Source organism: Nocardia sp. NPDC004711, assembly GCF_053601595.1.
The window spans coordinates 1-52,678 of the sequence record NZ_JBSGCB010000060.1; the positions used below are offsets into that span (position 1 = coordinate 1).

General features: G+C 66.8%; 73 protein-coding genes, 2 tRNA genes and 1 pseudogene (1 of these 76 cut by a window edge). 68 read left to right on the top strand and 8 right to left on the bottom strand.

The window, feature by feature from the left end; translation table 11 throughout:
- The first annotated feature begins 40 nt into the window (after positions 1-40).
- Positions 41-1,426, top strand: coding sequence for a recombinase family protein (locus tag ACWEKS_RS39865; protein WP_452344899.1), 1,386 nt, complete (start codon positions 41-43; stop codon positions 1,424-1,426).
- Positions 1,427-1,751: 325 nt separating this feature from the next.
- Here ACWEKS_RS39865 and ACWEKS_RS39870 read toward each other — a convergent pair whose 3' ends face one another.
- Positions 1,752-2,036, bottom strand: a complete 285-nt coding sequence (locus ACWEKS_RS39870) for a helix-turn-helix domain-containing protein (RefSeq protein ID WP_379404033.1) — start codon at positions 2,034-2,036, stop codon at positions 1,752-1,754.
- A 112-nt stretch (positions 2,037-2,148) separates the two neighbouring features.
- On the opposite strand from ACWEKS_RS39870, the gene ACWEKS_RS39875 reads away from it, so the two are divergent.
- From ACWEKS_RS39875 to ACWEKS_RS40135, 53 genes are all read left to right on the top strand, one after another.
- Entirely contained in the window at positions 2,149-2,364 is a 216-nt protein-coding gene (locus ACWEKS_RS39875; RefSeq protein ID WP_379404032.1) for a helix-turn-helix domain-containing protein, read from the top strand.
- Between the two features lie 350 nt (positions 2,365-2,714).
- Positions 2,715-2,945 (top strand): hypothetical protein, encoded by a 231-nt coding sequence (locus ACWEKS_RS39880; RefSeq protein ID WP_452344900.1) that lies wholly within the window; start codon positions 2,715-2,717, stop codon positions 2,943-2,945.
- A complete protein-coding gene (locus ACWEKS_RS39885; RefSeq protein ID WP_452344901.1) occupies positions 2,942-3,199 on the top strand; it encodes a hypothetical protein in 258 nt (85 codons plus the stop codon). The genes ACWEKS_RS39880 and ACWEKS_RS39885 overlap by 4 nt, the downstream gene beginning before the upstream one ends.
- A 47-nt stretch (positions 3,200-3,246) precedes the next feature.
- Positions 3,247-3,534 (top strand): hypothetical protein, encoded by a 288-nt coding sequence (locus ACWEKS_RS39890; RefSeq protein WP_452344902.1) that lies wholly within the window; start codon positions 3,247-3,249, stop codon positions 3,532-3,534.
- Positions 3,531-4,352 (top strand): hypothetical protein, encoded by an 822-nt coding sequence (locus ACWEKS_RS39895; RefSeq protein WP_452344903.1) that lies wholly within the window; start codon positions 3,531-3,533, stop codon positions 4,350-4,352. The genes ACWEKS_RS39890 and ACWEKS_RS39895 overlap by 4 nt, the downstream gene beginning before the upstream one ends.
- A 40-nt stretch (positions 4,353-4,392) precedes the next feature.
- A complete protein-coding gene (locus ACWEKS_RS39900) occupies positions 4,393-5,139 on the top strand; it encodes a DUF6551 family protein (RefSeq protein ID WP_452344904.1) in 747 nt (248 codons plus the stop codon).
- Complete coding sequence (locus ACWEKS_RS39905) at positions 5,136-5,384, top strand: hypothetical protein (protein ID WP_452344905.1); 249 nt, start codon at positions 5,136-5,138, stop codon at positions 5,382-5,384. Before ACWEKS_RS39900 ends, ACWEKS_RS39905 begins: the two co-directional genes overlap by 4 nt.
- Positions 5,381-5,668, top strand: coding sequence for a WhiB family transcriptional regulator (locus ACWEKS_RS39910; protein ID WP_452344906.1), 288 nt, complete (start codon positions 5,381-5,383; stop codon positions 5,666-5,668). The genes ACWEKS_RS39905 and ACWEKS_RS39910 overlap by 4 nt, the downstream gene beginning before the upstream one ends.
- Complete coding sequence (locus ACWEKS_RS39915; RefSeq protein ID WP_452344907.1) at positions 5,665-6,495, top strand: PD-(D/E)XK nuclease-like domain-containing protein; 831 nt, start codon at positions 5,665-5,667, stop codon at positions 6,493-6,495. Before ACWEKS_RS39910 ends, ACWEKS_RS39915 begins: the two co-directional genes overlap by 4 nt.
- Positions 6,492-7,658, top strand: a complete 1,167-nt coding sequence (locus ACWEKS_RS39920; protein ID WP_452344908.1) for a recombinase RecT — start codon at positions 6,492-6,494, stop codon at positions 7,656-7,658. Before ACWEKS_RS39915 ends, ACWEKS_RS39920 begins: the two co-directional genes overlap by 4 nt.
- Positions 7,655-7,954, top strand: coding sequence for a hypothetical protein (locus ACWEKS_RS39925; RefSeq protein ID WP_452344909.1), 300 nt, complete (start codon positions 7,655-7,657; stop codon positions 7,952-7,954). Before ACWEKS_RS39920 ends, ACWEKS_RS39925 begins: the two co-directional genes overlap by 4 nt.
- On the top strand, positions 7,951-8,994 hold the full coding sequence (locus tag ACWEKS_RS39930; RefSeq protein WP_452344910.1) for a DNA translocase FtsK: 1,044 nt from the start codon (positions 7,951-7,953) through the stop codon (positions 8,992-8,994). The genes ACWEKS_RS39925 and ACWEKS_RS39930 overlap by 4 nt, the downstream gene beginning before the upstream one ends.
- Positions 8,987-9,268: a hypothetical protein gene (locus ACWEKS_RS39935; RefSeq protein WP_452344911.1), complete on the top strand. Its 282-nt coding sequence runs from the start codon at positions 8,987-8,989 to the stop codon at positions 9,266-9,268. Before ACWEKS_RS39930 ends, ACWEKS_RS39935 begins: the two co-directional genes overlap by 8 nt.
- A gap of 82 nt (positions 9,269-9,350) precedes the next feature.
- A complete protein-coding gene (locus ACWEKS_RS39940; RefSeq protein WP_452344912.1) occupies positions 9,351-10,292 on the top strand; it encodes a hypothetical protein in 942 nt (313 codons plus the stop codon).
- Complete coding sequence (locus tag ACWEKS_RS39945; protein ID WP_452344913.1) at positions 10,285-10,848, top strand: hypothetical protein; 564 nt, start codon at positions 10,285-10,287, stop codon at positions 10,846-10,848. The genes ACWEKS_RS39940 and ACWEKS_RS39945 overlap by 8 nt, the downstream gene beginning before the upstream one ends.
- The gene (locus tag ACWEKS_RS39950) at positions 10,841-11,230 is read left to right on the top strand and encodes a hypothetical protein (RefSeq protein WP_452344914.1); all 390 of its coding nucleotides are present in this window, start codon (positions 10,841-10,843) and stop codon (positions 11,228-11,230) included. Before ACWEKS_RS39945 ends, ACWEKS_RS39950 begins: the two co-directional genes overlap by 8 nt.
- Positions 11,223-11,534, top strand: coding sequence for a glutaredoxin family protein (locus tag ACWEKS_RS39955; protein WP_452344915.1), 312 nt, complete (start codon positions 11,223-11,225; stop codon positions 11,532-11,534). Before ACWEKS_RS39950 ends, ACWEKS_RS39955 begins: the two co-directional genes overlap by 8 nt.
- On the top strand, positions 11,521-11,814 hold the full coding sequence (locus ACWEKS_RS39960) for a hypothetical protein (protein WP_452344916.1): 294 nt from the start codon (positions 11,521-11,523) through the stop codon (positions 11,812-11,814). The genes ACWEKS_RS39955 and ACWEKS_RS39960 overlap by 14 nt, the downstream gene beginning before the upstream one ends.
- On the top strand, positions 11,807-12,430 hold the full coding sequence (locus ACWEKS_RS39965) for a hypothetical protein (protein WP_452344917.1): 624 nt from the start codon (positions 11,807-11,809) through the stop codon (positions 12,428-12,430). The genes ACWEKS_RS39960 and ACWEKS_RS39965 overlap by 8 nt, the downstream gene beginning before the upstream one ends.
- Positions 12,423-13,052, top strand: coding sequence for a hypothetical protein (locus ACWEKS_RS39970; protein ID WP_452344918.1), 630 nt, complete (start codon positions 12,423-12,425; stop codon positions 13,050-13,052). The genes ACWEKS_RS39965 and ACWEKS_RS39970 overlap by 8 nt, the downstream gene beginning before the upstream one ends.
- The gene (locus tag ACWEKS_RS39975) at positions 13,045-13,404 is read left to right on the top strand and encodes a hypothetical protein (RefSeq protein WP_452344919.1); all 360 of its coding nucleotides are present in this window, start codon (positions 13,045-13,047) and stop codon (positions 13,402-13,404) included. The genes ACWEKS_RS39970 and ACWEKS_RS39975 overlap by 8 nt, the downstream gene beginning before the upstream one ends.
- Positions 13,405-13,608: 204 nt before the next feature.
- Positions 13,609-13,851 (top strand): hypothetical protein, encoded by a 243-nt coding sequence (locus tag ACWEKS_RS39980; protein WP_452344920.1) that lies wholly within the window; start codon positions 13,609-13,611, stop codon positions 13,849-13,851.
- Positions 13,844-14,530 carry a hypothetical protein gene (locus ACWEKS_RS39985; RefSeq protein WP_452344921.1) on the top strand — a complete coding sequence of 229 codons (687 nt, stop codon included), beginning with the start codon at positions 13,844-13,846 and terminating at the stop codon, positions 14,528-14,530. Before ACWEKS_RS39980 ends, ACWEKS_RS39985 begins: the two co-directional genes overlap by 8 nt.
- A gap of 316 nt (positions 14,531-14,846) precedes the next feature.
- Positions 14,847-15,149, top strand: coding sequence for a hypothetical protein (locus tag ACWEKS_RS39990; protein ID WP_452344922.1), 303 nt, complete (start codon positions 14,847-14,849; stop codon positions 15,147-15,149).
- 287 nt (positions 15,150-15,436) lie between these two features.
- Positions 15,437-15,718, top strand: coding sequence for an HNH endonuclease (locus tag ACWEKS_RS39995; RefSeq protein ID WP_452344923.1), 282 nt, complete (start codon positions 15,437-15,439; stop codon positions 15,716-15,718).
- Between the two features lie 109 nt (positions 15,719-15,827).
- Positions 15,828-15,932: transfer RNA gene (locus ACWEKS_RS40000), tRNA-OTHER, on the top strand.
- Positions 15,933-16,161: 229 nt separating this feature from the next.
- Positions 16,162-16,494, top strand: a complete 333-nt coding sequence (locus ACWEKS_RS40005) for a hypothetical protein (protein WP_452344924.1) — start codon at positions 16,162-16,164, stop codon at positions 16,492-16,494.
- A gap of 247 nt (positions 16,495-16,741) precedes the next feature.
- On the top strand, positions 16,742-17,917 hold the full coding sequence (locus ACWEKS_RS40010) for a terminase (protein ID WP_452344925.1): 1,176 nt from the start codon (positions 16,742-16,744) through the stop codon (positions 17,915-17,917).
- A gap of 6 nt (positions 17,918-17,923) precedes the next feature.
- Positions 17,924-19,390, top strand: coding sequence for a phage portal protein (locus tag ACWEKS_RS40015; protein ID WP_452344926.1), 1,467 nt, complete (start codon positions 17,924-17,926; stop codon positions 19,388-19,390).
- A complete protein-coding gene (locus tag ACWEKS_RS40020; RefSeq protein WP_452344927.1) occupies positions 19,387-20,196 on the top strand; it encodes a VG15 protein in 810 nt (269 codons plus the stop codon). Before ACWEKS_RS40015 ends, ACWEKS_RS40020 begins: the two co-directional genes overlap by 4 nt.
- Positions 20,197-20,325: 129 nt before the next feature.
- Entirely contained in the window at positions 20,326-20,847 is a 522-nt protein-coding gene (locus ACWEKS_RS40025; RefSeq protein ID WP_452344928.1) for a hypothetical protein, read from the top strand.
- A 15-nt stretch (positions 20,848-20,862) separates the two neighbouring features.
- Entirely contained in the window at positions 20,863-21,786 is a 924-nt protein-coding gene (locus ACWEKS_RS40030; RefSeq protein ID WP_452344929.1) for a phage major capsid family protein, read from the top strand.
- A gap of 3 nt (positions 21,787-21,789) precedes the next feature.
- The gene (locus tag ACWEKS_RS40035) at positions 21,790-21,939 is read left to right on the top strand and encodes a DUF7302 family protein (RefSeq protein WP_452344930.1); all 150 of its coding nucleotides are present in this window, start codon (positions 21,790-21,792) and stop codon (positions 21,937-21,939) included.
- Positions 21,940-21,941: 2 nt separating this feature from the next.
- Positions 21,942-22,421: a hypothetical protein gene (locus tag ACWEKS_RS40040; RefSeq protein WP_452344931.1), complete on the top strand. Its 480-nt coding sequence runs from the start codon at positions 21,942-21,944 to the stop codon at positions 22,419-22,421.
- A gap of 163 nt (positions 22,422-22,584) precedes the next feature.
- Entirely contained in the window at positions 22,585-22,758 is a 174-nt protein-coding gene (locus ACWEKS_RS40045) for a hypothetical protein (protein ID WP_452344932.1), read from the top strand.
- Positions 22,758-23,018 carry a hypothetical protein gene (locus tag ACWEKS_RS40050; RefSeq protein ID WP_452344933.1) on the top strand — a complete coding sequence of 87 codons (261 nt, stop codon included), beginning with the start codon at positions 22,758-22,760 and terminating at the stop codon, positions 23,016-23,018. Before ACWEKS_RS40045 ends, ACWEKS_RS40050 begins: the two co-directional genes overlap by 1 nt.
- On the top strand, positions 23,015-23,422 hold the full coding sequence (locus ACWEKS_RS40055; RefSeq protein WP_452344934.1) for a hypothetical protein: 408 nt from the start codon (positions 23,015-23,017) through the stop codon (positions 23,420-23,422). The genes ACWEKS_RS40050 and ACWEKS_RS40055 overlap by 4 nt, the downstream gene beginning before the upstream one ends.
- A 43-nt stretch (positions 23,423-23,465) precedes the next feature.
- Positions 23,466-24,053, top strand: a complete 588-nt coding sequence (locus ACWEKS_RS40060; RefSeq protein ID WP_452344935.1) for a phage tail tube protein — start codon at positions 23,466-23,468, stop codon at positions 24,051-24,053.
- A 109-nt stretch (positions 24,054-24,162) separates the two neighbouring features.
- The gene (locus ACWEKS_RS40065; protein WP_452344936.1) at positions 24,163-24,462 is read left to right on the top strand and encodes a hypothetical protein; all 300 of its coding nucleotides are present in this window, start codon (positions 24,163-24,165) and stop codon (positions 24,460-24,462) included.
- A complete protein-coding gene (locus ACWEKS_RS40070) occupies positions 24,408-24,824 on the top strand; it encodes a DUF5361 domain-containing protein (RefSeq protein ID WP_452344937.1) in 417 nt (138 codons plus the stop codon). The genes ACWEKS_RS40065 and ACWEKS_RS40070 overlap by 55 nt, the downstream gene beginning before the upstream one ends.
- A 15-nt stretch (positions 24,825-24,839) precedes the next feature.
- Positions 24,840-28,565 (top strand): hypothetical protein, encoded by a 3,726-nt coding sequence (locus tag ACWEKS_RS40075; protein WP_452344938.1) that lies wholly within the window; start codon positions 24,840-24,842, stop codon positions 28,563-28,565.
- The gene (locus ACWEKS_RS40080) at positions 28,562-29,431 is read left to right on the top strand and encodes a phage tail protein (RefSeq protein ID WP_452344939.1); all 870 of its coding nucleotides are present in this window, start codon (positions 28,562-28,564) and stop codon (positions 29,429-29,431) included. The genes ACWEKS_RS40075 and ACWEKS_RS40080 overlap by 4 nt, the downstream gene beginning before the upstream one ends.
- Complete coding sequence (locus ACWEKS_RS40085) at positions 29,431-31,035, top strand: Gp37-like protein (RefSeq protein ID WP_452344940.1); 1,605 nt, start codon at positions 29,431-29,433, stop codon at positions 31,033-31,035. The genes ACWEKS_RS40080 and ACWEKS_RS40085 overlap by 1 nt, the downstream gene beginning before the upstream one ends.
- A gap of 31 nt (positions 31,036-31,066) precedes the next feature.
- Entirely contained in the window at positions 31,067-32,113 is a 1,047-nt protein-coding gene (locus tag ACWEKS_RS40090; protein ID WP_452344941.1) for a hypothetical protein, read from the top strand.
- Entirely contained in the window at positions 32,114-33,190 is a 1,077-nt protein-coding gene (locus ACWEKS_RS40095; protein WP_452344942.1) for a hypothetical protein, read from the top strand.
- Positions 33,187-34,224 (top strand): hypothetical protein, encoded by a 1,038-nt coding sequence (locus ACWEKS_RS40100; protein ID WP_452344943.1) that lies wholly within the window; start codon positions 33,187-33,189, stop codon positions 34,222-34,224. The genes ACWEKS_RS40095 and ACWEKS_RS40100 overlap by 4 nt, the downstream gene beginning before the upstream one ends.
- Positions 34,225-34,232: 8 nt before the next feature.
- A complete protein-coding gene (locus ACWEKS_RS40105) occupies positions 34,233-34,859 on the top strand; it encodes a hypothetical protein (RefSeq protein WP_452344944.1) in 627 nt (208 codons plus the stop codon).
- On the top strand, positions 34,856-35,674 hold the full coding sequence (locus tag ACWEKS_RS40110; RefSeq protein WP_452344945.1) for a peptidoglycan recognition protein family protein: 819 nt from the start codon (positions 34,856-34,858) through the stop codon (positions 35,672-35,674). The genes ACWEKS_RS40105 and ACWEKS_RS40110 overlap by 4 nt, the downstream gene beginning before the upstream one ends.
- The gene (locus ACWEKS_RS40115; RefSeq protein WP_452344946.1) at positions 35,674-36,069 is read left to right on the top strand and encodes a hypothetical protein; all 396 of its coding nucleotides are present in this window, start codon (positions 35,674-35,676) and stop codon (positions 36,067-36,069) included. The genes ACWEKS_RS40110 and ACWEKS_RS40115 overlap by 1 nt, the downstream gene beginning before the upstream one ends.
- A complete protein-coding gene (locus tag ACWEKS_RS40120) occupies positions 36,066-36,371 on the top strand; it encodes a hypothetical protein (RefSeq protein ID WP_452344947.1) in 306 nt (101 codons plus the stop codon). Before ACWEKS_RS40115 ends, ACWEKS_RS40120 begins: the two co-directional genes overlap by 4 nt.
- 2 nt (positions 36,372-36,373) lie before the next feature.
- Positions 36,374-37,810 carry a hypothetical protein gene (locus ACWEKS_RS40125; RefSeq protein WP_452344948.1) on the top strand — a complete coding sequence of 479 codons (1,437 nt, stop codon included), beginning with the start codon at positions 36,374-36,376 and terminating at the stop codon, positions 37,808-37,810.
- A 12-nt stretch (positions 37,811-37,822) separates the two neighbouring features.
- Positions 37,823-38,251 (top strand): hypothetical protein, encoded by a 429-nt coding sequence (locus ACWEKS_RS40130; RefSeq protein WP_452344949.1) that lies wholly within the window; start codon positions 37,823-37,825, stop codon positions 38,249-38,251.
- A gap of 225 nt (positions 38,252-38,476) precedes the next feature.
- Positions 38,477-38,923: a hypothetical protein gene (locus ACWEKS_RS40135; protein WP_452344950.1), complete on the top strand. Its 447-nt coding sequence runs from the start codon at positions 38,477-38,479 to the stop codon at positions 38,921-38,923.
- 208 nt (positions 38,924-39,131) lie between these two features.
- Here ACWEKS_RS40135 and ACWEKS_RS40140 read toward each other — a convergent pair whose 3' ends face one another.
- Complete coding sequence (locus ACWEKS_RS40140) at positions 39,132-39,314, bottom strand: hypothetical protein (protein WP_452344951.1); 183 nt, start codon at positions 39,312-39,314, stop codon at positions 39,132-39,134.
- A 384-nt stretch (positions 39,315-39,698) separates the two neighbouring features.
- Between ACWEKS_RS40140 and ACWEKS_RS40145 the strand changes: the two genes are divergently transcribed.
- Both ACWEKS_RS40145 and ACWEKS_RS40150 read left to right on the top strand, forming a co-directional pair.
- Complete coding sequence (locus ACWEKS_RS40145) at positions 39,699-40,910, top strand: helix-turn-helix domain-containing protein (protein ID WP_452344952.1); 1,212 nt, start codon at positions 39,699-39,701, stop codon at positions 40,908-40,910.
- Between the two features lie 45 nt (positions 40,911-40,955).
- Positions 40,956-41,237, top strand: a pseudogene (locus ACWEKS_RS40150) (SDR family oxidoreductase); the annotation flags it as partial.
- 457 nt (positions 41,238-41,694) lie between these two features.
- Here the strand turns inward: ACWEKS_RS40150 and ACWEKS_RS40155 are convergent.
- The 3 genes from ACWEKS_RS40155 to ACWEKS_RS40165 form a co-directional block, all read right to left on the bottom strand.
- Complete coding sequence (locus tag ACWEKS_RS40155; protein WP_452344953.1) at positions 41,695-42,180, bottom strand: hypothetical protein; 486 nt, start codon at positions 42,178-42,180, stop codon at positions 41,695-41,697.
- A gap of 64 nt (positions 42,181-42,244) precedes the next feature.
- Positions 42,245-43,291 (bottom strand): TerC/Alx family metal homeostasis membrane protein, encoded by a 1,047-nt coding sequence (locus ACWEKS_RS40160; RefSeq protein ID WP_452344954.1) that lies wholly within the window; start codon positions 43,289-43,291, stop codon positions 42,245-42,247.
- A gap of 191 nt (positions 43,292-43,482) precedes the next feature.
- Positions 43,483-43,911, bottom strand: coding sequence for a nitroreductase family deazaflavin-dependent oxidoreductase (locus tag ACWEKS_RS40165; protein WP_452344955.1), 429 nt, complete (start codon positions 43,909-43,911; stop codon positions 43,483-43,485).
- Between the two features lie 132 nt (positions 43,912-44,043).
- Here ACWEKS_RS40165 and ACWEKS_RS40170 point away from each other — a divergent pair, with 132 nt between their 5' ends.
- The 3 genes from ACWEKS_RS40170 (at position 44,044) to ACWEKS_RS40180 (ending at position 45,602) form a co-directional block, all read left to right on the top strand.
- On the top strand, positions 44,044-44,421 hold the full coding sequence (locus tag ACWEKS_RS40170) for a DUF4234 domain-containing protein (RefSeq protein WP_452344956.1): 378 nt from the start codon (positions 44,044-44,046) through the stop codon (positions 44,419-44,421).
- A gap of 72 nt (positions 44,422-44,493) precedes the next feature.
- Positions 44,494-44,567 (top strand) — tRNA-Ile (locus ACWEKS_RS40175).
- 99 nt (positions 44,568-44,666) lie between these two features.
- Entirely contained in the window at positions 44,667-45,602 is a 936-nt protein-coding gene (locus ACWEKS_RS40180) for a tyrosine-type recombinase/integrase (protein ID WP_452344957.1), read from the top strand.
- Between the two features lie 25 nt (positions 45,603-45,627).
- Here ACWEKS_RS40180 and ACWEKS_RS40185 read toward each other — a convergent pair whose 3' ends face one another.
- From ACWEKS_RS40185 to ACWEKS_RS40195, 3 genes are read right to left on the bottom strand one after another with little or no spacing between them, the layout of a single operon-like run.
- On the bottom strand, positions 45,628-46,257 hold the full coding sequence (locus ACWEKS_RS40185; protein ID WP_452344958.1) for an AAA family ATPase: 630 nt from the start codon (positions 46,255-46,257) through the stop codon (positions 45,628-45,630).
- A 45-nt stretch (positions 46,258-46,302) separates the two neighbouring features.
- The gene (locus ACWEKS_RS40190; protein WP_452344959.1) at positions 46,303-47,115 is read right to left on the bottom strand and encodes an inositol monophosphatase family protein; all 813 of its coding nucleotides are present in this window, start codon (positions 47,113-47,115) and stop codon (positions 46,303-46,305) included.
- Complete coding sequence (locus tag ACWEKS_RS40195) at positions 47,112-47,987, bottom strand: DUF5919 domain-containing protein (RefSeq protein ID WP_452344960.1); 876 nt, start codon at positions 47,985-47,987, stop codon at positions 47,112-47,114. Before ACWEKS_RS40195 ends, ACWEKS_RS40190 begins: the two co-directional genes overlap by 4 nt.
- A gap of 172 nt (positions 47,988-48,159) precedes the next feature.
- On the opposite strand from ACWEKS_RS40195, the gene ACWEKS_RS40200 reads away from it, so the two are divergent.
- The 9 genes from ACWEKS_RS40200 to ACWEKS_RS40240 form a co-directional block, all read left to right on the top strand.
- On the top strand, positions 48,160-48,390 hold the full coding sequence (locus ACWEKS_RS40200) for a helix-turn-helix domain-containing protein (protein WP_452344961.1): 231 nt from the start codon (positions 48,160-48,162) through the stop codon (positions 48,388-48,390).
- A gap of 271 nt (positions 48,391-48,661) precedes the next feature.
- The gene (locus ACWEKS_RS40205) at positions 48,662-48,820 is read left to right on the top strand and encodes a hypothetical protein (protein WP_452344962.1); all 159 of its coding nucleotides are present in this window, start codon (positions 48,662-48,664) and stop codon (positions 48,818-48,820) included.
- Positions 48,817-49,110: a hypothetical protein gene (locus tag ACWEKS_RS40210; protein ID WP_452344963.1), complete on the top strand. Its 294-nt coding sequence runs from the start codon at positions 48,817-48,819 to the stop codon at positions 49,108-49,110. Before ACWEKS_RS40205 ends, ACWEKS_RS40210 begins: the two co-directional genes overlap by 4 nt.
- Positions 49,107-49,451 (top strand): hypothetical protein, encoded by a 345-nt coding sequence (locus tag ACWEKS_RS40215; RefSeq protein WP_452344964.1) that lies wholly within the window; start codon positions 49,107-49,109, stop codon positions 49,449-49,451. The genes ACWEKS_RS40210 and ACWEKS_RS40215 overlap by 4 nt, the downstream gene beginning before the upstream one ends.
- A complete protein-coding gene (locus tag ACWEKS_RS40220) occupies positions 49,448-50,125 on the top strand; it encodes a hypothetical protein (RefSeq protein WP_452344965.1) in 678 nt (225 codons plus the stop codon). Before ACWEKS_RS40215 ends, ACWEKS_RS40220 begins: the two co-directional genes overlap by 4 nt.
- Positions 50,126-50,128: 3 nt before the next feature.
- The gene (locus ACWEKS_RS40225; protein ID WP_452344966.1) at positions 50,129-50,971 is read left to right on the top strand and encodes a hypothetical protein; all 843 of its coding nucleotides are present in this window, start codon (positions 50,129-50,131) and stop codon (positions 50,969-50,971) included.
- Positions 50,968-51,363 carry a hypothetical protein gene (locus tag ACWEKS_RS40230; RefSeq protein WP_452344967.1) on the top strand — a complete coding sequence of 132 codons (396 nt, stop codon included), beginning with the start codon at positions 50,968-50,970 and terminating at the stop codon, positions 51,361-51,363. The genes ACWEKS_RS40225 and ACWEKS_RS40230 overlap by 4 nt, the downstream gene beginning before the upstream one ends.
- A 140-nt stretch (positions 51,364-51,503) precedes the next feature.
- Positions 51,504-52,322 carry a hypothetical protein gene (locus tag ACWEKS_RS40235; RefSeq protein WP_452344968.1) on the top strand — a complete coding sequence of 273 codons (819 nt, stop codon included), beginning with the start codon at positions 51,504-51,506 and terminating at the stop codon, positions 52,320-52,322.
- Positions 52,319-52,678 carry the 5' portion of a hypothetical protein gene (locus ACWEKS_RS40240; protein WP_452344969.1) on the top strand. It continues 711 nt past the right edge of the window, so only the first 360 of its 1,071 coding nucleotides appear in the window; the start codon lies at positions 52,319-52,321; its stop codon lies off the right edge, out of view. The genes ACWEKS_RS40235 and ACWEKS_RS40240 overlap by 4 nt, the downstream gene beginning before the upstream one ends.

The following is a 52,678-nucleotide window of genomic DNA, read 5'->3' on the forward strand; positions in this document are numbered from 1 at the left end:
TCTGCCCCGAGAAGGTTGATGTTGCACGTATTATCCAGCTATGCGAAACCCCACCGTCGCCCCGCTGGTCGGCATTCAAGCGGCGATTTACCTTCGCCAATCGCTAGACCGTGACAAGAACCTGCTCGCGATCTCGCGGCAGCGCGGTCCGTGCCTCGATCTATGCGTCGCCCGCGGCTGGCGCAATCCGGTCGAGTACGTCGACAACGACACCTCGGCCACGCGCGGCAAACGTGAAGCCTATGAGCGGATGCTGCGGGACATCGAGGCCGGGAAGATTCAGGCGATTGCGGTATGGGATCTCGACCGCCTGTACCGCCGCCCGGTCGAACTCGAGTACCTGATCGACCTCGCCGACCGGCACGGGCTGCTACTCGCCTCGGTCACCGGCGACGTGGACCTGTCCACCGACAACGGCAGGCTGTTCGCGCGGATCAAGGGAGCTGTGGCGAAAGCCGAGACGGAGAGGAAGGGCGCACGGCAGGTCGAGGCGAACGCGCAGCGGGCCCGCATGGGCAAGCGCGGGCCCGGCCGCCGCACCTTCGGCTACACCGAGGACGGCGAACCACACCCCGTCGAGGCTGCAATCGTGCGCGCCGCGTACGAGGACGTGCTCGCAGGCGTCACGCTGTGGAGCATCGCGAAGCAGTGGAACGAGGCTGGTCTCAAGACGTCGCTCGGCAACGAGTGGGTGTCGTCGGTCGTGGGCCGCCTGCTGAAGTCGCCGCAGTATGCGGGGAAACGTGAGTACCGCGGCGAGATCGTCGCGGATTCTGAGGCGCCGGCGCTCGTCGACGCGAGCACTTGGGCCGCCGTGCATGCGCACCTTTCCAGGGCTGGCCGCCGTGCCGTCGGTTCGGGTGGCCGAGGGAAGTACATGTTGACGCGCATTCCTGGCTGCGGCCGCTGCGACGACGGGACGCGATTCGGTACCGCTGTTGGGTCGAACGGCGTTTCTTACCGGTGCCGTGCGTGCTTTCTGTCCCGCAATCAGCTTGCCCTCGACGACCACATCACCGAATTGGTGGTCGGTCGCTTGTCCAAACCCGACGCCGTCGAGCTGGTGCTCGCTCGCGACCGCCCTGACCTCGACGAGATTCGCTCGCGGGTCGCCGGATACGAGAAGCGGCTCGACGCGCTCGCGGTCGAATTCGCCGATGGCGACCTCACGTCGTCTCAGCTGCGGACGGCGACGGAACGGATCAAGGCCAAGATCGCTGAGGCCGATTCGCTGCTCGTCGACGCGACCCGGCACCAGGTTTTCGCGGGCGTTGTCGGTGCCGATGATGTTGGCGCAGCATTCCTCGGCCTCGACCGTGACCGGCAGCGCGCGATCATCTCGAACCTGATGGACATCACCATCCATCCCGGCGCGAAGGGCAGGGGATTCCGCACCGAGGGAATCGAGATCGACTGGCACGAGTAGCTCGCGCCCCGATTGCCCCTTTGCCGGATGTTTACTTTCGTTTGAAACGAATCGAATGTATGTTCGGGCATAGTTCGGTTGTCGAGGCGGTTGCCGGTTCGGGGCGGCAAGTGCAGCGCCAACTCTCCTGCGTAGCGAGGTGGAACGATGACTGTCGAGGTGCCCGTCGATATCACAAGCCCGGAGCGACTGCTGGCCGTGCTTCTAACGCGGGACCTCACGACACTTCTACCGCTACTTGGGGCGGGTGCTGAACGCCGCCTGATTGCTGGAAATCTGACTGTGGCCGAGTGGGTCGTCGCCGCCCTCTGGGCGGGTGTCGACCCTACTCGGATTTGGCTTGATTGCTGAATGCAGTCCCCTTGAGTGCCATGGTCATGAACCCGTGAAGCGTTAGGCCGTAGACGCCGGCGAGGGCGGCGAGCTGCTGTACGTCGGCGGATCGACTACCGCCCTCGAGTCGCTGAATTGTCACGGGTGACAACCCGCTCAGTGCTGCGACCTCGGCGCGCGTCATCCTGCGCTTGTCTCGCTGGTGTCTTAGCTGGGCACCGACGACGGCATCGATGTCCGTCAGACTGGTGCTTTCGTCTGCGTGCATGAGGTCCATTCTTGGTCCTTTTGGACCAAACGTCAAACATGTCCGCGCTGACCAGGTGCAGCAATACTCGCGCAAGCTATCGGCTTGACATTGATCCAAACGGATCTATAGGTTAATCCGTATGGATCAAACCGACAGTTTGGTTGCCCGGAACATTCTTAGCGGGATGGCGTCGGCCTCGGTCGATCTCGACCAGCTCGCGGCGGCGGCCGGCATCACCAAGCCCGTACTCCTCAAGCGCCTTACGCAAGGTCACTTCAAGATTCGTGAACTCGCGGCCATCGCACCGGTTCTCAGCTGCTCGGTAACCGATCTCACACGGGAACTGGCCGCGTGAACAGCGCCGCCTATGAGGCCCGCAAACGCGCATGGGTCGAGGCCCAACTTGAGCGCGCGCCGAAACTGTCGGCCGCGCAACAGCATGCGATCCGCCGGGCATTCGCTGAGCCGGTAGTCAAGACCAGCACGAGGGCTGCCGCATGATGCGGCGCACGCCCGTCCTCTCCTTCTGCGCCGCCGCCGTTGTGGCGCGTGAATCGTCCCCTGGCACCGATCAGGGGATCCCGTCGCCCGGCGCGGGCGGTCCCTTACCCGCGCCGGGTGGCCTGTCATCCCACTAACCCAGTGCGCCCACCGAGGGCAATTCGGCGGGCGCTGTCCCACTAGGAACACCAAGGAGTGTACGAGATGTCCAGTCGGAATATCCTGCGCCACCAGCGCAGCCGCAGGCGCGTGATGGGAAGCGCGCTGAACTTCCCGACCGCCGCCCCGGCCGAGGTGGCCGCGGTGGCCGGCCTCGCCGAGCTCGCGCGGCGCCTCGACTGGGAGAAGCTCCCGGACCTGGCCGACCAGGCCCGCGCCATCGCCCGCAAGCTCGGCTACGACGTGCACGCCGTGCCGAATGGTGGTGCGCGATGAGCCTGTTCTCAAAGGTCGGGACCTGCGACCAGTTGGCCACGCGCTCTGTTGAGGGTTACAGCCCCCGCGACGGACGGGCCCACGGCAGCCTCGACGCCTACGTCTACGTGTGCGATGACCACATTCAGACCGCGGGGGATGAGTGGCTGGGCGACCTGCCCACAACGTTCGTCAACGTGACCCGCCCTCCGGACGGCACGGTGTGCGGTCGGATAGTCGATTTCCGTCGCCCGCTCGGCATGGGTGGTGCGTAATGAGCTGGGAATACAAGACATCCGAGGTCCATAAGGCGACGTTCACAATGAGCCTCGCCTTCGAGGAGTCCCTCACCCTCGAGGCGCTGCGCGCGTTCGTCGCCGCAACGAAACGCCTCAGCAGCGATCGCGTCGTCGAGATCGGATCCGCGTACCGCGCAGGGCACGAGGAGGTCGTGACCATCACGGCTCGCCACAGCACCACGGGGTGCTGGGCAGTCGATGGGCCGCAGCCTGAGTTGACCGCCGCCCAGCGTGCCGAGGCGCGTGCGTGGGACAGCGATGCGGCGGATGCCCATCTGGCGGCCGAGGGCGACGGCGAGGTGATGCCGTGAGCGTCGCAGTGGTGCCATCGGATGTGGGCACGAAGGTTGCCGCGCTGAGGTCGCTCGATGATCCCGAGTTGCAGGCCCGCGCGGTGACGGTGTTGTTGTCGCAGGCTCGCACGGGGCTGTTGGCGGCGATCGCCGCGCAGGATCTGCCGCAGATCGTGGAGTACAAGGCGAGGGCCGCCGCTATCGGTGAGATTGCCAAGCAGCTCCGGTTGGGCAAGGAGATGCAGCTCGACTCTGCGGAGTTCGTCCGTCGCGCCGAGCGTGGCATCGGAGTGGCAATTCGTGAAGGTCAGGCCAACGGGACCGTCGAGACGAAGTCCGAAGCGTCCGCACGCGGGTCCGCCGTTCGTGATGGCCTTGACGAACGCAAGGCCATCACGAAGCCGAAGCCTCTCGACTACGCGACAGCGGAGGAGCTTTCGCGGTCGGTGTATCCCATCACGGACGGCGTCTCAGATTCCCAGTTCGAGGAAGCTCTCGCCGAGGCTCGGGACGAGGGCAACCTGTCTCGCGCGAACGTCGCCCGCAAGGCCAAGGCCAAGGCGCAGCCGCCGGAGCCCGAGCCGGATCCATCTCCAGTTCCAGTTCCAGATCCGGAGCCGGAGCCGGAGCCTGGTCCGCGGCCGGCGGGTGGTCCGAAGGGTGATCCAACGGAGATGCTGGGCAACATCGACGGCATGTTGCGGGGGATCGTCGCGACGCTGGAATTCATTCGCCCGCAAGACATTCGGGTCGCTGACCGCAAGCCGCTCACCGACGGTATCTACCGGTCGCTGGCCGCCATTCGTAAGCATGTCAAGGAGATCGCCAATGGCTAACTCGCCTGCCCGTATCCAGGTCACCAGCCGGTTGCAGTGGGTGCGGCTGGACCAGATGAAGGTCAACCCGCTCGCGCAGCGCGCCCTGTCGCAGGCGTGGGTCGATGAGCTGGCCAAGGATTTCAACCCCGACCTCATGGGGTTCGTTCACGTCTCGCACCGCGACGGCTGGTACTACATCGTCGACGGTCAGCATCGTGTGCAGGCTGCGGTCTCGTGGCTCGGTTCGGCCCAGCAGGTGCAATGCCATGTGTATGAGGGGCTGACCAACGCGCAAGAGGCCGAGCTGTTTCTGGAGTTGAACCGCACGAGGCAGCAGGGGCCGATGGGCCGGTACAAGGTCGCGTTGACCGCCGGCAAGTCGGCCGAATCGGATGTGGATCGCATCGTGCGGGCTCTGGATCTGCGTATCGGCACGAACAAGGATCTCGAGGAGATCACCTGTGTCGCAACGATTCTGAATACCTACCGCAAGCACGGCCCGGGGTCGCTGTCGTTCTCGCTGCGCGTGATCCGCGACAGCTACGGATATGACGGATTCCGCAGGGAGCCGATCTCAGCGCTGGCGCTGATCAAAGACCGGTACGGCGACGGCATCGACGAGCAGCGGTTGACTGACCGGCTGACCCGCAAGGGGCTCGTCGAGTTGCGGCGGGCGGCGAAGTCGATGCGGGAGGCCACTGGCAACCCGGCCGACCAGTGCTACGCGCACACCATGGTCGCCTTCGTCAATCAGGGCAGCGGCAAGCGCATCGAGCCGTGGTGGAACTTGGGGGTCACCCGATGACCACCATGTCTGATCTGCTGCTGAACCTCGCCGCCCGCGGGCTCGTCCTGGGCGGTCTCGGGTGGGTGGTGTACGTGGGGCTCTCAATCCTGGTGCAGGACTTGCTCGCCCCGACCGCGATCGTGGTCGATTGCCCGGTGTGTGAGGGCGAGGGCGGGCCCTGCTGCTCGGGCACCGGCGAGGCCGACACCCTCGACGATGAGGGTGCGCCGTGGGACCGCGAGCCCTGGCGGGTGGTCGCGTGACGCACAAGGCATGGCACGAGGAGGCTGCTTGCGCTGGCCTGTTGACTGAAGCGTTTTACCCACCCACGCCGAGGGAGCCCAAGAGCCGAGCGACTCGACGTAAGGCGGTAACGGCCGCGTTGCGCGTGTGCCTCGCCTGCCCCGTTCGAAGGCAGTGCGCAGCTGACGCTTTGGCCAATGGTGAGCGCTACGGCATCTGGGGCGGCGTTGATCTGGGCGACCAGGTTTCCAGCAAGTCGACATTGGCCAAGCGGTACGAGCAGCTGCGGCAGGTGTCCGCATGACCCTGATCCCCGGAATCCCCGACCGCGAGTACCACGCACACCGGGCCCTCGGATCGTCGACCGTGCGGGCGTTCGATGGCGTGGCCCCGGCCGAGTGGAAGTACAAGCAGGACAACCCGAGCGAGTCGACGGCCGACCATTTCGAGGAGGGCAAGGCCGTTCACGCGCTGTCGGCTAAGCGTTCGGTCGCGGTCGCGCCTGGCGTCGTTTGCGACGTCGTCAAGGTCGAGGCCGACGACTGGCGCACCAAGCACGCCAAGGCGCAGCGCGACGACATTCGGGCCCGCGGCGGTATCGCGCTGCTGCCCGAGGCATTCGAGCGCGTGCACGCGATGGTCGACTCGCTGCACGCTCACCCGCTCGGCGTCGCCCTGCGCCAAGGTGCGCCCGAACTGTCCGGGTGGTCGGTCGACGCCGAGACCGGCCTCGAGGTCAAGGTGCGCCCGGACATCCTCTACCGGCCGCCGCGGTCAGGCCTGGCGCTGGCGCTGGACGTGAAAACGAGCACCTCGGCAAACCCGCGCCACTTCGCCGAAAGCGCCTACAAGTTCGGCTATTTCAGGCAAGACCCCTGGTACGTCGACCGCCTGTTCGAGCACGACATCGAGGCTGCGTTCGCGTTCCTCGTCGTGTCGAAAGAGCCGCCCTATCTGGCGACGGCAATCGAGTTGCGGCCCGAGGCCGTCGAGCTCGGCCGCCGCCGCAACCGCGAGACTCTCGCGGCGATCCGCCGGTGCAAAGACACCGGCACGTGGCCCGGCTACGGCGACGAAATTCACCAAATCGATTTGCCCGCATGGGCTTACAAGCAGGAGGAGTACAGGTGACCAGCAACGAAATCGCCGTGCGAGGTGCCAGGCGTTCGGCCATCGCGATGACTGCCGATCAAACCGACTGGACCCCCGAGCAGGTCGCCGCGCTGCGTCAGCTCGGCCTTGAGGACGCGCCCGAGGGCGACCTGCGCGTGTTCCACCACGTCTGCCAGACCACCGGCCTCGACCCGTTCCGCAAGCAGATTTACATGATCGGTCGCAAGACCAGGGTGAGCTATTGGGACGACCAGGCCAAGCGCAAGGTCGAGGACTGGATCATGAAATACACGATCCAGACCGGCATTGACGGATTCCGGCGCAACGGCCGCGAGGCCGCGAAACGGGAGAACTCGAAAGTCCAGACCGACGGCCCGTATTGGCAGGGGGAGGACGGCCGCGGCTGGCAAGACGTGTGGCTGTCCAACACCCCGCCGGCGGCCGCCAAGTTCACCATCTTCCGCGACGGCGAGGCGCACGTCGGCATCGCCATGTACCGCGAATACGTCCAGACCACGCCCGGCAAAGACGAGCCGAACAGCATGTGGAAGAAGATGCCTGCGAACCAAATCGCGAAATGCGCTGAGGCGCAGGCATGGCGGCGCGCATACCCCGACGATTTCTCGGGCGTGCAGCTCGAGGACGCGGTGCAGGTGATCGACCCGAACGGCTCGCCGGTCCGGGCGACCGCCGAGCGCGTCCATCACTCGGCCGCATCGATGTTCGCCGTCGAGGCCGCGGATATTCAGGACCACCCGCCCTTGCGCGACGTCGTGAACCGCGAGCAGGAGGCCGACAACGCCGCCGTGGCGGAGGCCGCGCACCGCGCGTCCGAGGCTCAGGTCACCTCAGATTCGGGCGCAAAACCGGACACTGCGCAGGTCACACCGTCGGCATCACCCGACGCCGAGTCGCCGAAGCGTTCGCGCACCACGCGCAAGGCCGACAAACCCGCCGAGCCGCCCCGCATGACAGCCGAGCAGTCCGAGGCGATCGGCGAGCACATGAAGGCCCTCCGCGTGAAGGCCGAGGCCGATCAGCTCGACCTCGCATCCCGGATTCTCGAGCGCCCGATCAAGTCCGTGAACGAGATCACCGAGGACGAGGCAGCGACCCTCGTCGACGAGCTCGCCGACGCGCGGGCCGCAGAGCAGGCCAAGGCCGAGGGCGGTGCGGAATGAGCGCCGAGCAGCACCTCACCGAAGCCGTCCGCGCCCTGCGCCAACTGTCGGCCGCCGAGGTCGGCGCTTACTCGCTGACCATCGCCGCCGAGGCCACCACTCGCGCCATGCTCGCCGTCGGGGAATACCTCGGCGCGGGCCTGCCCGACCTGGTCGACGAGCTGCGCAAGGCGAATGTCATTGCGGCCTTCAACTCGGGCGTCATCGAGGACGTCAACGAGGCCCGGCAGGCCCGCGCCGAGGTCCGCGCGGTGCTCGGCCTCACCACCACCACCACGACAGGACGGCCGGAATGAGCGCGACCACGATCACAGTCGGCACTGCCGACCTGCGCCAGGCCCTGGCCTCGGTGCGTGTGCATGCGAGCACCGACAAGGATTTTCCCGAGATCAACCGCGTCCGCCTCACGATCGGCACTGAGCACATGACGGTGTCCGCGACAGACCGGTTCACCGCGGCTCTCGCGGATGTGTCGGTCTGGGAGCACGACGGCGAGCCCGTCGAACTCGTCGAGCTCCTGCGCGATGACGTGGCCGAGCTGCTGTCGATCTTCCACGCGCCCGGCAAGGATTCCGGCGACAGCCCGCAATACCTACTGCGGTTCGAGATCGACGCCGAGCAGGTCACCGCCAAAGACTGCTCGGGGCTCAATATCGGTGTCGGCCGCGAGTATTCGTTCCCGCGCCTGGCCACCGAGGACGCACTCAACGTGGTGCCGCGGTTGATCGAGCACGCCCATTCCGGGCAGCTCGTGACGGTCGTCGACCTCGGCGACATGACGATCAGCGGTGACCACCTCTCGCGCTGGAAAGACGCCACGAAAGCCTACGGCGAGCGGCTGGCCGTCGAGACCCGTCGGGGGCTGATGAAGAGGACGCAAACGATGCTCATGCGATGCGGCGAGTCGTTCCTCGGCGCGATGGTCCCGCAATCGATGTTCGATGAGGAAAGGGACAAGGCTCGTGCGTACGCCGAGCGGTGGTCGGCACGCCTGCCCCAGATCGTCGCTGCGACACCGCCCGAACGCGTTCCGCAGGCAGACCCGGCCGACCCGGCCGTGTCCGCGAGCACGCCCGACAACCTCGGCGACGACCGCGACTTGTATGTGCGTGCGGTCGAGCTGGTCGTGCGCAGCCAGTTCGGGTCCGGGTCGATGCTGCAGCGCAAGCTGCGCATCGGATACGGCAAGGCCGGGCGACTGCTGGACCAGATGGAACAGGCCGGAATCGTCGGGCCGACCAAGGTCAGCGGCGGCCGTGACGTCCACGTGGCCGCGGATCAGGCCGACGCGCTGCTGGCCGATCTTCGCAACGTCGAGGTGAGCGCCGATGCCTGAAATCCGTAGCGCTGTAGACAAACTCAACGCCCTCGTGCTGGTGCGGTCGGTGGTCTCTGAACTGGGGTCGCTGGAACTCGGTGGGCTGTTCGACGAGTCGTTTCCGCACCTTCGCCGCAAGGTCGAGCTGCAGCTCGCAGAAGACCAGGCCATGGGCAAGGCCTTCCGAGAGATCGGGCTCGCCGATCAGACCAACGATGCCCGCCTCGGCGCGCACATTCGCGCCGCGGTCGAGTCGGCCGGCCTGACGATCCCGCTATCCAGGCGGCCATGAAGTCCTTCGAGGATTCCGAGGCGGCGGCCCGTGAAGGGTCGCCGTTCTCGCCCATGCACAACATCCAACAGGCGGTGAACTGATGGCCCGCATCCGGACTATCAAGCCGGAGTTCTGGGATTCGCCCGGCGTCGAGACGATGCACCCGTTCGCGCGGCTGCTGTTCATCGCCATGTGGAACTGGGCCGACGACTGCGGCCGCGGCAAGGCCGAAGCACGCGAACTCATGGGTTTCGCGTTCCCGCGCGACGAGGACATGACCCTCGCGGAGTTTCGGCGGTTCCTCGGCGAAGTCCGCCGAGTGTTCGGAGTGATTTTCTACAAGGTCGACGGACGGTCGTTCTACGCCATCCCCTCATGGGAGAAGCACCAGAAAATCGATAAGCGCTCGGGGGGACGTTGGCCCGAGCCTGAGGAGGGCCAGGAATACGATCCGGCCACCAATCAGCTCATCGGCGTCGAAACACACCAGGTAGATAGCGATTCGGAGGGACTCGTCGAGTCCTCGGGGGAACCCGCCGAGTCTTCGCCGAGCCCTCGGCGGATGCCGGGCGCTGGAACAGGGGAACAGGGGAACAGGGGAACAGATAAAACCCCCCGTCCCCCCGCCGAGCGCGCCACCTCACTTGCGCTCGTGCCCGCGAAAGCGGGCGGGGGAGGGGCGCAGATCGCGCAGCGCCTCAACGCGACCGCGCGCAGCGCCGAAGCGCACGAGATCGCCGTCGCGTTCTCCGAGTCGCTGTCGACGCCGCTCGAGTCCGGTGTGCTCACCAAGGTCGGCGTCGAGATCGACAAATGCCTCAAGGCCGGAATCCCACCGCCCGCCATCGCCGAGGGACTCCAGGCGTGGACCGACTCGGATTCCTGGTCGCCCACGCAGATACCGAATTTCGTCCACAAGGCCAACAGCGTCGGCAATCGCGCGAGCCGCCGCCAGCGCGGACGCAGCAAGCCGTCAGAACGCGCCCTGGACGCAATGCAGATCGCAGAAAACCTGATTTCGAAGGGAGTGACTCATGGCTGAGATCGCAGCCAGCCAGAGCGCCATGCGCGCCGCTGCTGCGGCATGGTCGCGCGCCCGCGTCTACGACGACAAGCTCGGCGACGCCGACGAGGCCCGGCTCGCCGCGTGGGCTGAAAGTGTCCAGCGCTGGGAACTCGACACCCCTGACCTCATCGAGGCTGTCATGCGCTACTACGAAGCCGAGACCGAAGGCCGCACGATCGGCATCGGCGACCTGTTGCACCATGCCCGCGAATCCCGGCGCCAGCGCGCCGAGCGCGAGAAGGCCGTCGAGGTGCGCGCCGAGGTTGTCGAGGCGAAGGCGCTGCACAGCGGCGGGTACTCCGGGCTACCGATCAACGCCACAGGGTCGCCGATCTGGGCCGCCTACGACGTGAACGGCGCGATCGACCGCGAGTGCCCGCGCTGCCACGCCGAGCCCAACGACGCATGCGTCACCGTTCACGAGACTGCGCAGAAGATCCCGTGCCTCGAGCGCCTCACTGTTCCTGAATCCGACTCGCCCCCAACCGATTCCGTGCCCGTTGCAACCCTGAAGGAGACCCGCCGTGCCTGAAAGCCCTGACTACGCCCCGAAAATCGCTGAGGCGCGCAATCTGGTCGCGGAACCGCCCACCGTAGGGCGGACTCGCGACGAATACCGCGCGTTCGAGCTGCTCGCCGAACTCGCCGAAGCGTTGGAAGTGACCCTCGCCCACAACGTCAAGCTGGAGACCGAACTGCGCGCGGAGACCGCCGCCGGAGACGACCTCGAGGAAGAGCTCGCCGCGTACTACCAGGCCCTCACCGACATCCGCGCCGCCGACCCGGCCCTGTTCGACACCAGCGAAGGCCGCGGCCGGGCGTACGAGACCTACGGCTCCGGCGGCGACGACTTGCGCGAGGCGTACGTCGCCGCGGTCGCGCCCCTCGCCGCATGGGAGAACCCGCATGCCTGACCAGATCCATCCCGACGCCCCGCGCGTCGTGCTGTACAGCAAGCCAGGCTGCGGCCAGTGCGTCGCGACCGCGAAAGCCCTTGAGAATCGCGGCATCCCGTTCGTGAAGCTGGACATCACGACCGACGAGAACGCCGCCACCCGGGTCCGTGAACTCGGCTACCAGTCCCTGCCCGTCACCGTCGCGGGCGACATGCACTGGTCAGGGTTCCAGCTCACCAAGATCGACCAGCTCGCCGTCGCCTTGAAGAACTGGACGCCGAGCGCGGTCGTCACGGAAGGAGACAGCGATGGCGCAGCCTGACCTCACAGACACCGAACGCATCCACACCTACAGCCGTAGCCGCGGCAACACCATCACCGTCGGCGACTTCCTGCGCGACAAGCGTGACCACAACACGCGCACCCTTCGCCTGGATCGCATCTACGAAACCGACTACGGCGTTGTCCGGGCTGCGTGCACGGTCGTCGGCGTGGACGGCGTGGCCATCGCCAAGACCCGCGAAACCGACCTCGCCGCAGCCAACTTGGCCGGCCCCAACTACCTGCCCACCACCGCACCGATGGAGCCGAACAATGCCTGACCGCACTATCACCACCGACACCGGAGCGACCGTGACCCTCACCGAACCGCATGGGGAGCGTGACGAAGGCACCGATTTCGAGGCGGCCATGTCCGCGCTCGGCGCGGTGTGGACGTCGCGCCGGCAGTTGCAGGAGCAGGTTGCGCAGTTCCGTCGCGCCTGCAAGACGCTGGGCGGCGTCGTCGAGCGCCAGTGCCGGGCTGCCCTGGACGCTACCGGTTTGCACGACATCATCGACGAGACCGGTGACGGTGACTGGCAGGTGGTGTGGGAACGCGTAGCCGAGCTGGGGGCAGATCTCGCCAAGGCCCACGCCCGCATCGCCGAGCTGGAGTCTTCCGGGCGCGTCTACCGTACGACGCTGACACGCCGCCGCTACATGCTCACCGAGCATGCCGCGACCATCGGGCAGCTCAAACGCGACCTGCTCGTGGCCAACGCCCGCATCGCCGAGCTGGTGCAGCAGGCCGCCCTCGTGAAGTCCCTCGCCACCGAATGGGCGACCCAGCCCAACGATTACGACGAGGACACCGAAAAGTACACCGAACAGCAGATTTTCGATGGCCGAAAGGTGCTCGCGATCCTCGACGGGCAGCCGGAGGTGGACCATGGCTGACCAAGCCCTCATCGCCGCATGCCACGCGTTCCTGTCCGCCGCCGAGGAAACGCCGGATGTCGAGATCTCCATCCGCAACGGACTGACCGCGTACGCGCAGATGCTGCGGGACGCACCGGATTTAGTGAGGGCACTCCTCGCCCGCATCGCCGACGAGGACGCCGAGCGGGTCGCCGACGAATTCGGCATCCAGAGCCTCACCGCAGAGAACGGCGTCGCCACCCTCGCCACCGTCCCCACCACCGAGCAGGCCCGGGAACTCGTGCTTGCCATGAGCCTCGCCTGCGGCCGGATGCTCGATGACGACCAGGCGCAGAACTACGTCGAGTTCGAGGTATCCCCGGCCAACCAGCGGGGCTACATCGTGCATGTCCGCCGGGCAGGAGGACCATCCCCGCATACGCTGCGCCGTGAAGCCGAGGTCCGCGCCGCGAAGGCTGAAGCCCGCAACGCCGAGCTGGAGCAGCGGGATGGATACGCCGTCCTCTGCGGCGATGTCGACTACGAGGACGTGCAGCTGGTCGGCGAGAGGGTTTTCGCCGACCTCGAATTCGCCCTCGATGCCGCTGACGGAGCGGGCGGCACTGTGTACGAGCTGCGGGAGGTGAACGACCATGCCTGACCCACTCGACCTGCTGACCGTCGACCTCGCTGACGCCATGCGCGAGCCAGGCGAGAGCGGCGACGGCGCGGACGAGCGCGAGGTCGCCGCGAGCCTTCTCGAATCAGGCTGGCGTCCACCCGCCCGCGTGATCGAGACCGCGCAGATCCCGAACGAGCCGACCGGCACTGTCCTGCGGTCCACGCACGGCGACGTCGGCTCTGTGGATCACGGAGGTGCCGGTGAATGGCCCGGTCACAACACCAAGGTTCATTTCCTCGACTTCGCCGAGCCTTGGTGGGAGTTCGTCATGCACTTGCCGCCTGGCCAGTGGGCCGTGCTGTGGCAGCCGGGGGCGAGCGACCGTGACTGACCGCCGTTCCTGGTACGAGCCATACGAGGACGCCCGCGCCCGCGCCCCCAGAGCGCACTGGCACCCGGGCGGCGTTCGATGCGGACGCTGTTACCCGCAGGCCGTCGCGCCCGAGCCGATCCAGCCTATCGCGCCGACACCGAAAGGCATTGTGGGCGCGACTCTCTCGATCCTCCGCAACATCACGAAAGGGGCTGCACTCTGATGGCCGCATACGTAGAACGCACACGCACCGTAACCCGCTTCGAGTGGGCACTGAGGGGCGCGGAACCCGGCTCCCACGGCGTGATGCTCGGGGAAATGCTGCGGGCGATCGCCGCCGCCCAGAACCGCTACGAGTCCGTCACGGGCAAGCCTGCGACCTATGACGACTGCATTCGGGCCTACGCGTGCGATGACGAGATCGTCCTGAGCTTCGAGGCGCAGGAGGTGATCGAGGGTGTCTGACCGAGACCTCGGTGCCGACACGTTCATCCCCGATCACCAGCTGCAGTTGCTGCGGCGGCTACTGCGCAGAATCCCCGCCCTCGCCGTCGATCTCCATCACACCCGCACCAAACAGGCCCGCCTCGGCTCGATAGGCGCCGGCAAGTCTCAGAAGGTCTTCGGCCAGCCGCTCCCGTACCACTCGGGCGCTGCGAAGGTCGCCGACAAGCTCCACGCCGAGCTGGTCAGCTGGGTGATGCTGGTGTGCGAACAGCGGGCCATCGCCTACCAGGGGCTTACGGGCACAGGCGGTCTCGCGCTGTGGCTGGACCGGCACATCTACTCGCTGGCGTACACCGAGGGCGCGGACGACTGCTACCCGAACCTGCACGCCATCACCAAGAAGGCCGACGCGATCGTGTGCCCGCCGGCCTTCGAGGTTGTGGTCGACGACGCCAAGCTCATGCACGCTCGGGCGATGGCGCTCAGTGCCTCCGGAATCGCCACGCTCGCACAGGAGCTCGGCGAGGAGTATCGCAACCTCACCCGGCGAAGGGTTTTCGTACTGCGCGACGCCGAAGAAATTCGACCGGTCCCGGGGCCGTGGCGACCGGATTGGCCGCTGCTGTTCCCCGTCGGCGACGTCCTCGACGCACACCTACGGATCCCGATCAGGACCCGCCACGCGAAAGCGAGCTGACGAGCACTGATCTTCTTACGGACACCCCCGGTGCTACGCTGAGCGCGTAGCGCGTGAGCTGTACGCGCAGCGAGCAGTTCACATCATGAAGGCCGCCACGGAATCCGTGAGCGGCCTTCGGCATTTCCAGACTCCCGCACCCGCCATAGAGCTCCACTCGGACACAGGGCGCGAGTCCAGGGCTTCACCACCCACACCACCAAGGAGTAGCCATGTTCGTCGACACCCTGTCCGCCGTCGCCCACGCCATCGACTGGTCGCTCGTCGGCCGCGCCGCCCTCAACGTCGCCGGTGCCGCGTTCCGCACCGTCTTCTGATGCAGCCCACCATCGGGCGCATCGTCCACTACACCCTCACCGAGTACGACGCCCAGGCCATCAACAAGCGCCGCGTCGACTTCGCCGAGCACCGCCGAACCGAGGGCTACGCCGACACCGGATACGTCGCGCACTACGGCAACGAGGCCCGCGCGGGCGACGTCTACCCGGCCCTCATCGTGCGCACCCGGGGCGACTTGGTGAATCTCAAGGTGCAGCTCGACGGCACCGACGAGTACTGGGCGCCCGCGCGATCCGAAGGCGATGGCGCTGGCTTCTGGAACTGGCCGCAGAGGAGCTGACCATGATCCTGAAGTACCCGATCCTGGTGCTGCCGCTGCGGTGGCCGAACATGTTGGGCTGCTGGACCTTCGGGCCCTGGGGCTGAGCATGTCGTACGTGACCGTCGCACTACAGGTCGGCACTCCCGAGGCTGGCCTGTGGTGCGAGGCATGTGGACTACCCAGCTGCATCCGCTTCCAGTTGTCCGCGATCCTGCCGACTGGCGTGCTCTCGGTTGCCCCACTGATGTTCTGTCCTGATCACCAGACCATCGGCGACGCATGGACAACGTGGAGACAGGACATCAATGACGCAACGCAGCACGACAACCCGTGACCGGCATCGGGCAGTCATCGCCCGAGGCCGGCCACCATGCGGCATCTGTGGCAACGAGATCGACTACACACTCCCGCATCTCGACCCAGGTGAGTTCGTAGTAGACCACGTCACCCCATTGGCCAAGGGCGGCACAGACACCCTCGACAACAAGCAGGCCGCACACAGGCAATGCAACCGATGGAAGAGCGACAAGACGACCGAGGACGACCAGGCCGGCGTCCGGACATTCATCACGTCGCGAACCTGGTGAGAGAGCGACGATGACCGATGCTGACTGCTCGTGCATGTGGGACTGCAAGCACGAATGGTGCGGATGCGCACATCACCACAGGACGACAGGCCACTAGAATGCCAAGGCAGGCGGGCTAACTCAGCCTGGGAGGCATCGGGGAAGGTGCACTGGTACCCGATGACCGAGAGTGCCCCAGCAGGGGAAGCCGCCGGTTCGAATCCGGTGCCCGCCACAAGTTGAGGTCAAATTCACCGATTTTCGAGGCCGAAACCATCGAAAATTGGCCCAAAATCAGCGATTTCGGCCGTTCCGACCTGGTCAAACACGCTGAAAACGGGCGCAAACCGGCCGGGGTGGGGGAGGTACCCCCGGCCGGTAGCGCGCCGCCCCTCCCGGCATAGGCGGGTCCCCCCCATTCCGTTTTTCCACCAGGCCCGGACACAGGGGAGGAGGTGCTCGCGATGGCCATCAAGCAGGTCCCCTCGCGCAAGCTGCGCGCGGTCAAGCCGGACGAGCAGCCCGCCGCCGCTGCTGAGCCCGAGGCCCCGAAGTCGCCGCAGACCATCGCCGAAGCGGCCGAGTCCGGCGACCGCCTGGACGAGCTGAAGGCCATGCGCCGCCGCCTCGCCCACGCCCTCGACGATCCGGGCACCCCGGCCCGCGACCTCGCCGCGCTGTCCCGCCGCCAGCTGGAGATCGGCCGGGAGATCGAGGCCATCGAGATCGCCGAGGACGAGGACCGTTCGGTGATCGCGCGTACTGATGACGAAGTCTGGGACGGCACCGGGTACTGACCGGCCGCTGTCGCAGGTCGCGCGGCATGTCATCGCGCCGGAGGGGATCCGGTCGACGGGCTGGCCGAGTGTGCGTGACACCTGCAGGCGGCTCGGTTGGGGCTTCGATCAGTGGCAGGACGGTGCGGGCCGGCTGATCCTGGCCAAGCGCGCCGATGGGCTGTATGCCTCGGACACGATCGTCATCTCGATCCCGCGCCAGGTCGGTAAGACGTACTTGATCGCGTGCATCATCTTCGCGCTGTGCATGCTGTTCCCGCGGCTGACGGTGATCTGGACGGCGCACCGCAAGACCACCGCTGGTGAGACTTTCGAGACGTTCGACGCCATGGCCCAGCGGCCGAAGGTCGCCGCGCACGTCCGCCAGGTGCACCGCGGCAAGGGCGACGAGAAGATCGTCTTCAACAACCGGTCGCGGATCCTGTTCGGCGCCAGAGAATCCGGCTTCGGCCGAGGGTTCACCGACGTCGACATTCTCGTGTTCGACGAGGCGCAGATCCTCACCGAGGCCACGCTCGAGGACATGGCGGCCGCGCAGAACGTGGCGCGCAATCCGCTGACGTTCATGATGGGCACCCCGCCGCGGCCGAAGGACCCTGGCGAACAGTTCACGCTGCTGCGTCAGGAAGCGCTGGACGGCGAGTCCGACGGCACCCTTTACATCGAGCTGTCAGCCGATCGTGGCTGCGATCCGATGGACCGAGAGCAGTGGCGCAAGGCCAATCCGTCGTTCCCGCACCGGACTTCGGAACGGGCGATGCTGCGGCTGCGCAAGATGCTCAAGAACCTCGACTCATGGCTGCGCGAAGCGCTGGGCATCTGGGACGAGATCAACCAGAACCTTCCGGTCGTGTCCAAGACCGCGTGGCGGGCACTCGCGACCGCCGGGCCTGAGGACGGGACGCGGCCGAATGCGTTGGCCGTGGACATGTCCCACGCGCGCGAGATCTCGATCTCGGCGTGCTGGATGAACGGCGAGCACGCGCACATCGAAGAGGTGTGGGCGGGTATCGACGAAGACGCGGCGATCGCGTGGCTGATCGCGCGCACCACGCCCCGCACGCCCATCGTGATCGACACCGCGTCGCCCGCGTCGTCGCTGGCGCCCCGCCTGCGTGCGAAGCGCCGGCGCGTAATCGGGTCCAGCGCAATGGACATGATCAAGGCCTGCGGCCAGCTGGTCGGCAAGGTCCGCACCAACCGGCTCACCCACGCAGGACAGACCGCCCTGGCCGATGCCATGGAGGGCGGCCGGAAGCGGCCGATCGGAACGGCCGGCGGTTGGGGCTGGGATCGCCGCGACGAAACGGTGAACATCGCGCCGATTGTGTCGGCCACCCTGGCGCTTTTCGGTGCCTCTCTCATGAAGCCGACGACCGTGAGCAGCGGTCGCGGTGGCCGATCGACCAGAACAGGACGGTGAACTGAGTTGGAAAAGCAAATCGTCCTCGACGATCTGGACGATGACGAGAACGCGCTGCTGAATCGCCTGCTGGCGCAGCTGGACGCGAAGACGCACCGGAATCTGTTGCGGCAGATGTTCTACGACGGCAAGTACGCGATCGACCGGGTGAGCGGTGTGGTCCCGCCGGAGTACTACAGCCTCGACATCGTGCTGGGCTGGTCGGCCAAGGCTGTCGACACGCTGGCCAACCGCTGCAACCTCGACTCGTTCGTCTGGCCTGATGGCAATCTCGACGCGTTGGGGTGGCAGCAGGTCTGGACCGGGAACAGGCTCGATACCGAGATCTCAGCCGCGGGTACCTCATCGCTGATTCACTGCGCGGCGTTCCTGATCAACACCGTGGGCGACACCGAGATCGGTGAACCCAAGTCGCTGATCCACACGAAGACCGCACTCGACGCGACGGGCGAGTGGAATGCCCGGGCCCGGCGGCTGGACAGTCTGCTGTCCATTACTGACCGCGATCCTGAGAACGGCGACCCGACAGCCCTGGCCCTGTACCTGTACGGATCCACGATCACCGGTGAACGCAACGCGGACGGTACGTGGAGCTCGGCCCGCACCAGCCATCCGTGGGGTATGCCGGCTGAACCGATGGTCTACCACTACCGTACTAACCGGCCGTTCGGATCCTCCCGGATCTCGCGGGCAGTGATGTCGTTGCATCGCAGCGCGATCCGCACGTCCATCCGGCTCGAAGGCCATGTCGACATTTTCAGTTTCCCCGAGCTGATCATTCTCGGCGCGGACGGGAGCGCGTTCCGGGATTCCAATGGTGAGCCCATGTCTGCGTGGCAGATTCGCATGGGCCGGTACAAGGGGTTGCCCGACGCTGACGACGCGGAAAACCCGCGTGCGGCCATCGAGCAGATCTCGGCCGCGTCTCCCGAGCCGCATCTCACGATGTTCAAACAGCAGGCGATGTCATTCTCGGGCGAGACGTCGATTCCGCTGACGTCCCTGGGCGTCTCGGACATGAGCAACCCGACGTCCGCGGACTCTTATATCGCCTCGCGCGAGGACCTGATCTCCGAGGCCGAGAACACCACCGACGGCTGGTCGCCCGCGTTGGCCCGCACCATGATGCGCGCGCTGGCGATCGCGAACGGCGAGAAGAAGATTCCGGAAGCCTGGTCGACGATCCAGCCGAAGTGGCGGTCGCCGATCTACCTGTCCCGCGCGGCGCAGGCCGACGCGGGCGGGAAACAGATCGCCGCTGCGCCGTGGCTCGCCGAGACCGAGGTCGGTCTGGAGCTGCTCGGCCTCGACGCCCAGCAGATCCGCCGCGCCCTGGCCGAGAAACGCCGCGCCAGCGCAGCCCTGGCGGTGACTTCCCGGCTGGCCGCCCGGCTCACGCCCGACGCCGGGACCGCACAGACCGCGGCCGACCAGACGCCCGCGGCCGACCAGACGCCCGCGGTGCAGCAGTGACCGTTTCCCCCGCAGAGCGGCAGTTGATCATGTCCGCGCTCACGCGTGAGGCGTCCGCGGATCTGAATGCGTTGTGGGCGAAGGCGGATGCTCTCGCGTCCAAGGAATTCGCCGCGTACATGATCGAGGCATTCCCTGATCTGGCGACCGAGTATGCCGCGCTGGCGGCCGAGGTCGCCGCGGCCTGGTATGCCGAATCACTGTCCACGACACTGTTCGTCCCTGTGCCGGGGCCGCTGCCGGCCGCTGAGGCGCTGACCAAGTCCGCACAGTGGGCCCTCGGCGGCAGCGGCATGATCGGGCTCGACCGCCTGCAAGGCACCCTGCAGCGCTCGACGTGGGACGCGGCCCGCCAGACGATCTTCACCAACACCGATGAAGAGGGCGGCCGATGGGCGCGGCACGCGTCGGCGAATGCCTGCGCGTTCTGCGCCCTCATGGCCTCCCGTGGCGCGGTCTACACCAGCGAAGAGGCCGCGCTGAAGGTGGTCGGGCGCGGCAAGGAAATGTCGCTCGCCGACCGCCGGGCACGCGCCGCCGGGCGGACCCGGGTCAACGGGCATACCGCGGCCGGCGGAATGAAGACGCGCGGCACACAGGCACTCGGCGACAAATACCACGACTTCTGTCACTGCATCGCCATCGAGGAGAGGCCCGGTCAGAAGTACGAGCCGCCCGACTACGTCCAGAAATGGGACGAGGCATACATCCTCGCCAGCCGTGAGACCAAGAAAAAGGGTCGGTACGGGGCGATCGACACCAAGGCCGTGCTCGCGCACATGCGCGAGAACCTCGGCAGTCACTGACGTACCCCCGCCGCAACGGTGGGGACCAACCCGAAACGGGGAAACACCATGCGCAACACCACACTTCCACTGCATCCGACCACGGGCGTGCGTGCCCTCGGGTGGGGACGCCGCGGCCCGATCTGGCCCGTGCTGGGCGGCTCGGAGGACAGCGGCCACCCCTCGGGCGACCCCGATGGCAAACAGCCCGAAGGTGCGAAGCCGGACCAGAAGCCGACCGAAACGGTCGACGACCTGCGCGCCGCGCTGTCCAAGTCCAAGGAATTCGCGCGGACATGGGAGAAGCGCGCCAAGGACAACGCCGGAGCCGCAAAGGAATTGGCGGAAATCAAGGACGCGCAGAAGACCGAGACGGAGCGCACGGCCGACAAGCTGGCCGAGGCTCAGCGCGAGGTCGATTCCATCCCCGCCAAGGTCGCCGATTCCCTGCGCGAACACCTGGTCGAGCTCCATGGCATCGCCGAGGAAGACGCCGAGCTGTTCCTCACCGGCGAAACGCCGGAACTGCTGCTCAAGCAGATCAAGCGGCTGACCGAGCAGGCAGACAAGCGGCCCAAGAAGAACCACGTGCCCCGCGAGGGGCGTCAAACCATCCAGCCGGGCAGCGACGACGAACGCGAAACCGTCCGCGCCCTGTTCGGTCCCCGATAGGAGAGGAGCGCGGCCATGGCCGTACTCGGCACCAGCAATATCACCCTTCCGAAGAACATCGCGAAGGGCATGTGGAAGAAGGCTTCCACCGGCTCGACTGTCGCCCAGCTGTCCGGCGCCGAGCCGATGCAGTATGGCGACGTCACCGTCATGACCTTCAACACCCTGCCCCGCGCGGAGTACGTCGGCGAGGGCGCGGACAAGGCGTCCTCGACCGTCGGGTTCGGCACCAAGACCGTCACCCCGAAGAAGGTTCAGGTAACGCTGCGGTTCAACCAGGAAGTCCAGTGGGCCGACGAGGACTACCAGCTCGGTGTCCTGCAGACCTGCGCCGACGCGATGAGCGAATCGCTGTCGCGCGCACTGGACCTCGGCGTGTACCACGCGATCAACCCGCTGACCGGTCTGCCGATCTCCGGCCTGACCGAGAACCTGACCGACACCACCAACGCGGTCGAGATCCTCGACGGCACCGGCGCGAACCTGCGCAAGGGCCCGGAACTGGAGATCGAAGCCGCAGCCGGCCTGGTGATCGCCGACGGGTTCACCCCCAACGGCATCGCGTTCGACCCGACCTACGCGTGGGAGATCGCGACCGAGCGCTACGCCGACGGCCGCAAGAAGTTCCCCGACGTCGGGTTCGGCGCGAACATCACCAACTTCGGTGGCCTGAGCGCGTCGACCAGCTCGACGGTGTCCGGTGTCCCCGAGGCGTCCACAGCCACCAACATCAAGGCGATCGTCGGTGATTTCAAGACGATCCGGTGGGGCGTGCAGCGCAACGTCGGCATCGAGAAGATCACCTACGGTGACCCCGACGGCCAGGGCGACCTGAAGCGCAAGAACCAGATCGCGCTGCGCGGTGAGGTCGTCTACGGCTGGGCATTCATGGACCTCAACGCCTTCGCCGTGATCAAGAACGCTGTGGACGAGACCTAAGCCATGGTGCGCCTGATCAATCGGGCCGGCGTGTCGGTGCTCGTCGATGAGGAAAAGGCCGAGCGGCTACTGGCTGCCGGCTACGTCCTCGCCGACGAGCGCCCGACCGCTGCGCCGAAGCGCCGGCGTACCCGCCGCGCGGCTGGGCAGTAGCGGTGGGCACCTTCATCGGGACTGGCGATCTCGCGCCGTTTGCGACCATCGCTACGGCGCAGGCCGAGGCGATGATCGACGATGCCGAGGCCATGGCCGCGCTCGCCGCACCGTGCATCACGGCCGCGGACTTCCCGGACGTGAAGAAGGCGGCGGTGAAGGCGATCCTGCGCGCCGCGATCCTGCGGTGGGCCGAGGCTGGATCCGGTGCGGTGACCACGAAAACCGCAGGCCCGTTCGGCCAGACCATCGACACCAGCCAGCCCCGGCGGTCGCTGTTCTGGCCGAGCGAGGTCAACAACCTGCAATCGCTGTGCAAGCCCGAAGGCGAGGGCAAGGCGTACTCGATCGACACCACCCCGGGTACGGCTGCCGTGGTACACGCAGACATCTGCGCCCTGAACTTCGGTGCCCAGTACTGCTCGTGCGGCGCGGTCCTCACCCAAGGGCTACCGCTGTGGGAACGCGGCGGCTATGCGTAGTTTCCCGCTGCCCTACACCGCCGGGCACCAGGTCTATGTGCCTGGCGCCGAGGACTCGCATGGCAACCCGATCGACACGTGGGCCGATCCGGTTCCGGTGCAATGCTTTTGGTGGACGCCAGACTCATCCGAGCCGATTCTCGCAGGACACGATCGGCTGATCGTGGACCGAGTGCTCGTGCTCGATTCCGCTGACGCCGAGGGTGTCTCGCATCGGGACAGGTTCACGATCGAGGGCCGCCTCTGGGAGGCGATCGGTATCGCCGAGGACTACGACCACGGCCCGTGGTGGTCGCCCGGTGTCCGGCCAGTCAATCTGCAGAGAGTGGTGGGCTGATGGCCAGAGTGCGCGTGGAGTTCAATTTCGACGCGTTCGAGCAGATCCGGCGAGCACCCGGTATCAGCGCGGACCTGAAGGACCGCGCCGATGCGATCGCCAAGGAAGCCCGCGAGCGATCAGGCGAGGACGGCTACACCGCCGAGGCCAGCCGCGGCCACAGCCGTGACCGTGCCGCGGTCATCACGACCAGCTGGCAGGCGATCCGCGACAACGCCGACAATCACACGCTGCTCAAATCGCTGGACGCGGGCCGATGACACTGCCGCCCATCGTGTTCCCCGATATCGAGGCGGTCGTCACGGCCTGGGGCAAGGCCACGCTCCCGGGCTACGGGATCACGGCCAAGGTCGCCACGAAAATGCCCGACCCGCGCCCGGCCGCAACGGTTGTGGTGCGCCACGGCGGCGGAGCGCAACGCGACGCCATCACCGACCGGCCCCGCGTGATCCTCGAATGCCACGCCGCCACCGAACCCCTCGCGGCCGAGCTCGCGGGCAAGGTGCGGGCCCTGCTCAGCGCAGCCGCGCCCGGCTACCTCACCGCGGGCGTGTGGTGCGACCGGGTCGTCGACATGGGCATCGCGAAGTCCCAGGACCCCAACACCGGCACACCCCGGTATCTGGTGACCGCCGAGCTGCACGTCACCGGTCGCCCTCTCTAGATCTCACATCCCCACGGGGACACCACATGAAGGGAGAACTGCCATGGCTGTGGCAGATAGCAAGTGGATCGGCGCTGGCGCACCGAATTCCGTCACCGGCGGAATCCTCGTCGCCCCGATCGGCACCACCCTGCCCGTGAACGGCTCGACCGCGCCCGGCGCGGCGTTCATCAAGCTCGGATACGTGTCCGAGGACGGCGTCGATCCGCAGGGCGACCGCAAGTCCGAGTCCATCAAGGACTGGTTCGGCGACACCATCGCCCAGCTGCAGAGCGAGCACTCGGTCCGGTTCGGCCTGACCCTGTACTCGGTCTGGGATCCGGACGTCCTCGGGGAGGTGTTCGGCCCGGACAACATCACGGTGACCGCTCCGACCGCGTCGGCCGGAACGCTCATCACCGTGAAGGAAACGGGTTCGGTGCTGCCGCGCCGGTCCTGGATTTTCGACATGGCCCATGAGGGCAAGAAGCTGCGAATCGTGTTGCCCAACGCCAAGATCAGTGAAGTCAAGGAGGGCAAGATGACCTCCAAGGACCTCGCCAAGTTCGACATCACGATCGAGGCATTCAAGGATTCCAGCAGCGTCAAGGCGTACCGCTACCTCGACGACGGCGTGACCACCGGGCCGTAACCCCCAGACCCCAGCGGCGGCGGGCTATTCCGCGCAGACCCGCCCGCCGCCGCTGGGCCCCACCCTGGGGCGTCGAAAGGGTCTGCGCGGCAACGAAAGGGCCTGCGCAATGGCTTCCCGCAAGAACACCACCAAGACCGTCGAGAAGGTCCGCGACGACTTCGTCTACACCGTCGGCGACCAAGAGGTCCGTCTCCCGTCGCTGGCGAACCTCAAGCCTGGCATCGTCCGCAAGGTCCGCCGCCTCGGCGAGGTCGACGCCATGTTCACGATGATGGAGATGACCCTCGACGAGGACGCGCTCGCTCTGGTCGACGACATGGAATCGGAAGTGTTCGAGGACATGTGCGACAAGTGGCGCAAGCACTCCGGTATCGATCTGGGGGAATCGTCGGCCTCGCGTCGCTGATCGACGCGTACAGCGAGGCTATCGAATCCGACCTCATCGACCGAGGCCTGCGGCTGCGCCAGCTCGGCACCGACGTACTGAGCTGGCGCGACCTCAAAGCTGTCATCGCGTGGGCGCCAGCGCAATCCGCGATCGGGCGCGCGATCGATCCTGACAGCGCCCTGTGGGGGCTGAATGAGCATCTGCTGGCCGACGTCGCCGACAGCCTGCACTGGCTGGTCTGGGCAAAGACCGAGGACGCGCGCAAACAACCACCACGTAACCGGCCGCGGCAGATCCCGCGCCCCGGTGTCGACAACGACGGTGACCGAATCGGCACGCCGATGAGTCCCGAGGACATGGACGCGTTCCTCGGCTGGTAGGAGGTGAGCGGCGAAATGTCCGGCGACGCAATCGAGCTGGCTACGGCGTATGTGAGCATTCTGCCCGAGACGAGCCGCATCGCGCGTGAGGTCCGCCAGGCCCTGGCCGAGGCTCAGGGGCTGGCGGACCGCAACCACCTCGAGATCAGGGCCGATGTCGAGACCAGCAAGGTCGACAAGCTCAAGACTGTGCTGGCGGGGGTCGGTAGCTCGGCCGGGCAGCTGTCCGGCGTCGCCGCGAAACTGTCGGCGGTCTCGGGAGCGGCTGGTGTCGCGGCCGGCGCAGTGGGCACGCTGGCGGTCGGCCTGGTCGCGCTCGGCCCGGCCGCGCTGGCTGCCGCCGCCACGGTCAAGGTCGGGCTCACCGGTGTGGCTGATGCGTTCAAGGCTCTCTCGGCTGCTGACGCGTCCGCGGGCAGTGACGGCGCGGCGCAGGCGAAAGCTGTTGCGGCAGCACAGAAACAGGTCGAGGCCGCGGTCAAGGGTGTGGCGGCGGCGGAGAAGGACCTCACCTCGGCGGAGAAGGACCTCACGTCGACGAAGAAGGACGCCAGCAGCGCCGAGCAGGATCTCACCACCGCCCGCAAGGACGCCCGCCAGGAGCTCGAGGGCTACGTGCTCACCCTCGCTGACGCCGCGCTCAGCGAGAAGGAGGCCGCGCAGGCGGTCAGGGACGCACAGAAGGACGTCGCCGACGCCAAGACTCCCGAGGACCGGCGGAAAGCCCTGCTACGCCTTGAGCGAGCGCAGCTGACCGAGACCAAGGCGATCGAGAAGAACAAGCAGGTTCAGGCCGAGGCGGCCGAAGCGCAGGCCAAGGGCGTCGAGGGCTCGGACAAGGTCGTCGCCGCCAAGGACAAGCTCGCCACCGCGAACGACAAGGTGGTCGACGCCGAACAGAAGGTCGTCGACGCCGAGCAGAAGATCACCGACGCCCACCAGGCCGTGTCCGAGGCCCAGGCCGGGGTGACCGATGCCATGACCGCCAGCTCGGGCCCGCAGCAGGCTGCCGCGGCAGCGCTGGCGAAACTCGCCCCGAACGCACAGTCATTCGTCCTCGCTGCGCGCGAGCTCGCGCCCGCGTGGGAATCGCTCGTGCAGGGCCCAACGCAGAACGCGCTGTTCGCTGGTGCGGCCGATGGGATCCGCGAGCTCGCCGACGTCGCCTTCCCGGTGCTCGGGCGCGGCATGACATCGGTCGCTACCCAGATGAACGCGCTCACCCACGATTTCGCGGAGTTCTGGAAGGCACCGGAGAACCTTGCAGGCGTCGAGTCGATTTTCGCCGGCACTGCGAGCTTCATCGGCGGGCTGGGGCCGGGCCTGCAGCAGGCGACGACCGGATTCCTGTCTCTGGGACAGGCTTTCGAGCCTGTCGCCGGGCAGATCGGTGCGTCGTTCGGGAACTTGTTCGGGTCGATCGGGCAGGCCTTCACCGATGCGTTCAACAGTGGCGCTCTGACACAGCTGCTCGGAAATTTCTCCGGCATCCTCGACGGCCTCGGCGCGGGTCTGCAACCGCTGATCGGTGGCCTGATCCAGATCGGTAACATCGTCGGCCCCACGCTGGGGCCCTTGTTCGCCACGCTGGGACAGTCCCTCGCCTCGCTCGCGCCGGCGCTCGGCCAGATCGGCGCGACCTTCGCGACCACGCTGACCGCGCTGATGCCGGACCTGACGGCTTTCATCAACGCGCTGCTGGTCGGGCTCGAGCCCGTCTTACCGGTGATCGGTGATCTGCTGCAGAGCTTGATGACCGCGCTGACCCCGATGATCGGGCCGCTGTCGCAGATCGCTCAGGTGGTGGGAACCGCTCTGTCGCAGGCGATTACGGCACTCACCCCGGCCATCGGTCCGCTGTCGCAGTCGTTCGCGTCGCTGATCACCGCGCTGGCGCCGATCCTTCCGGTCGTCGCCAACGTGGTGTCCGGGCTGATCCAAGCGCTCGCGCCCGCGTTGACAACGATCTTCGACGCGCTGGGCCCGGTGATCACACAGTTGGCGGATCTGCTGATGCCGGTGTTCGAGCAGCTGCAGCCGATCCTGGCTGAGGTGGCCAAGAAGCTCGGCGACGCGCTGGCCTCGGCGATCGAGCAGATCGCGCCGATCCTGCCGGACCTGGTGTCCAGCTTCGGCAAACTCGTCGAGGCCGTCGCGCCGCTGCTGCCGCAGCTGATCGACATGGGCGTGAAGCTGCTGCCGCCGCTGATCGACATCCTGGTCCAGCTCACGCCTGTGATCACCAAGATCACAGACGCGTTCACATGGCTGATCAACGAGGTCATCACACCGCTGGTTCTGCCCGCCCTGCAGAAAATGGCCGACAAGTTCCAGACCGGACTCCAGTCCGCGGCCGACACGGTCAAGACGGCCAAGGACACCATCGGCGGCGCGCTGTCGGGCATCGGTGACTTTTTCACCAACTTGGGCACAACTGTGAGCAACGTCTGGGATGGGATCGTGCGCGGAATCGCCAAGGCGGTCCGGGCAATTGGTGTCCTGCTACAGGGTGTGAAGATCCCCGACTGGGTGCCCGGTATCGGCGGCAAGGGCACCTCCGGGCTCGGCGACAGCCTCGTGCAGTGGGCCGATGCGCACATGGCCACTGGTGGCCTGTTTCGTGGGCGTGGTACCGGCACCAGCGACAGCAACCTGATCGCGGTGTCTGATGGCGAGTTCGTTGTCAACGCCGTGGCCACGGGGCGGAATCTGTCGCTGCTGCAGGCGATCAACGCCGGATGGACGCCGAGCGTCGAGGACATGGCCACGCTGTTCCCGGGCTTCAAGACCGGAGGCCTGGTCGCGGGCAAGGCGTTCGCGCAGTCCATGGATCCGGCCACGTATGCGATGGGCGGATTCTCGCGGACCGCGATCGACTGCTCGGGCCTGGTGTCGGCGGTTGTGAACGATGCGCGCGGTGAGGATCCGTTCTCTTCGCGCATGTCGACAGTGACCGAAGGCGAATGGCTGGCCGCGCGCGGGTTCAAGGTCGGCAGCGGCGGGCCCGGGGACTTGCGGGTCGGCTGGTTCGATCACGGTGGCGGCGCGAATGGGCACACCGCGCTGACTCTGTCGGACGAGACGAACGTCGAAAGCAACAGCAGCGAGGGCGTGGTGATCGGCGGCAACGTCGGTGCCGGCCACAGCATGTTCGACCATCACATGTACCTGCCCAAGGAGCTGCTGCTCGGCGGCGACCTCGGCGGCCCCGCGGGCCCGAACACCAACGGCGGCACCAACACCGGCGGTGGCACGACCGGAAGCCCGAGCGGTGCCACGGGCACGGGCGGCAGTCCGGCTGGCAGTGCTACCCCGAGCTCGACGCCATCGACGGGCACCTCGTCGCCGGGCACGAACACCAACAACAACTCGAGCGCGACACAGGTTTCCAGCACGCACCCGCTGGCCGGGCTGCCGTTCACCGGTGAGCTGTTCAACGGCGACGCACCCTGGTACCTCGCGGACAGCCCGGAGAAGGCGCTCACCAACCTGCAAACACAGGCCGGAAATCAGTGGAACTCAACGGTTTCCGACGTTCAGAACTTCTTCCAGAACAACTGGAAGGAGATGCTCCAGACCGGCGCGGCCGTGGTCGGCATGGGCGCGACCGGCGGCGGTGGGAGCAGCGGCGACGTCTGGAATATCAGCGGCGTCGACCCGATGAGCGCGGCCGCGGCCGTCGAACGCGTGCAGCGGCGAAAGACGCTGGCGCGGCAGCGACAAGGAGGTTACAGCCGATGAACCCTCTCATGCTGCCTGACGGCACCAAGATCGTGGCCTGGGACAACAACGGGCGTGTGTGGCATCTGCACGGCGCGGGTGCCGGACGAGAGGGCGCGCGCATCACCCGGCACACCGGATGGATGTTCGCGCCCGTCTCCCTGCTCGTAAGTGAGGCCGCGCGCCAGGATGGCGCGACGTTCGAGCGGTCGGTGCGCTCGAAGAAGGAATGGGACTTTGTCGTGTTCCTGAGCGCGGCGACTGTTCGCGAGTTCTACGCGGTCCATGACGCGTGGTTCCGTGGCTGGTCCACCGATACCCCGGTGACGGTCGGCTACTTCACCCGCCACCAGGGCTGGCGGCTGCAGCGATACCAGCTCGACGGCGCGCCCACCCCTGTGGGCGATCACGACCCGGTCCGCAACGCGGGCGCGGAGTTTCAGATGTCGGCGACCGCGATGGATCCGCTGCCGCACCATCTCGGCGAATGGGACGTGTGGACCAACAGCCTTGCTCTCGGCGAGGGCACCGTCCGCGCTCGCAACGCTGCCGATCGGCCTGGGTGGGCGCGCTACACCATGCCGGGCCCGGGCCGGTACGGGATCGAGGACCCGACCGAGACCGCGTTGCGGATCGTCGAGACCCCGATCATCGGCGCGGGGGAGGAGCTGCGCATCGACACGCACCCGCGCCACCGCACCGCCCGCATCTACTCGGCGGGCAGCCCGTCCGGGCGCAACGTGTGGGGGCAGCTGGCGGGCCGCAGGTGGTTCGCCAGCCTGCCGCCGTGGTCGGCGACCGACTTGGTTGTCCGCTGCACTGACGGCGCGACCACCTCGGCCGCAGTCCGGGTCGACGTCACCCCGCGATCGTCGAGGCCGTACTGATGGCGTGGGATTCCGCGGCCGCCGCGCGCCGCCTCGACCTCGCCGAGCGCCAGGACCAGGCCCACCGCGCCGACCAAACCACACTGGTCCGCTACTGGGACAAGAACCTGGACGAGGTCGGCGAGGAGCACAACTACACCTCGCTGCAGTTCACCCACACCCGCAACGCCGCGGGCGGGCTGAAAATGCAGATCCCGCGCAAGGACTTCCTCTACTACGACTTCGTGTTCGCCAACCCCGACGGCGAGGACGCGACGATCCCATTCACGGTGAACATCACAGGATTTCGCTGGGACGGGTTCATCACCCGGGCGTCGGTGGTGCGCGATGAGACCGGCCTGGAGACCGTCGATATCGAGGCGATCCACTGCTGGCAGCACTGGGCGTCGATCTGCTGCTGGGCATCACCGTTCGCGCCGATCCTGGCACAGTGGCCACGCCATCACTTCGTGGTCGCCCCAGCCGAGACGATGGCGCTGACCTACGCCGTGCCGAATCTGATTCGGCTGCAAAGCCAGTACGGCAGCCTCGACCCGTCCGGTGCGATGTGGCCGATCACCGTCAAGCCGATCGACGTCCTGCACGACGTGAGCAAATGGTCCGGCGCGACAGCGCGATTCGACATGGCCGACGAGCTGCTCGTCCCAGCCATGGACGCGGCCGGTTGCCTGCTCACCGCCGAGTTCTACATCCACGGCGAGGACGAACAGCCAGCGCCGGAGTACTACACGCTCGACCGCAACACCATCGTGCTGGGCACCGCCAACAAGTCCAACAGTGTCGGCCCGACCGGCACGCTGCTCGATGGTCTGATCATGTTCTTCGAGGACTTCCTCGACGACGGTGTGACCCCGGTCAGATACCCAGTGTTCGACGCCCAGTCCGAATACGAAGCGATCTACAGCAATTCCGGGCCGCTCGGCACCACGCGGCGCCCGCCGTGGGTCTGGTACCTCGAAGGCGAGTACTCCGGGCTCGGACCCAGCGAGGTCGCCATCCACAAGCCGACCGCGGTCGAAGTGATCGTCGGCGGCAAGAGTCCCGGGTGGGTCAATGCCGGCATTGAGGTGGCGGTCAAGAACCTGCTCTCATGGCTGGGCCTGCTGATCGGCGTGCCCGGTTTGGACAGTCTCTATCAGGGCCAGCTCAAGGACGTGTTCCTGGCGTGGATGTCCTACCGCGACGAGGGCCGCGCCCGCCGCGCGGGCCCGTTCGCGTTCCGCGAGATGTGTGTCAGCAACTCGCAGAAGGCCTTCGCCATTGATGGCTTCATGGCCGGCCACCAGGGCCTGCGCCAGACCCGCGGCTATACCAGCAAGAAGGTCAGCGTCGGCGACGGCGGCCCCTACACCTTCGGCATGGACTACGAGCTCGGCGATCAGATCGGGTTCCAGGTGGCCGACCAGATCTTCACCGACTACGTCACCGAGATCACTTTCACCGACAACCGCACCACCGCGGCCCGGCTCGAGCTCACCATCGGCGACGGCAGCGACGAAGAGGACTCCCTCGTCAAGGCGTGGTCGCGCATGAGCGCGATCGCGCAGATGGTCAAGACCCTCGCCACCGACGTCGGCGCTGACCTCGACCTCATCATTTTCTGACCGAAACCCTCTGTGAGGAGGTGGATTACGCGTGTCCGACGTGACCTTTCCCGCTCGGCTGTCGGTGACCTCGGCACCCGACCTCGACGGGCTGCCCATCCTGGACGCCACCATCACCCCCGCCGGGGAAGCACCGGCGCTCGCGCTGCCCGCCGGCCAGCGCGGCCAGCCCGGTCCGCGCGGCGGCCCCCGCACCGCGTTCCGCAAGATGGGCACCCTCGCGAACGCGGGCGCCCGCCCGACCGGCCTCGGTCCCGACGACCGCGGCAAGTGGTGGCATCGCCTCGACACAGGCGGTATGGACGCATGGACGGGTACCGGCTGGGAGCACTCGCCGGGCGCTGTTGGCGCGCAAGGCCCGACCGCACCGGCGGCCACCGCCGCCGCGACGACCGTGCACTCGGAGAACCTGACCGAGGCCGCCCTGCGCGTCAAGGCCAGCGGTGCCGCGCTGGCCCTGGAGGCGACCGCGCCCGCTGGACTGCAGGGCCCGCCCGGCCCGACCGGCAGCAGCGGAGCCATCAGCGCCGCCACCGATTTCGACAACACCCTCGGCCCCACCCACCGGTCGATGTTCGTCTACGCGCCCGCGGCCCGGAAGTGGAAGGTCGCCCCGGCCCCGAACGGGTTCGGTCAATGGTCCTGGTATCAGGAGGATTTCGCCGCCAACACCAACACCGCGGCCGCCAGCCTGACCGTGGCCTCGTTCGCGCTGCCCGCGCTGCCGTTCACCTGGCGGCCGATGGTGTGGCTGGCCGGGTACATCCAATGCGTCGCCGACACCGCCACCTATCCGGTACTCGTGGGCCGCCTCAACTCCCCGACCGGTGTCACCCTCGCCTACGGCGCGGGCAGCATCCGCGCCGGCCGCGACTGGTACCACGCGACCGCGTTTCCCACCTTCGGCGACGACGGCCCCAAACCGCTCGCCCCGTCGAGCACCTACGCCACCGTCCCCGCAGGCGAGCAAGCCTCGCTGGTCGTGACCGTGGAAAAGGTCGGCGGCAACACCACCAACATCGCCTGGGACCGCACCGAAGCCAGCGCGGTCGTGTGGGCCCTCCCGATCGGAGCATGAGTGTCCACCATCGGCGAATACTTCCGCGATGTCCGCATCACCGGCGTCGACGAAGGCATCGGCAACGCGGGTGTCGTGCAGGCCCTGCAGGCCACCCCCGCCGACAGCTCCCTCGAGCTGCCCACCGGCCCGACCGGCGACGTGGGACCGCAAGGCCCGCAGGCGTACCCGTTCCGCTGGGAGGGCGACATCACCGACCAGGCCGCCTTGTCCGCGCTCGCCGCCGGCCTCGGGCCCGTGCAGGCCGGGAAGGCGTGGCGTGTGGTGTCGACCAACACCCTCGCCTACTGGAACGGCAGCAGCTTCGACACCTTCCCCGACGCGTTCGGCGCGCACGGCCCGACCGGGCAACCGAACACCCTCACTCTCGGCACTGTCACCACGGGCCCGGCCGGATCCGATCTACAGATCACGATTACCGGCACGCCCCCCGCGCAGGTGGTGAATCTGGTTGTGCCGCGCGGCGTCAAGGGCCGCAAGGGTCCGGCCGGGCCGCCGGGACCGATCAGCGCCGCCAGCGACTTCGACGCCACCGTGACCCGCACCGACGGCATGGTCCCGCTGTGGAACGCCGCCAGCGGCAAGTGGACGCCGAGCCCGAATCCGAACTGGCGCGGCCCGTGGACGATCAATGACGCTCAGCGATACGACGGCGGCCCCGGGTTCGTCCCCGACAACACCAACATCACCACGGTGCCGTATCAGATTGCGTCCCTGCCGATCCCGGCTCAGGATGTCGCCTGGCGCCCTTTGGTGACCGGCGGTGCGATGGCCTGCACCACCACCAACAAGACCGCTGAGCGAGTCGTGTTGCAGGCGTTGCTGTCTGGGTCCAACACCATCGTGGCCTACGGCGACGGGCACGGGTGGGCCGTCCTGCGCCATTTGACCCTCGTCCCGCAGATCCGCACCCAAGCCCAAACCCCCGCCAGCACCGCTGGTGTGGTCCCGGCCGGGCAGGACGCCACCATCATCGTGCGCATCGCCGCCAGTTCCGGCGCACCGCCGCTCATCTACGCCCGCGCGTTCGCCCATCTCGCGGTGTGGGCCGTGCCCGTGACAGGAGTCCCTGCATGAGTACCGTTTACGACTCCGACGTGACCGTCACCATGCGGTCGGTGCAGGACCCGATCGGGCTACCGCACACCGTCAACCCCGTCGAGGTCGCCGACCGGCAAGTCCTCGTCGAGCTCCGCGAGGGCGCCCCCGGAATCCACGGCCCCGAAGGTGACCCGTCGTGGCCGTGGACGTGGGAGGGCGACATCGCCAACTTCGCCGCGCTCAAGGCCCTCGGCCTGGGCACCGCCGACGCCCGCAAGGCGTGGCGCGTGGTCGATGAGCAGGCCCTCTACCTGTGGAGCGGAATGGAGTTCATCCGCTTCGCTGGATCGTTCCAGGCCCCCGGCCACCAGGCCGACCCGACCACGCTGACCGGATCGGCGACCGTGGGCGCGACCGGATCCGCTGCAGCCGCGGCGATCACCGGCACCGCCCCCGATCAGCAACTGGCCATCACCTTTCCGCGGGGCGTGACCGGCGACGTCGGCGACGCGGGCGTCCCGGGTCCGATCCGCGACGCCGAAGACGTCGGCGACCTGACGAGTGCACGGTCGGACTCCGTGCTCGCCTGGGACACCGCAAGCAGCGAATGGCAGCCGATCCCCGCGCCGCGGCTCGGCGGGCCGTGGGCGATCGCCGGCAATCAGTTCACCGGCGGCGGATCCAACCTGTCCGCCAGCCCGAAAACACTGGCCACGATGAACATTCCGGCGCAGCCCTACGCGTGGCGGCCGATCGTGCTCGCCGGGAACATCGGCATCCAAAACCACTGCGACCCAGCCGATTCCGGGCGCGTGAACATCGAGATCCGCCTCGGCGCGGTCGACGGCACCCTCATCGGCTACGGCGTCTCGGTCGGCCTGGCCAACAACTCCTTCGTGCAGTTCTACCCGCGCTGGGACTACGCCATCGGCCCCGGAAACACCCTCGGCACCGTCGCCGCGAACACCACCACCGCCATCTACGTCGTCGCCAAACGCGTACTCGGCAACAGCAATTACTCCGTCCAAACCGCCAATGCTCAGCTGCTGATCATGGCCCAACCCCTGTGAGTGAGCCCGTGAGCGACCACGAACCCGAGATCGTCGAGCAGATCGTCACGAAGACCGGCCGCGACCAACAGCAGCGCGCCGACGCCACCACCCCACCCGGCAGCGGCGAGCCTCAGGTCACCGCGGCCATGCGCGCGTTCATCGAGCAGGCGCTCGGCGGCCGCCTCCCAGACCTCGGCAAGATCCCCGAACAGGACCCCCAAGTCCTCGCCCTGGCCGCAGAACTGCAAACCATCCACCTGCCCGAGTGGCGCAACCCGACCGGCCGCGTGCTCGCCGGGCCCGCGACCACCCAGATCCAGGGCGCGGTCCGCATCGCCGAGTACCTCGTCCGCCGCGGCGTCCGGATCCACCCCGAGCACGAGCAGATCCGATGGATGCCCACCCCGGGCGGCCCGCCCGCTGTCTATGACGACGGTCTCCACGTCACCCCCGACGAACACGGGAACTGGCCGGCACCGGACCCCGAAACGTTCTGGGACGTCGCCGATATCGCCATCCGCCAGGACCGCGACGGCCGATGGGTCGCCGCCCACCCGCGCGGCATCGAGTTCACCGCCGACAGCAAAAGCGAAGCGTACGAGGGCGTCTTCACCCGCCTGCGCGCGAAAATCAAGGAGGCACAACAGCAATGAGCGATCCGACATGGCTGCCCGAAGTCCTGCGCGACGCAGGCCTCGAAGTCCACGAGTACCCGGGCTGGCGCGACCGCGGACACGGCGACTTCGGCAACATCTGGGGCGTCGTCTGTCATCACACCGGCTCGTTCGGTGAGAGTCCTCACGGCATCGCCGAACACCCGTCCCTCGGCCTGGCCTCGCAGCTGCACCTGTCGCCCGAGGGCGTCTACACCGTGTGCGGTGCCGGAATCGCCTGGCACGCAGGCGAAGGCGCATACCCCGGCCTGCCGACCAACGCGGCGAACCAGTACACCATCGGCATCGAGGCCGCCAACGACGGCGGCGGCCACCCCGGCCTGCCGCACCGCGCGAGCTGGTCCGACGCCCAGTACGACGCCTACGTCCGAGGCGTCGCCGCGATCCTCGACTACCTCGGCCAGCCCGCCTCCCACGCCATCGGCCACAAGGAATGGGCCGGTGCCGCGCAGGGCAAGTGGGATCCCGGGGCCATCGACATGAACATCTTCCGCGCCGACGTGGCCCGAGCCATGAACGGCGACAACCTGACTGACGAAGGAGACACCGACATGTTGGACGCGATCATCAAGAACTTCCGCGGAAACTCCCTGAAGTTCCGCGACCTGTTCTGGTGGATGGACAAGAACACCAGCCTGACCAAAGACCAGCTCATGGGCCCCGACGAGAAGGGCTGGAAGATCCTCGGTGCGTCCAAGGTCGACCCGAAGCGCGACAACACCCTCGTCGAGGCCATCGCCGAGCTGCGCGCCGACGTCGCCGAGCTCAAGCGCACCGCGCAGGGCGGCAAGTGATGGGACAGCACAGCGCCCCCGAGAACGCGAGCCAGGTCCGCTACCCGTGGCGGACCCTGGCGCGCACCACCTTTCAGCTCATCGTCGGCCTGGCCGCCGCGATGCCACTGATCGTCGCCTCGTCCGGGCTGCCGACCACGGCGGCGGGTATCGGTACCGCGCTGGCGATCTCGGCCGCGATCACCCGAATCATGTCCGTGCCCCAGGTCAACCTGGCGCTCGCGATGTGGGTGCCGTGGCTGGCGGCCGAGCCGCGAGACGATGGCCGGCCTACCGACGCGGGCGGGGCCCCCGCGTTGACCTTCAACATCACCAGCGACCCCGCGAGCATTGCCGCGGCCGTCGAGCGACTGAATCGGCGCAAGCAGATGAGCTGGCGAGGCGGTGACCAGTGACTCCAGAGCTGGTCACCGCGGCGTGCACCGGTGCCGTGGCCATCTTGGGCGCGATCTTCACCTACCTCGACCGCCGTCGCGCTCATCGGGTCGAGGTGCAGGGGCGGCAGATCGCCGATCTCACCAACCGTGTTGTGCACCTGGAGGCTGAGCTGGAGCGATCCAAGAGCCTGTTCCGTGAGGCGGTCAAGTTCATCCGCGTGCTGCTCGCCCACATCGCTGAGCTCAACCTCGCCCACCGCCTCGGCACGACCGCCCCGTCCACGCCCGAGATCCCCGAAACACTGCGAGAGGAGGTCTGACCGTGGCGGAGCTAGCCCCACTGGCATACGGAAAGGTCGTCGGGCGCTTCCTGGCCAACATCGCCGACGGACCCGACATCAATGATCTGCCCGAATTCGTGCCACTGGCGGGCACTCTCACTTTCACCGCGGGCGCGCCCAAAGTGCTTGTCGCAGAGGCCGAGCCGGATCCGGCGACCTATGTCCAGCTCCCGGACTACTACGTTGCCTCGCTCGATGAGTTCGGCTACCTGACCTGGCGTGGCCAGCGCGGAATCCGGCTCGTCGCGCCCAATGGGGACACCAACCCGACCGGGTGGACGTGGAAGGTGTCGTTCAACCTGACCTATGAGGGCAACCGTGTCCCGATGGACTCGTATGCGTTCATGGTCCCGCCCTACACCCCCGGCCCGGACCCCGAGGATCCCGACGTGGACTCGACCGGCCTGGTCGACCTGACCCTCGTCTCACCGGTCCCCGCGTCCAATGGCGAGGCCGTCGTGCGCGGGCTGAGCGTGATCGGCGTGCGCCTCGTCAGCGACGCACTCGTTTTCGAGCTCGACAACGGCCAGGACCTCGACCCGGTCACCGTGCCCGCCCTCACTGCGGCGTCGGCCGCAGCGTCGGCGGCCGCCGCCAGCGCGAGTGGAGCATCGACGGCCGCCAGTGCGGCGCAGGCAGCAGTCGATTCGTTCACCCTTGCCATCGGCGCGGTATCCGAGGGCCCGGCGAGCGCGGCCGTCCACGGCGGCCCGCCCGACTGGACCCTCGACCTCGTGCTCCCGCCCGGCCCGACCGGACCCCCGGCTCCAGACGCGACCACGGGCGCGAAGGGAATCATCCAGCTCGCCGGAGACCTCGCCGGATCCGCGGGCGCGCCCACCGTGCCGGGCCTGGCGGGCAAGGCGGCGCTCGTGCACACGCACGCGACGGCCGATATCAGCGATTCGACGGCGACCGGCCGCGCGGTACTCACCGCGGCGAACGGCACCGCCGCCCGCTCGGCGATCGGTGCCGGCACCTCGAGCCTCGTCATCGGAACTGGCGCGGGCACCGCGTGCGAGGGAAACGACGCCCGGCTGACGAACCCGCGCACACCGGCGACCGGCACCTCGCCGTATGACCTGTCGATCGTCGTGTGCGGCAAGGACACCGCCCGCGCGGTCGGCACAGGCGATTTCACATTCGGCGTCAAGCTCCAGAGGGCGGTCACATTCACCTCGTGGACTATCCGCGCCGGGGGAGCTGACAACTCGGGCAACCTCGTGGCCGAGCTCCGCAAGAACGGGGCCGCGGTCACGGGAAGCGCCATCACGGTGGCCGCGGCGAATCAAGTGGCCGGCGGAACCGCCACGGGCGCATTCGCCTACGCGGCGGGCGACATTCTCACCGTCGGTATCACCGGTGTCGGCACCACGCCCGGCAAGGGCTTGATCGCCGACCTGCTCGGCACTGCGTGAGGGGCGGCAGACATGTCAATCATCGTGGTGGGCGCCGGTTTAGCGTCGCGGCCGGCGTCGCAGCGGATGAACAAGTCCGGCGCCTACGGTCCGACCAGCTCGTCACCGACCTTGCTGCCGGTGTGGACACCTGACCCCGCGTTCTCCGGCACCAACCTCGTGGGCGATCAGCTCGTTGTTGATCGTGCGGGCATCATCGACATCACCGCGCGGATGGTGGTCACAGCCAATTCACTCGGCGGAACAGTGACCGGCTACATCTACAAGAACAATTCCTCGATGATCAAGTCGGCGTCATCGAACACGGTGTCCACGATCAACCTCGACATCACGGGAATAGTCGTCGCACAAGGCGATCTGCTCGACATGCGCGTCTCCAACAACTTCGGCACCGTCGCCATCGGCGATGTCGGGACCTACCTGCAGTTCATCGCAGCCTAGATCGCCAGCTGGATCGGTCACGATCTGTGACCGCGTGGCATGGCCGCAGCAAATCGCCCTCAGTCGACGCGGCTGGGGGCGATTTCGTGTTTGAGAAGCCTGCGCGCTCTGGCACAGAAGGTCACAAATCTGGCAGCGGCTGGCCTTTGCGCACTCTGAGCAACCTGGTTACGTCAGCGTTCCTGGTGTCTTCCAGGCAGAGGATCGAAGGGAACAGCACCGCAGATGTCAGACCCGTACGGTAAGCCAGGGCAGCAGGATTCGAGCCATGCGCGGCCGGATCGCACCACGACTCAGCAACCCGCGCCGGCCTATCAGCCGCGGCCCGTATACGGCCAACAGTCTGGATACGCACCGCCGCAAGGGCATGCACCCCAGCCCGGATACCCACCGCAGCCCGCGCCCGGGTATCAGCAGACCAGACCAGGATTCCCGCAGCAGGGTGGCTACCCGCAGCAGCAGGGCTACCCGCCCCAGCCCGGGATGCCGCCGATCGTGATCAACAACGTCGCGAACGCCTCGGCTGCGGCGTTCGCTGGCGGCTACGGGCACGGCCGCCGCAAGACCCAATCCTTCTGGGTCCACTTCTGGCTGTTCTGGTTCACCATGGGGATCGGGAACATCCTCTACGCCATGTACGTGATGGACTGGAACAAGAAGCACGGGTACTGAAGACGGCACCGCCGCGATACAGAACAAGCGGCCGCCCCCGTCGCTACCGGGGGCGGCCGCTTTGCGTTCATACCTGGCGCAAGCCCCGGGCCCTGTCATCCGGCAGGAACTCCCGAGGCTTACTTCCGGACCTCACCGCGATGGATCCAGCTACGCGAATCAACTTACACCGGCCCGAGGGCCTTCCTGTGGGGCAATGCGGGAGTTGTCAGATGTGCCCGTACCGCTCCAGGTACCGGCGCGCGGCAAGCACTCTCGGGCAAGGCGGCGTGCACGTGGCGTGAATCTTCATGATCCCCTCGGCGCGCTTCTGGTCCAGCTCATCGATTCGCCAACGGTCGCACCAGTCGTCGACCCACTGGTTGGTCTTGGCTGCGTGGATGTTCGGCATGTCCTCACCTCCGTGGAAGACAAACAGCGCCAATGATTATCGCGATGAGTGCAGCGATGAGCAGGCCAATTGGCATTGTCACCAGTCCTCGCCCCCGATGAATCCCAGCGCCTCCAGCTCCGCCAGGTCGGTTGCGAGCTGTTCCGCCTGGATCGCGAATAGATCGGCCTGGTCGAATCCGGGTATCGGCTGCGTCATGACACGGCCCTCCGATTCACACCCCCGGCAGTAGGACCACCCAGTCCGGCAGGGGTGTGAGGTCCCCGGACCGGATGGTCCTTGGACGGTCCCACCCGGGGCGCATGGGTTTGTCCCACCACGGGACATGCCCCGGCCAACACACGTAACCTGTGGTTTGTCAGCGCGCATCGGAGGGAGCAGCACATGACCGGCGAAGACCAGTTCATCGGGCAGCGGGTCAAGGAGATCCGGAAGCGGCGCGGCATCACGCAACAAGTGCTGGCCGACCGGACCGGACTCTCACGCGGTGCGATCGCCAAGTACGAATCCGGTGAGCGCCCAGTGGATTCCCGGCGCACCCTGCTGGCCCTGGCCGAGGCGCTGGGTGTGACCCTGGGAGATCTAACCGGGCACGAACACGACAAGCTGGACCCGTCCACCGCCGGATTCCACACAGCCGTGCCGGATCTGGAGACGGTCCTGTGGGCTCAGGGCAACGTCACCGACACCCGGCCGCCGCGCACCCTTGACCAGTTGGCGGCGGACGCGCGCCGCGCTACCAAGCTGCGCCACGACTGTGATTACGCCACGCTCGGGCCGATGCTCGGGCCGATGCTGACCGACGCCTACCGCCACGTCCGCGATGCCGACGACGCCGAGCGGGCCTGGGACGTGCTGGGCACGGTGGCCTACGGCGTCGCGTCGGCGCTGCGGGCACGCGGCTATCACGCCCTCGCCTGGACGGCAGCGCAGGAGGTCCAGCGGGCGGCAGAGCACGCGGGGTCGGCGGCCCCCATCGCCGCCGCGGCGTTCATACGGGGTCAGATCCTGTTGTCCCGCCCCGGCGCGCTACCGGCCGCGCTCGCCACCACGACCGGGACGGCCGAGCGGATCGCCGCCGAGGTGCGCACGGTCGGCGAGATCGAGACGTACGGGATGCTGCACTTACAGGGTTCGATCGTGGCGGCCACGATGGGCGGCGACCCGGAACCGCACCTGGCCGAGGCGGCGGAGCAGGCGGGCCGATTGAGCAGCGCCACGGTCGCGACCTCCACGGCGCGCAATGAATCCTTCGGCCCGGCGAATGTGGCGCTGTGGCGTATGTCGGCGGCGATGGAGCGCCGGGAGCCGGGCGAAGTGCTCGCGCTCGCGCCGACACTGCGGCCAGTCGACTTGCCCAACGAAGGGCGCAAGGCCCAGTACTTCGTGGAGATCGGCCGGGCACATGCCATGCGCAAGGACTACCGCGACTCGCTGTATGCCTTGCTGCGGGCCGAACACGCTGCGCCCCAGCACGTGCGCACCATGCCGCCCGTCCGTGAGCTGGTCGGCCACATGATGCGGACCGCGAAACGGGAACTCACGACCGGTGACCTCGGCAAACTCGCGCAGCGTATAGGCGTCGTGCCCGTCTAACGTCCGCCAGCCAGCGGCAGCACCGGAAATATTACAATTGGTGCACTGTCGACCCTCTGCCCCGGCATCGTGCACACCAATATCGTTGCCACCACCCGCTTCTCGGGTGTCTCCGCCGAGGAGGAGGCCGCCAAGCAGCAGCGCTACGACAAGCTCTACGCCGCCCGCCGCTACGGCCCGGAGAAGGTCGCCGCGCAGATCGTCAAGGCCGTCGAGCAGGGCCGCGACGTCGTCCCGGTCACCCCCGAGGCCTGGCTCCAGTACCGCTTCAACCGCTTCGCCCCGGCCGTCGCCCGCTTCTTCGCGGCGCGGGTGAAGCTGACGTAGCGAGTACCCACGACGACGGGGGCTCACACCGAGGATGGGTCCCCCCAGAAGATGGGACTGTCGTGCGGATTCTCCCCGAGTAACTTTCGGCTTTGACGGTCTGTCAGAGCGGCCGTGAGCAGGGGAGGCCTCCGACCATGATTTTCGGAATCATCTGTGGCGTCATCTTTGTCGCCCTGATCGTCGCGGCGAGCGTCAACATCCGGAAGGCTTCCGTTCGTCCCACCGGAAGTCGCCGCACGAGTTGGGGACATGGCTCGGTCGGGAGCGCGGGGAGCGGCACCTCGACCGGTGGCGGCGGCGGATGGGCCGATGGGGGCGGTGGCCACGGCCATGGGTGCGGTGGCGGGCACAGTGGTTGCGGTGGTGGCAGTGGCTGTGGTGGCGGAGGTTGCGGCGGCGGGGGAGGAGGTTGCGGCGGCGGGGGAGGAGGCGGAGGTTGCGGCGGCGGCGGTGGCTAGCCCGCTCCCAGCGCCGCTTCGATGGAGTGGACCCGCTCCGATGGGATGCCCCACGGATGGTCCACTCCCACAACGGTATCCAGGTCCCACAGCACGCATTGCTCGCCCGGTAGCGCCACGAACGACCAGGCGACCACCGTGCGCCCCAACTGCTCCGCCATCGGGTCGCCCGAACCGGTGCCCTCGCCGTCGGGGAAGTGATGCAGAAACCGGCCATACGCGCTGTCGCACAACCGCGCGTACCGCTTCGTGCACAGGATGAGCCCGTGCCAAGCCTCGTCCACCGCATGCGAGGGCATGCCGATCACCCGATCGTCACGCATCGCCGCTCCGCAGCAGCGCAACCATTGCCGCAGCCCGGTTTCCACCAGCTCGCGCGGCTGCCACGGACAGGTCTTGAACACCGCCTCCGGAAGTTCCAGCGCATCCACGGCGCGATTGACCTGCTCGAGCCGAGGCGGCCGGGAACGGTGCAGCAGCATGGTTTCACGCTACGTCGATATCGGCGCGGTTCGCGAGCGATATTCGCCGTCCCTGCCGCACGGCTCACTGCATGTCGACCGCGGTCTCCTCAGCGTGTCCCTTGTCGCCGCGGGTAGAGCGGAGGCTGGTGAAGGTGACCGTCGCGAGCACCGCCACGATCACCAGTAGCGAGGCGGCCGTGGGGATCTGGGGGACACCGCTCCAGATGCCGTGCGCCCAGTGCAGGACCAGCTTCACGCCGATGAAGGCGAGGATGGCGGCCAGGCCGTAGGCCAGGTGCACCAGGCGGGAGAGCGCGGCGTGCAGGACGAAATACAGTGCGCGCAAACCGAGTAGCGCGAAGGCGTTGGTGGCGAACACCAGGAACGGGTCGCCGGTGACGCCGTACACCGCGGGCACCGAGTCGACGGCGAAGACGATATCGGTGGCCATGACGGCGCCGACCACCAGCGCCAGCGGGGTGAGGGCCCGGCGGAACCTGCCCGGCTGGGCCAGGTCGGCCTCGCGAACGACCATCTTGGTGCCGCGGTAGTCGTCGGTGACCGGCCAGATGCGGCGCAGCAGGCGCACCGACTTCATGGTGGTGACATCGAGTTCCTGCTCGTGCCCGCCGGCCGCGTCGGCCAGCAACTTCACCGCGGTCACCAGCAGGATCATGCCGAACAGCAGGAACGCCCAGTCCAGGGTGGCCAGGGCGGCCGCACCGAGCGCGATGAAGATGCCGCGCAGCACCAGCGCGCCCGCGATGCCGTACAGCAGCACCCGCTGCGCCAGCGCCGCCGGGACCGCGAAGGCGGACAGCAGCAGCATGAAGATGAACAGGTTGTCCACCGACAGCGACTTCTCCAGCAGGTAGCCGGTGAAGAATTCCACGGCCGGGGTACCGCCGTTGTTGAACCACAGGAACACGCCGAAGGCGATGGGCAGGGTGATGTAGAAGACGGTCCAGGCGATGGCCTCGCGCATGGACACCTCATGCGGGCGGCGGGTGAGCGCGAAGTCGACGATCAGCAGCGCCAGCACCGCGGCGATCGTCCCGCCCCACAGCCAGGGCGTCCCGACGCTGTTGATGGTGGTGGAACTCGCGAGAACGGACAGGGTAGGACTCATGGGACCTCCTCGGGCAGGGTAAACCAGCCGAGGTCTCCTTCACCTGCGTCGTCGAATGCCACAAACGCAGGCAACCATCCGGGGGACGCGTCGGCGCGGCCCGTACTGACCGGAGTGATTCTTGGGAAGTACTCCCCTCAGGTCAGGAAGGATAGTCGACCCTTACCCGCGAGGTCCACCCGGCGCTGGTGTCAGCGCGGTGTGAGCACCACCACGGCGATCGGACGCGAGGTCATCGTCTGGTACTGGGTGTAGCGGCCCTGGTTCACCTTGTCGACGAGCTGGAAGCGGCGCGCGTACTCCGGATCGTCCGGATAGGTGGCCTGTGCGGTGACCGGAATCCGCTTGGTGCCGATCTGAATGTCACAGTCCGCCTTGGCCTTCACATTGGCCAGCCAGCCCGGCGGCCTGGGCGAGCCGCCATTGGACGCGGTGACCAGGTAGTCCTTGCCGTCCTGCGCGTAGGTGAGCGCATTGGTGCGCTCCTGGCCGGTCTTGCGGCCGACCGTGCGCAGCAGCAGCGTCGGGTTCCCGAACAGCAGCTTGTGCCCGACCCGGCCGTTGCTGTTCTCGTAAATCCACTGATGTGCCTTCAGCACGTTCGCGAACAGACTCGCCATCGTGATCCTCCCTGCGGTCGTGGACTGCCCCAGACTAACGCTTCACGATCCGGTCACGATCTTGTGGATACGTTTCTCGGGCCGGTTCGCCCCGGATTACGAAAACTGCACGACGACAAAAGGATTCATCGCATGACCACCGCTCTCGCCACGCCGATCAAGCCCCGCAACCCGGTGCTGGTGTGGCTGGTCTGGCCCCTCATCACCCTCGGCATCTACTTCTTCGTCTGGTACTACAAGATCCACAAGGAGATGGCCGAACTCCGCCGCGACCCCGAGGCCCCGGTCGCGGGCCCCCTCCTGGTCATGCTCTTCCTCTCCTGGACCGGCATCGCTGCCATCATCAGCTTCTGGCGCACCGGCACCCGAATCCGCCAATCCCAGGAAGCCGCCGGCCTCGAAGGCACCTGCAACCCCATCCTCGGCTTCGTCCTGAACCTGATCCTCGGCCTCGGCATCCTCTACTACCAGCTCGAACTCAACAAGATCGCCGACCGCTACGCCGCATAGCGAGTCCAACTGGGCATCGACCCTCCCGAGGCGGTAGCATCTCGCGGAGCCCGCAGTGATCTCAAGCGGTCGGGGGCGGTAGCTCAGTCGGTTAGAGCCGTGGACTCATAATCCATTGGTCGCGGGTTCGAGCCCCGCCCGCCCCACAAACCCGCTTTCACCTGCGGATACTCCGCCTGGTTCTGCCGAGCCGTTCCAGTACAAAGCACCTCCAGCCTTGTATTCTGCGCGTAGAATCGGCTCGCATGGGGGCGCTAGAACTGGACAATCTCCGGGAATTGAAGGACGACTTCGCCACGGAACTGCGGCGAAGGAACCGCAGCAAGAACACGATCGATGGCTATCTGGTCCGGATCGACTACTTCATCGAGTTCCTCGACGAGAACGACCTTCCGACCCTCGCGCCGGAGGTCACTCGCGACCATATCGGCGCCTTCATCGAGTCGCTGCTGACCCGACCGAACAAGCGCACCGGCAAGCCACTTTCCGCGGAGTACGCCCGCAGCCACTACCGCGCCCTCCAGCAGTTCTTCAAGTACCTTGCCGCCGAGGAGATCATCGACGTCGACCCGTTCGCCAAGATGACACTGCCGGATGCGCCAGAACAACTTGTTCCGGTTCCAGCCGATGACGCACTGCGTGCCCTGCTAGCCGAGTGCGCCGGCACCGACTTCAACGACCTGCGCGATACCGCCATCATCCGGTTGTTCGCCGACACAGGCTGTCGGGCAGGCGAAGTCGCAGGCCTCAACATCGATGATCTCGACTTCGCCGAAAACACCGCACTCGTCGTCGGCAAGGGCCGGCGGCCGCGGGTAGTCCCGTTCGGCGACAAGACACGAACAGCCCTCCGCAAGTACCTACGAGCCCGCGCCAAACATCCGAAGGCAAAGACCAACGAAGCCGCCGTCTGGCTAGGAAACCTCGGGCGTATGACCGATCACGGCATCCGGCAGATGCTCGAACGCCGAGCCGCCGCAGCCGGGATCGACCACGTCCACCCACACCTGTTTCGCCACTGGTTCGCCCACACATGGCTTGCCAACGGAGGCCAAGAGCAGGACCTGATGATGCTCGCGGGGTGGCGTTCCCGCCAGATGCTCGATCGCTACGGTAAATCGGTTGCGGATGAGCGTGCCAAAGCTGCTCACCGCCGTGCCCGACTTGGGGACAAGCTCTAGGAGTGGGCGGGCCGGGGGACAGGGGCTAATTCTCCAGGAGGTAATCGACTACGGCAGCGGCGCACTCGTCGACGCCGGACTCAAGTACTTCGGACCGGTACGCTTCCCAGTCGGCGAGTTTGGGACGGTCACGTTCGGCGCCGCGGCGAACCATACGCTGGCGGATTGACTCCGAGTGGCTGGATACCCAGATGGTACGAATCGGGGGAGTCGGCGCAGCGACCTTGGCTCGAATGAGATCTGCAAGTGACTGACTGTCGAGAGCAGCGGAGCGGACGTGACCGATGAAGGGAGCGTCGACAATGACAGGCAGGCGGGCGCCGACGTTCAGCGAGCAGCTGACGAGCGCCTTGTAGATGTTGGGGCCAACTACAGTCGCGTAGGATGCGCTGTCTCTGTCGTACGGATCTCCAGTGAGTTCGGCCATAATAGCTTCTTCAAGATCCGGAGCGAACGCATCCTTGTCCAGGAGTATCGCCTCTGTCAGCTTTGAAAGATACTGGGCCACAGTGGATTTACCAGACGCGGGAAACCCGCAAATGACAGTGACGCCGACAGTTGTTTCAGCGGCAATCTTCTGAAGAGTGCGTACGACGTTCGGTGGAAGAGTCTGGGGCGGTAGTTGATCTACAGTGCTCCGCGCCGGCCGCATCATGGCTCCTAGTGTCGTCTGTGCTCTCGGCCCAGTCTCTCAAACTCTCTACGGCGTGCGGGCGGCGAGGCTCTGGGCGACCAGGTCAAGGAACTCGTCGGCTATGAGGGGTGCAGCGGCCAGCGTGTGGGCCGACATTAGATTGTGAGGGGAACCGTCAGAATCGGTTACGACAGCACCACTTTCCTTTGCAATGACGACGCCCGCGGCCATATCCCAGGGCTTGTTCGTCAGCAGGACACAGGCATCCGTCCGGCCTTCCGCGACCCATGCGAGATCGAGAGCTGCGGATCCGAGCATTCGTATGCGCTCGACCCGGCTTGCAAGCATCGTCGTAAGGGCAAGCCTGGCATGATTTTTGCGCTGAGCGTCGAGGCCGACGGCATAATCGCCAATCGAGATCATGGAGGCCGCGAGAGAGTTCGAACTACTCGCAGTGATGCGTTGATCGTTCGCGAACGCCCCATGGCCTACCGCAGCATAGTATTCCAGGTTCAAGAACGGTGCACCGATTACGCCGAGAACGGCGTCATTGTGGAGAACAAGGCCGAGAGATACTGCGCATAGCGGTACTTCATGTATGAAATTCGATGTGCCATCGATGGGATCCAAAATCCATCTGTACTCGGTGTTGTCGAGTTCCGCTGAGTTGCTTGCGTTCTCTTCGCCTAGGAAGCCAATCTCCGGGGTAGCGTCGGCCAATAGGTCTCGGATTGCCTCCTGGATACGCACGTCGAGATCGGTGACGAAATCTCTGTCACCTTTGGCGTGTACGGATCCAGGGCGCGACGTCGAGAGGATCTTGCACCCTTCGGCTACTGCCGCACGGGCGATACCCAGCAGCTCGTGGTAGTCCGTCACCCAGCTACTCGTTCCTGGCTTGATGTCCACATGATCTCAAAGATACTCGTGAACGTGGTGAAGATGCCGGATCGATCGGACTTGCGCGCAACGAACGTCGGAGACTCAACACCCCGCGCCTTCGGTAGGTAGGGCTGCATCACGCAGATCTGTGAATCTATGATCGTGATATTGAATCGAATGGGCTCATCGTAGACGTGAATTTCCAACCCGCCTACGCTGTCGCGAGCTACTAGATTTCGAATCCTATCAAGCGTTCTGATATTGAGATCTGTCAAGCTGGACAACAGTCCCGGAGGATGTCCCTCCTCTATTTCGCGGTTGCGGATGTGTTCTCCTGTCGGGTCTAGGAAGAGGCATCGTATCCGTGTCCCGCCGTCGAGTAGGCGAACGATATCGGTGTCCGAATACTGCTGGCACAGTATGTTAAGCGACAGGCCTGCGATGTCGATCTGACGCGCGTCCTTGAATAGTTCTTGTGGCGGAAGAGCTTTCAGGAATTCAATCCGGGTTGGAAAGACCGATTCGATATCGGCGACTTCGTGTGTACAAGCTTTATTCAGGGTGGATGCCGACTGTTGCGGCTTGCGGGACAAGTCGTCGATTGAACCGGAAAACTCTTCAAATAGTTCCGCAATAGACCAATCAGGGAACATCTTCTGAAGTATCCGGCAATGATCAGGATAGGGAAGGCTAGCAAGATCGCCGGAAAGCCAGCGGTAGAACTGCGCCTTCTTAGGTCCGTGCCCGACCAGGTCGGGGTCCAACTTGCTTGCGATCCGGTCGTACTCGCGGCTGAACGAGGTAACGGTCTGTAGGTGTCGCTGCTGGAGGAGCGCCTTCAATACGGTCCCCATGTCGCCCCGCTTCACGTCGAAAAACCGTAGTTTGCAACAACTTTAGCACGCAGAAGAGACATAGAAGATACCTTCCGGGACATCCGCGCTGAAGAAGAGCCTGTCCAGGCGGCGAGAGGAGACATGTCGGCGAAACACCCTGAGGTGCATGGCATTTCCGCCAGTTTCCGCCAAAGGAGTGACGCCGATGACAACCTCCGACCGCTTCAACTTCGACCCACCGAAAGCGCAGAACTTGATCAGCCTTAAGACGGCTGGCGCGCTGGTCGACGTTGATCCGAAGACGATCATGAATTGGATCAAAGACGGTGATTTGCAAGGTTTCCGAGTGAAGGACAGGTTCTGGCGGGTCGACCGTGAAGAGGTACTCGCCCTTGCCAAGCCGGTCGTTCTGCCCCCAGCTGGGGGTGCGGCATGAACGCCCCAAACGACCGAGTTCTTCAGGCTCGGATCGCTGCTCATGCGTCGTGGGCGCGGACTGTAGATAGGGCTGCGCGAACCGCGAAGGCTCGCGCCGCGATGGCGAGCACATTCGAGCGCCAGGTCGATCCGGACGGTGTTTTGACCCCGGAAGAACGCGCCGTGCGAGCCGAGCACGCGCGAAAGGCCCATTTCACCAGGTTGGCCCTGAAATCTGCGCAAGCCCGCCGCCGCAAGTGCCGAAACGAGCACAACGGCGGTGAGGCGTGATGACCCGGTTCAACGTCTTCCTGTTCGCTCTGGTCGTCCTGGGTGTCGCGCTGCTGAGTGCGCCGCAATTCGTGGCGAGTGTGCTGATCGGTGCGGGCGTGATCGTGTTCGGGTTGCGCTGGTTCGTGCGGTCGTCGCGGCGGGGGTGGCGGCGATGAATCCTCTGGATTTCGCCCGCGACCAGTCCGGGATGTCGGCGCTGTTGGGTCGCGAGTATGACCCCGCTGGCTTGATCGATCCGGATGCGTACGTGGCGTCGTTGCGGTGGCGGCTGGTGTTCGCCGGGGTCGCTGTGGTGTTCGGCGCCGGCGTGGTGGTCGGGGTGATGCTCGGTGAGGGCAGCACGCGGGAGGTTTCGCCGAATGTGTGCCGCGCGGACGAGGTTTCGCGCATCGACTGTGTGCGCGCTTCCACGATCGCGCCGGCTCCGCCGGGGGTGTCGCGATGAACTGGACTGCGTTGTTCGGGCCGAAAGCGGTGCTGGAGGCCGAGAACGAACGTCTGCGCCGGACCCTTGCTGAGCGGAATGCCCGCGTCGCCGAGCTGTCGACCGCGCTGGACGACGCTTTGGACCGGGAGCAGCTGCACTCGTTGTCGGCCCCGCACGAGCGGTTGACACCGGCGGCGGTGATGGACCGTGTCGGCCAGGGCCGCGCCCAGCACCCCACATCCGTCGACCGTGAGGCCCGTGCTGTCACACCGCAGGTGAGCGTGCGGCCGTGGATGCGGGAGCTGGATTCCACTGCCGCACAGGTATCCGTGGCGCTGGATCGGAGGCGGTCACGATGAGCATCGAGACCACGACCGAGCAGCAGCCGCTGACCGAGGAGGCCGCGCGCGAGCTCACCGACAACATCCGTGCCCGGGTTGCGCAGGTCTGGGAGCTGGTACGGCACGCCTACACCGGCCGTGTGTGGACGGTGCTCGGCTACGACAGCTGGGACGCCTACTGTGCCGCCGAGTTCGATGGCGCGCAGTTGCGTATCCCGCGGGAGGACCGCGCCGAGGTCGTGGCTTCCCTGCGCGACATCGGCATGAGCACCCGCGCCATCGCCGCCGCGACCGGTTTGAGCCAGCCGACGGTGTCTCGAGAGCTGTCGTCGAGTGATTCAAATGAATCACCTGACTCGGTGGTCGGTTTGGACGGCCGGACCTATCAGCCGAAACCCATTGAACGCGAGTCGATTACCGATGGCGACACCGGCATGGGCCACGCCGAGAACGACGAGCCGGCGGTGGCGCAGCGTCGGCGGCGTCCGATCACCGATTCGTTCGACACCGCCCGCGGGGAGCTGCTGACCAAGACGAACACGCTGGTCCGGCTGATCGGTGATGACCGTTTCGATCGGCACGCCGGGCAGCTCTCGCACCGGTTCCTGGCTGATCTGCTGCGTGCTCGCGATGCCCTGAACCAGGTGATCGACCGGCTCTCCGATTTCTCTGTCCGTCCCGAGGAGGGATAACCCATGCATCTGGTCGACCCCGATCACACTCCCGTGACCAGCCAGGTCATGGATGTCGACAGCGCTCTGGCGCGGCGTTGGCTCGAACGTAACCCGAATAACCGGCCGATCCGGCAGGCGCGGGTGCAGCAGTACTACGACGATATGGTCTCGGGCCGTTGGCGTTTCAACGGTGAAGCGATCAAGTTCGGTCCCGACGGGGAACTCCTGGATGGGCAGCACCGCCTGCAGGCCGTCGCCCGTACCACCGGCATGCGGTTCCCGATGCTGATCGTGCGCGGCCTGTCCCCGGACACCCAGGTCACCATGGACCAGGGCGCCAAACGCACCCCCAGTGACCAGCTTTCCATCACCGGGATCACCAGTCACAACACCTCGATGGTCGCCGCCGCGTTGCGCGTCTACATGGTGTGGATGGAGGGCAACCTCTTCGGTGACATCGTGCGCGGCGCCGGTGTGTCCACCACGCGGGTGGTCGAATTCGCTACCGCCTACCCGGAACTGGTGACCATCGCTGACCGGTTCACCGTGGTCGCCAAACGTTTGAAGGCCCGTCCGGCGGTGGCGTGTGCGGTCGCGATGCGGCTGTCGGAGATCGATGCGGCCGCGGCGGCGGAGTTCGTGCGGCTGTGGGACAGCGGTGCCGGCTTGGCGGCCGATTCCCCGATCCTGGCGCTGCGCGATCGCCTCGATTCCATCCGCGTCAACCGGCTGCGTGTCAGCGACCGCGACCAGATCGGGCTGATCGTCACCGCATGGAACCTGTGGCGGCGCGGGCGCGCGGTCACCAAGCTGCAGCGCCCCAAGGGTGGATTCACCTCCGAGAACTTCCCGGAGCCGAGATGACGACGCAGCGAAGGGAATCGGCAGAACTCGCCGCTCTGCGCGCCGAACGCGACCGTCTCGACACGGTGACCGCCGTTCTGTCCGACATCGTCAACGCCGCCTGCGACACGGCGCAGCGGAAGGGCTACCGGGACTGTGCCGCCGAGGATGCCAAACGCGACCACTGGCAGGCGGTTAATAAGCCCGTCCTGGCCGAGTTGCTCGCCGCCGGGGACGCGTATCACGAGGCGCGGTGGGGCAGTGAGTCGGTCATCGAGTCTCGTGCCGCGGTCGAACGGGTCTACGCGAGCGACCCGGAGATGCGTGCGTTGATCGTGAAGGCCCGTACGGATCTGGCGGTGCGCCGCCAATCTGCTGAGCCGGTTGAGCGTGATCGGAGGCGGTCGCGGTGAGTTGCGGTTGCGGGACCGGTGAGGCTCAGGGCCGTGGGTTGTGCGCGAGGCACTATGCCGCGTTCCGCAGCCGCGAGATCGCTTACGGGCGTTGGAATCCGAGGGTTGCGGCTGATGCGGTGCGGGCGCATGTGGAGGCGATGCGCGCGGCTGGTGTGCGACCGAACCAGTTGGCGAAGCTGGCCGGGATCAGCCAGCCTGCCCTGACTCAGATCCTGGCCGCCGGCCCGGACAAGCAGGTCGCGGCCTGGCTGGAACAGGCCGTGCTGGCGGTCGAGGTGCCCGAGCGTCCTTCTGAGGTGACCACGGATACCGCGCTGGTGCCGATCCTGGGGGCGCGGCGCCGGTTCCAAGCCTTGGTGGCCTCGGGGTATCCGGCGGCACAGCTGGCGCGTGAGCTGGGTGTCGGGGAGCGGAGCCGCACCATCCGGTCGTTGATGGGCAACCGTGCCGACAAGGACGGTCGCGTCACCCATGACATCGCCGCCGGTCGGGAGCGGGCGGTCAAGGAATTGTTCGACCGTTTGCAGCTGGTGCCTGGCCCGTCGGCTCAGGCGCGCGCGTTGGGCAAACGGCGCGGGTGGCCGCTGCCGATGGAGTGGGACGAAACCGCGATCGACGACCCTGCTGGCCGCCCCGAAAAGGCGCGCTGGACACCGGCATCCGCGCGGGAGGAACGCCGCGAACACGTCGACGAGCTGGTCCGCCAAGGGCTGACCAACGACGAAATCGCCGACCGACTCGGAATCAACACCCGCCTGGTCGAACGAGACCGAGCCCACCACCGCACCACACGACACGTCGACACCACAGGTGCGGACGAGGCCGAATCGACTGCCCGGAAACCGTATTCGCGCAGCGAGGTCGAAGCGATGAGCGCACTCGCCACCCAGGCGCGCGTCGATATCGCGGCCCGCCGTCAGCGCGGACGCGGCAGGGGATTGGAGCGAACCCGATGAACCACAACGAGAACAACACCCGGTATGCGGGGTTGGAGCGCCGCTACCGGCCCCAGATCATCGGCGGTCTGCGTGATGCCGGGCTGACCTATACCCAGATCCGCACTCTGCTCGGGGTCAGCCTGCGTCAGGTCGAAACCGTCCTCGGTGAAGGACAAGCGTTGCGGGCGAGTGGTTTCCGGGCCAAGGAGATCGCCGCCGAGCTCGGTGTGCCCGCGGGATCGCTGGGGCGAGTCCTACCGGGGGCGCGGCGCGCGACGATCACCGAACGCCAGTCCGAAGTGCTGCGCGCGGTGACGGACATGCGAGGCATGCAGGTCGACGTGCTCGCCCAGTACCTCAACGTCCTGGAATCC

What these genes read in the sequence shown, in the direction of transcription:
- ACWEKS_RS39865 (WP_452344899.1), top strand. Translation starts at nt 41, where the DNA reads ATGCGAAACCCCACCGTCGCCCCGCTGGTCGGCATTCAAGCGGCGATT.
- ACWEKS_RS39870 (WP_379404033.1), bottom strand. Translation starts at nt 2,036, where the DNA reads ATGGACCTCATGCACGCAGACGAAAGCACCAGTCTGACGGACATCGAT.
- ACWEKS_RS39875 (WP_379404032.1), top strand. Translation starts at nt 2,149, where the DNA reads ATGGATCAAACCGACAGTTTGGTTGCCCGGAACATTCTTAGCGGGATG.
- ACWEKS_RS39880 (WP_452344900.1), top strand. Translation starts at nt 2,715, where the DNA reads ATGTCCAGTCGGAATATCCTGCGCCACCAGCGCAGCCGCAGGCGCGTG.
- ACWEKS_RS39885 (WP_452344901.1), top strand. Translation starts at nt 2,942, where the DNA reads ATGAGCCTGTTCTCAAAGGTCGGGACCTGCGACCAGTTGGCCACGCGC.
- ACWEKS_RS39890 (WP_452344902.1), top strand. Translation starts at nt 3,247, where the DNA reads ATGAGCCTCGCCTTCGAGGAGTCCCTCACCCTCGAGGCGCTGCGCGCG.
- ACWEKS_RS39905 (WP_452344905.1), top strand. Translation starts at nt 5,136, where the DNA reads ATGACCACCATGTCTGATCTGCTGCTGAACCTCGCCGCCCGCGGGCTC.
- ACWEKS_RS39915 (WP_452344907.1), top strand. Translation starts at nt 5,665, where the DNA reads ATGACCCTGATCCCCGGAATCCCCGACCGCGAGTACCACGCACACCGG.
- ACWEKS_RS39925 (WP_452344909.1), top strand. Translation starts at nt 7,655, where the DNA reads ATGAGCGCCGAGCAGCACCTCACCGAAGCCGTCCGCGCCCTGCGCCAA.
- ACWEKS_RS39930 (WP_452344910.1), top strand. Translation starts at nt 7,951, where the DNA reads ATGAGCGCGACCACGATCACAGTCGGCACTGCCGACCTGCGCCAGGCC.
- ACWEKS_RS39935 (WP_452344911.1), top strand. Translation starts at nt 8,987, where the DNA reads ATGCCTGAAATCCGTAGCGCTGTAGACAAACTCAACGCCCTCGTGCTG.
- ACWEKS_RS39940 (WP_452344912.1), top strand. Translation starts at nt 9,351, where the DNA reads ATGGCCCGCATCCGGACTATCAAGCCGGAGTTCTGGGATTCGCCCGGC.
- ACWEKS_RS39945 (WP_452344913.1), top strand. Translation starts at nt 10,285, where the DNA reads ATGGCTGAGATCGCAGCCAGCCAGAGCGCCATGCGCGCCGCTGCTGCG.
- ACWEKS_RS39955 (WP_452344915.1), top strand. Translation starts at nt 11,223, where the DNA reads ATGCCTGACCAGATCCATCCCGACGCCCCGCGCGTCGTGCTGTACAGC.
- ACWEKS_RS39960 (WP_452344916.1), top strand. Translation starts at nt 11,521, where the DNA reads ATGGCGCAGCCTGACCTCACAGACACCGAACGCATCCACACCTACAGC.
- ACWEKS_RS39965 (WP_452344917.1), top strand. Translation starts at nt 11,807, where the DNA reads ATGCCTGACCGCACTATCACCACCGACACCGGAGCGACCGTGACCCTC.
- ACWEKS_RS39970 (WP_452344918.1), top strand. Translation starts at nt 12,423, where the DNA reads ATGGCTGACCAAGCCCTCATCGCCGCATGCCACGCGTTCCTGTCCGCC.
- ACWEKS_RS39975 (WP_452344919.1), top strand. Translation starts at nt 13,045, where the DNA reads ATGCCTGACCCACTCGACCTGCTGACCGTCGACCTCGCTGACGCCATG.
- ACWEKS_RS39980 (WP_452344920.1), top strand. Translation starts at nt 13,609, where the DNA reads ATGGCCGCATACGTAGAACGCACACGCACCGTAACCCGCTTCGAGTGG.
- ACWEKS_RS39990 (WP_452344922.1), top strand. Translation starts at nt 14,847, where the DNA reads ATGCAGCCCACCATCGGGCGCATCGTCCACTACACCCTCACCGAGTAC.
- ACWEKS_RS39995 (WP_452344923.1), top strand. Translation starts at nt 15,437, where the DNA reads ATGACGCAACGCAGCACGACAACCCGTGACCGGCATCGGGCAGTCATC.
- ACWEKS_RS40005 (WP_452344924.1), top strand. Translation starts at nt 16,162, where the DNA reads ATGGCCATCAAGCAGGTCCCCTCGCGCAAGCTGCGCGCGGTCAAGCCG.
- ACWEKS_RS40010 (WP_452344925.1), top strand. Translation starts at nt 16,742, where the DNA reads ATGCTGTTCCCGCGGCTGACGGTGATCTGGACGGCGCACCGCAAGACC.
- ACWEKS_RS40030 (WP_452344929.1), top strand. Translation starts at nt 20,863, where the DNA reads ATGGCCGTACTCGGCACCAGCAATATCACCCTTCCGAAGAACATCGCG.
- ACWEKS_RS40035 (WP_452344930.1), top strand. Translation starts at nt 21,790, where the DNA reads ATGGTGCGCCTGATCAATCGGGCCGGCGTGTCGGTGCTCGTCGATGAG.
- ACWEKS_RS40050 (WP_452344933.1), top strand. Translation starts at nt 22,758, where the DNA reads ATGGCCAGAGTGCGCGTGGAGTTCAATTTCGACGCGTTCGAGCAGATC.
- ACWEKS_RS40055 (WP_452344934.1), top strand. Translation starts at nt 23,015, where the DNA reads ATGACACTGCCGCCCATCGTGTTCCCCGATATCGAGGCGGTCGTCACG.
- ACWEKS_RS40060 (WP_452344935.1), top strand. Translation starts at nt 23,466, where the DNA reads ATGGCTGTGGCAGATAGCAAGTGGATCGGCGCTGGCGCACCGAATTCC.
- ACWEKS_RS40065 (WP_452344936.1), top strand. Translation starts at nt 24,163, where the DNA reads ATGGCTTCCCGCAAGAACACCACCAAGACCGTCGAGAAGGTCCGCGAC.
- ACWEKS_RS40075 (WP_452344938.1), top strand. Translation starts at nt 24,840, where the DNA reads ATGTCCGGCGACGCAATCGAGCTGGCTACGGCGTATGTGAGCATTCTG.
- ACWEKS_RS40080 (WP_452344939.1), top strand. Translation starts at nt 28,562, where the DNA reads ATGAACCCTCTCATGCTGCCTGACGGCACCAAGATCGTGGCCTGGGAC.
- ACWEKS_RS40085 (WP_452344940.1), top strand. Translation starts at nt 29,431, where the DNA reads ATGGCGTGGGATTCCGCGGCCGCCGCGCGCCGCCTCGACCTCGCCGAG.
- ACWEKS_RS40100 (WP_452344943.1), top strand. Translation starts at nt 33,187, where the DNA reads ATGAGTACCGTTTACGACTCCGACGTGACCGTCACCATGCGGTCGGTG.
- ACWEKS_RS40110 (WP_452344945.1), top strand. Translation starts at nt 34,856, where the DNA reads ATGAGCGATCCGACATGGCTGCCCGAAGTCCTGCGCGACGCAGGCCTC.
- ACWEKS_RS40115 (WP_452344946.1), top strand. Translation starts at nt 35,674, where the DNA reads ATGGGACAGCACAGCGCCCCCGAGAACGCGAGCCAGGTCCGCTACCCG.
- ACWEKS_RS40130 (WP_452344949.1), top strand. Translation starts at nt 37,823, where the DNA reads ATGTCAATCATCGTGGTGGGCGCCGGTTTAGCGTCGCGGCCGGCGTCG.
- ACWEKS_RS40135 (WP_452344950.1), top strand. Translation starts at nt 38,477, where the DNA reads ATGTCAGACCCGTACGGTAAGCCAGGGCAGCAGGATTCGAGCCATGCG.
- ACWEKS_RS40140 (WP_452344951.1), bottom strand. Translation starts at nt 39,314, where the DNA reads ATGCCGAACATCCACGCAGCCAAGACCAACCAGTGGGTCGACGACTGG.
- ACWEKS_RS40145 (WP_452344952.1), top strand. Translation starts at nt 39,699, where the DNA reads ATGACCGGCGAAGACCAGTTCATCGGGCAGCGGGTCAAGGAGATCCGG.
- ACWEKS_RS40155 (WP_452344953.1), bottom strand. Translation starts at nt 42,180, where the DNA reads ATGCTGCTGCACCGTTCCCGGCCGCCTCGGCTCGAGCAGGTCAATCGC.
- ACWEKS_RS40160 (WP_452344954.1), bottom strand. Translation starts at nt 43,291, where the DNA reads ATGAGTCCTACCCTGTCCGTTCTCGCGAGTTCCACCACCATCAACAGC.
- ACWEKS_RS40165 (WP_452344955.1), bottom strand. Translation starts at nt 43,911, where the DNA reads ATGGCGAGTCTGTTCGCGAACGTGCTGAAGGCACATCAGTGGATTTAC.
- ACWEKS_RS40170 (WP_452344956.1), top strand. Translation starts at nt 44,044, where the DNA reads ATGACCACCGCTCTCGCCACGCCGATCAAGCCCCGCAACCCGGTGCTG.
- ACWEKS_RS40180 (WP_452344957.1), top strand. Translation starts at nt 44,667, where the DNA reads ATGGGGGCGCTAGAACTGGACAATCTCCGGGAATTGAAGGACGACTTC.
- ACWEKS_RS40185 (WP_452344958.1), bottom strand. Translation starts at nt 46,257, where the DNA reads ATGATGCGGCCGGCGCGGAGCACTGTAGATCAACTACCGCCCCAGACT.
- ACWEKS_RS40200 (WP_452344961.1), top strand. Translation starts at nt 48,160, where the DNA reads ATGACAACCTCCGACCGCTTCAACTTCGACCCACCGAAAGCGCAGAAC.
- ACWEKS_RS40205 (WP_452344962.1), top strand. Translation starts at nt 48,662, where the DNA reads ATGACCCGGTTCAACGTCTTCCTGTTCGCTCTGGTCGTCCTGGGTGTC.
- ACWEKS_RS40210 (WP_452344963.1), top strand. Translation starts at nt 48,817, where the DNA reads ATGAATCCTCTGGATTTCGCCCGCGACCAGTCCGGGATGTCGGCGCTG.
- ACWEKS_RS40215 (WP_452344964.1), top strand. Translation starts at nt 49,107, where the DNA reads ATGAACTGGACTGCGTTGTTCGGGCCGAAAGCGGTGCTGGAGGCCGAG.
- ACWEKS_RS40220 (WP_452344965.1), top strand. Translation starts at nt 49,448, where the DNA reads ATGAGCATCGAGACCACGACCGAGCAGCAGCCGCTGACCGAGGAGGCC.
- ACWEKS_RS40225 (WP_452344966.1), top strand. Translation starts at nt 50,129, where the DNA reads ATGCATCTGGTCGACCCCGATCACACTCCCGTGACCAGCCAGGTCATG.
- ACWEKS_RS40230 (WP_452344967.1), top strand. Translation starts at nt 50,968, where the DNA reads ATGACGACGCAGCGAAGGGAATCGGCAGAACTCGCCGCTCTGCGCGCC.
- ACWEKS_RS40235 (WP_452344968.1), top strand. Translation starts at nt 51,504, where the DNA reads ATGCGCGCGGCTGGTGTGCGACCGAACCAGTTGGCGAAGCTGGCCGGG.